38 protein-coding genes, 1 other RNA gene and 1 pseudogene (1 of these 40 running past the window's edge) are annotated in these 43,853 nt (G+C 68.3%); 25 read left to right on the top strand and 15 right to left on the bottom strand.

Going from position 1 to position 43,853, the window contains the following annotated elements; translation table 11 throughout:
• Positions 1 to 349 precede the first annotated feature (349 nt).
• Positions 350 to 1,576 (bottom strand): hypothetical protein, encoded by a 1,227-nt coding sequence (locus tag ACWGO0_RS21755; RefSeq protein ID WP_453537282.1) that lies wholly within the window; start codon positions 1,574 to 1,576, stop codon positions 350 to 352.
• 197 nt (positions 1,577 to 1,773) lie between these two features.
• On the opposite strand from ACWGO0_RS21755, the gene ACWGO0_RS21750 reads away from it, so the two are divergent.
• From ACWGO0_RS21750 to ACWGO0_RS21730, 5 genes are all read left to right on the top strand, one after another.
• Complete coding sequence (locus ACWGO0_RS21750; protein ID WP_453537279.1) at positions 1,774 to 2,817, top strand: ABC transporter substrate-binding protein; 1,044 nt, start codon at positions 1,774 to 1,776, stop codon at positions 2,815 to 2,817.
• 85 nt (positions 2,818 to 2,902) lie between these two features.
• Positions 2,903 to 3,739: a Nif3-like dinuclear metal center hexameric protein gene (locus tag ACWGO0_RS21745; RefSeq protein WP_453537276.1), complete on the top strand. Its 837-nt coding sequence runs from the start codon at positions 2,903 to 2,905 to the stop codon at positions 3,737 to 3,739.
• Positions 3,736 to 4,479 (top strand): zinc ribbon domain-containing protein, encoded by a 744-nt coding sequence (locus ACWGO0_RS21740; RefSeq protein ID WP_453537306.1) that lies wholly within the window; start codon positions 3,736 to 3,738, stop codon positions 4,477 to 4,479. Before ACWGO0_RS21745 ends, ACWGO0_RS21740 begins: the two co-directional genes overlap by 4 nt.
• Positions 4,479 to 5,738: a bifunctional RNase H/acid phosphatase gene (locus ACWGO0_RS21735; protein WP_453537273.1), complete on the top strand. Its 1,260-nt coding sequence runs from the start codon at positions 4,479 to 4,481 to the stop codon at positions 5,736 to 5,738. The genes ACWGO0_RS21740 and ACWGO0_RS21735 overlap by 1 nt, the downstream gene beginning before the upstream one ends.
• A 2-nt stretch (positions 5,739 to 5,740) precedes the next feature.
• A complete protein-coding gene (locus ACWGO0_RS21730) occupies positions 5,741 to 6,523 on the top strand; it encodes a sulfite exporter TauE/SafE family protein (protein ID WP_453537270.1) in 783 nt (260 codons plus the stop codon).
• On the opposite strand, the gene eda is transcribed toward ACWGO0_RS21730, so the two are convergent.
• Complete coding sequence (gene eda, locus ACWGO0_RS21725; RefSeq protein WP_453537267.1) at positions 6,520 to 7,158, bottom strand: bifunctional 4-hydroxy-2-oxoglutarate aldolase/2-dehydro-3-deoxy-phosphogluconate aldolase; 639 nt, start codon at positions 7,156 to 7,158, stop codon at positions 6,520 to 6,522. The genes ACWGO0_RS21730 and eda overlap by 4 nt on opposite strands.
• A gap of 61 nt (positions 7,159 to 7,219) precedes the next feature.
• On the bottom strand, positions 7,220 to 8,020 hold the full coding sequence (yaaA, locus tag ACWGO0_RS21720) for a peroxide stress protein YaaA (protein WP_453537264.1): 801 nt from the start codon (positions 8,018 to 8,020) through the stop codon (positions 7,220 to 7,222).
• 475 nt (positions 8,021 to 8,495) lie between these two features.
• Here yaaA and ACWGO0_RS21715 point away from each other — a divergent pair, with 475 nt between their 5' ends.
• The gene (locus ACWGO0_RS21715) at positions 8,496 to 9,938 is read left to right on the top strand and encodes an RNB domain-containing ribonuclease (protein ID WP_453537261.1); all 1,443 of its coding nucleotides are present in this window, start codon (positions 8,496 to 8,498) and stop codon (positions 9,936 to 9,938) included.
• Positions 9,939 to 9,961: 23 nt separating this feature from the next.
• Here the strand turns inward: ACWGO0_RS21715 and ACWGO0_RS21710 are convergent, their stop codons facing one another.
• Positions 9,962 to 10,693, bottom strand: a complete 732-nt coding sequence (locus ACWGO0_RS21710) for a MerR family transcriptional regulator (RefSeq protein ID WP_453537258.1) — start codon at positions 10,691 to 10,693, stop codon at positions 9,962 to 9,964.
• A gap of 70 nt (positions 10,694 to 10,763) precedes the next feature.
• Between ACWGO0_RS21710 and ACWGO0_RS21705 the strand changes: the two are divergent.
• From ACWGO0_RS21705 to ACWGO0_RS21690, 4 genes and pseudogenes are all read left to right on the top strand, one after another.
• A pseudogene (locus ACWGO0_RS21705) lies at positions 10,764 to 11,111 on the top strand (Uma2 family endonuclease); the annotation flags it as partial.
• 53 nt (positions 11,112 to 11,164) lie between these two features.
• An RNA gene (rnpB, locus tag ACWGO0_RS21700) (RNase P RNA component class A) lies at positions 11,165 to 11,567 on the top strand.
• Positions 11,568 to 11,921: 354 nt separating this feature from the next.
• Positions 11,922 to 12,953, top strand: a complete 1,032-nt coding sequence (locus tag ACWGO0_RS21695; RefSeq protein ID WP_453537255.1) for a hypothetical protein — start codon at positions 11,922 to 11,924, stop codon at positions 12,951 to 12,953.
• A 113-nt stretch (positions 12,954 to 13,066) separates the two neighbouring features.
• On the top strand, positions 13,067 to 13,753 hold the full coding sequence (locus tag ACWGO0_RS21690) for a pentapeptide repeat-containing protein (RefSeq protein WP_453537253.1): 687 nt from the start codon (positions 13,067 to 13,069) through the stop codon (positions 13,751 to 13,753).
• A gap of 4 nt (positions 13,754 to 13,757) precedes the next feature.
• Here ACWGO0_RS21690 and ACWGO0_RS21685 read toward each other — a convergent pair whose 3' ends face one another.
• The 4 genes from ACWGO0_RS21685 to ACWGO0_RS21670 all read right to left on the bottom strand — a co-directional run bounded on the left by ACWGO0_RS21685 (position 13,758) and on the right by ACWGO0_RS21670 (position 15,553).
• On the bottom strand, positions 13,758 to 14,618 hold the full coding sequence (locus tag ACWGO0_RS21685; RefSeq protein WP_453537303.1) for an aKG-HExxH-type peptide beta-hydroxylase: 861 nt from the start codon (positions 14,616 to 14,618) through the stop codon (positions 13,758 to 13,760).
• 110 nt (positions 14,619 to 14,728) lie between these two features.
• Positions 14,729 to 14,905: a hypothetical protein gene (locus tag ACWGO0_RS21680; RefSeq protein ID WP_453537250.1), complete on the bottom strand. Its 177-nt coding sequence runs from the start codon at positions 14,903 to 14,905 to the stop codon at positions 14,729 to 14,731.
• A gap of 143 nt (positions 14,906 to 15,048) precedes the next feature.
• Positions 15,049 to 15,183: a hypothetical protein gene (locus ACWGO0_RS21675; protein ID WP_453537247.1), complete on the bottom strand. Its 135-nt coding sequence runs from the start codon at positions 15,181 to 15,183 to the stop codon at positions 15,049 to 15,051.
• 112 nt (positions 15,184 to 15,295) lie between these two features.
• A complete protein-coding gene (locus tag ACWGO0_RS21670; protein ID WP_453537244.1) occupies positions 15,296 to 15,553 on the bottom strand; it encodes a hypothetical protein in 258 nt (85 codons plus the stop codon).
• Between the two features lie 180 nt (positions 15,554 to 15,733).
• Here ACWGO0_RS21670 and ACWGO0_RS21665 point away from each other — a divergent pair, with 180 nt between their 5' ends.
• From ACWGO0_RS21665 to ACWGO0_RS21650, 4 genes are read left to right on the top strand one after another with little or no spacing between them, the layout of a single operon-like run.
• Positions 15,734 to 16,141 carry a hypothetical protein gene (locus tag ACWGO0_RS21665; RefSeq protein WP_453537241.1) on the top strand — a complete coding sequence of 136 codons (408 nt, stop codon included), beginning with the start codon at positions 15,734 to 15,736 and terminating at the stop codon, positions 16,139 to 16,141.
• A complete protein-coding gene (locus tag ACWGO0_RS21660; RefSeq protein ID WP_453537238.1) occupies positions 16,113 to 16,637 on the top strand; it encodes a DUF6879 family protein in 525 nt (174 codons plus the stop codon). Before ACWGO0_RS21665 ends, ACWGO0_RS21660 begins: the two co-directional genes overlap by 29 nt.
• Positions 16,638 to 16,644: 7 nt before the next feature.
• Positions 16,645 to 17,499 carry a helix-turn-helix domain-containing protein gene (locus tag ACWGO0_RS21655; RefSeq protein WP_453537235.1) on the top strand — a complete coding sequence of 285 codons (855 nt, stop codon included), beginning with the start codon at positions 16,645 to 16,647 and terminating at the stop codon, positions 17,497 to 17,499.
• A gap of 10 nt (positions 17,500 to 17,509) precedes the next feature.
• Positions 17,510 to 17,692 (top strand): DUF397 domain-containing protein, encoded by a 183-nt coding sequence (locus ACWGO0_RS21650; RefSeq protein WP_453537232.1) that lies wholly within the window; start codon positions 17,510 to 17,512, stop codon positions 17,690 to 17,692.
• 58 nt (positions 17,693 to 17,750) lie between these two features.
• On the opposite strand, the gene ACWGO0_RS21645 is transcribed toward ACWGO0_RS21650, so the two are convergent.
• Entirely contained in the window at positions 17,751 to 17,882 is a 132-nt protein-coding gene (locus ACWGO0_RS21645) for a hypothetical protein (RefSeq protein WP_453537229.1), read from the bottom strand.
• 113 nt (positions 17,883 to 17,995) lie between these two features.
• Between ACWGO0_RS21645 and ACWGO0_RS21640 the strand changes: the two genes are divergently transcribed.
• Entirely contained in the window at positions 17,996 to 18,610 is a 615-nt protein-coding gene (locus ACWGO0_RS21640) for a lysophospholipid acyltransferase family protein (RefSeq protein ID WP_453537300.1), read from the top strand.
• Between the two features lie 40 nt (positions 18,611 to 18,650).
• On the opposite strand, the gene ACWGO0_RS21635 is transcribed toward ACWGO0_RS21640, so the two are convergent.
• Positions 18,651 to 19,343 carry a lysophospholipid acyltransferase family protein gene (locus ACWGO0_RS21635; protein WP_453537226.1) on the bottom strand — a complete coding sequence of 231 codons (693 nt, stop codon included), beginning with the start codon at positions 19,341 to 19,343 and terminating at the stop codon, positions 18,651 to 18,653.
• A 202-nt stretch (positions 19,344 to 19,545) separates the two neighbouring features.
• On the opposite strand from ACWGO0_RS21635, the gene ACWGO0_RS21630 reads away from it, so the two are divergent.
• The 7 genes from ACWGO0_RS21630 (at position 19,546) to ACWGO0_RS21600 (ending at position 33,194) form a co-directional block, all read left to right on the top strand.
• Entirely contained in the window at positions 19,546 to 20,166 is a 621-nt protein-coding gene (locus tag ACWGO0_RS21630; protein WP_453537223.1) for a TetR/AcrR family transcriptional regulator, read from the top strand.
• 134 nt (positions 20,167 to 20,300) lie between these two features.
• Positions 20,301 to 20,795, top strand: coding sequence for a DUF2617 family protein (locus ACWGO0_RS21625; protein ID WP_453537220.1), 495 nt, complete (start codon positions 20,301 to 20,303; stop codon positions 20,793 to 20,795).
• Entirely contained in the window at positions 20,792 to 21,193 is a 402-nt protein-coding gene (locus ACWGO0_RS21620) for a DUF4247 domain-containing protein (protein WP_453537218.1), read from the top strand. The genes ACWGO0_RS21625 and ACWGO0_RS21620 overlap by 4 nt, the downstream gene beginning before the upstream one ends.
• A 55-nt stretch (positions 21,194 to 21,248) precedes the next feature.
• Complete coding sequence (locus tag ACWGO0_RS21615; RefSeq protein WP_453537215.1) at positions 21,249 to 21,686, top strand: DUF350 domain-containing protein; 438 nt, start codon at positions 21,249 to 21,251, stop codon at positions 21,684 to 21,686.
• An 8-nt stretch (positions 21,687 to 21,694) separates the two neighbouring features.
• A complete protein-coding gene (locus tag ACWGO0_RS21610) occupies positions 21,695 to 23,296 on the top strand; it encodes a polyamine aminopropyltransferase (RefSeq protein ID WP_453537212.1) in 1,602 nt (533 codons plus the stop codon).
• 1,022 nt (positions 23,297 to 24,318) lie between these two features.
• A complete protein-coding gene (locus ACWGO0_RS21605) occupies positions 24,319 to 32,742 on the top strand; it encodes a golvesin C-terminal-like domain-containing protein (RefSeq protein WP_453537297.1) in 8,424 nt (2,807 codons plus the stop codon).
• A gap of 32 nt (positions 32,743 to 32,774) precedes the next feature.
• A complete protein-coding gene (locus ACWGO0_RS21600) occupies positions 32,775 to 33,194 on the top strand; it encodes a hypothetical protein (RefSeq protein WP_453537209.1) in 420 nt (139 codons plus the stop codon).
• 65 nt (positions 33,195 to 33,259) lie between these two features.
• Here ACWGO0_RS21600 and ACWGO0_RS21595 read toward each other — a convergent pair whose 3' ends face one another.
• Positions 33,260 to 34,210 carry an NEW3 domain-containing protein gene (locus tag ACWGO0_RS21595; RefSeq protein WP_453537294.1) on the bottom strand — a complete coding sequence of 317 codons (951 nt, stop codon included), beginning with the start codon at positions 34,208 to 34,210 and terminating at the stop codon, positions 33,260 to 33,262.
• A 100-nt stretch (positions 34,211 to 34,310) separates the two neighbouring features.
• Positions 34,311 to 35,762: a Gfo/Idh/MocA family protein gene (locus ACWGO0_RS21590; protein ID WP_453537206.1), complete on the bottom strand. Its 1,452-nt coding sequence runs from the start codon at positions 35,760 to 35,762 to the stop codon at positions 34,311 to 34,313.
• Between the two features lie 336 nt (positions 35,763 to 36,098).
• Here ACWGO0_RS21590 and ACWGO0_RS21585 point away from each other — a divergent pair, with 336 nt between their 5' ends.
• Positions 36,099 to 40,082 carry a golvesin C-terminal-like domain-containing protein gene (locus ACWGO0_RS21585; protein WP_453537203.1) on the top strand — a complete coding sequence of 1,328 codons (3,984 nt, stop codon included), beginning with the start codon at positions 36,099 to 36,101 and terminating at the stop codon, positions 40,080 to 40,082.
• Between the two features lies 1 nt (position 40,083).
• Complete coding sequence (locus ACWGO0_RS21580; RefSeq protein ID WP_453537200.1) at positions 40,084 to 40,533, top strand: hypothetical protein; 450 nt, start codon at positions 40,084 to 40,086, stop codon at positions 40,531 to 40,533.
• Positions 40,534 to 40,537: 4 nt separating this feature from the next.
• Here ACWGO0_RS21580 and ACWGO0_RS21575 read toward each other — a convergent pair whose 3' ends face one another.
• From ACWGO0_RS21575 to ACWGO0_RS21565, 3 genes are all read right to left on the bottom strand, one after another.
• Complete coding sequence (locus tag ACWGO0_RS21575; RefSeq protein ID WP_453537197.1) at positions 40,538 to 41,440, bottom strand: glycosyltransferase family 2 protein; 903 nt, start codon at positions 41,438 to 41,440, stop codon at positions 40,538 to 40,540.
• Positions 41,441 to 41,502: 62 nt separating this feature from the next.
• Positions 41,503 to 42,084, bottom strand: a complete 582-nt coding sequence (locus ACWGO0_RS21570; protein ID WP_453537194.1) for a GNAT family N-acetyltransferase — start codon at positions 42,082 to 42,084, stop codon at positions 41,503 to 41,505.
• Positions 42,085 to 42,127: 43 nt separating this feature from the next.
• Positions 42,128 to 43,576 (bottom strand): MFS transporter, encoded by a 1,449-nt coding sequence (locus ACWGO0_RS21565; RefSeq protein ID WP_453537192.1) that lies wholly within the window; start codon positions 43,574 to 43,576, stop codon positions 42,128 to 42,130.
• 104 nt (positions 43,577 to 43,680) lie between these two features.
• Here ACWGO0_RS21565 and ACWGO0_RS21560 point away from each other — a divergent pair, with 104 nt between their 5' ends.
• A protein-coding gene (locus tag ACWGO0_RS21560; RefSeq protein WP_453537189.1) for a TetR/AcrR family transcriptional regulator crosses the window boundary here: on the top strand, positions 43,681 to 43,853 show its beginning. Its footprint extends 439 nt past the window's final position; the window shows 173 of its 612 coding nt (coding positions 1-173); it begins with the start codon at positions 43,681 to 43,683; the stop codon falls past the right edge of the window.

Here is a 43,853-nt window from a genome sequence, read left to right as displayed (position 1 = left end):
CGGCTGTGGCGGCCCTCCCCTCGTTCATACCGGCTTCGTTTTCTGCAGCGCGGAGTCAGACGGCCGCTCTGCCACCCCCTTCGGAGGGGCGGCGGTGGCGGCCGTGCGGTTGCGCGGCCGTGTTCTCCATCGACGCACCCCCTCGGTGCTTTCCGGAGCCGCCGGCTTCGGCCCGTTGCGCTTCCGCCCCCGGCGGACGCGTCTGGGTCGTGTCGGTTCGGGCTTCAGACATGTCGGAAGTTCACCCCGTTGTGATCGCTTACTTATGTGTCGCAAGCCCCGCCACCGCCATCCGACGTGGTCACCGTCGGTGTCCGCGCGGTGCGGCCGCGTGGCCCAGGCCCCAAATTTAACCAGGCGCGGTGCGCCCAAGAAGAGGCGCCTGCCCCAGTGGAACCGGCTTACACACCACAGGAAGCGCAGGAGCCGCGGATGGTTCCGCTCCACTTCCGGCCTGGTCAAACGGGTTCCCACGACGGCACTCGTCCTCGGCGGCCGGAGCTTCGAGCAGCGCCACCGCGCACGGGGCCCCGGCATGGGCGTACGGCAGGTGCAGTACGCCTTCCCGGCTCCAGAACCCGGAACCGGCCGGCCACCCCTCGGGCGCCCCGAAGTGGTGCAGCCGACGCCCCGCCGGACGCCACACCCCCACCCAACTGCCCGCGGGCCCGTCGATCCGCAGGGCCACCGCACAGCTCTCCGGCATCAGCATCTGCCCCGGCTGTACGGCGAAAGGCGTCACCGCGACATCGTCCGGACGCAGGCACTCCGGGAAACGCACCGGCAGAGAACTGCCGAGCACGCCCCAGCCGAGCCGGTCGTGACCCGGCGCGTCGGACCGGAGCAGCAGCAGCCCGCTGTCCGCGTCGGCCAGCAGGAGCCGGTCGTCGCTGTCCGGCGCGATCTGGAGCAGCGGTGTCACCTCGCCGCCGCGTTCCAGGTCGACGGCGACGGCCTTCACCGGTCCGCCGCCCGGCAGTTGCCGGTCCAGCGCCAGCAGCCGCCCCGCCCGGTCCAGCCACACCCCGCCGGAACAGTGCCCCGGTACGTCGGTGACGTGCTCGGGGCCGAAGGCGCCGCCCGCCACCAGCCAGACGGCGGTGGAGCGCTCACCCGCGACCAGGGCGAACACGCTCCGGCCGTCCGGTGACGGCGGGAGCAGCGTCAGACCGGTGCATTCGACGGCGCCCAGCGGCAGTTCGCCGGTGACGGGGCCGGTCGGGTAGAGCAGCGAGAAGGCATGCCGTCCGTCGACCAGTCGCCGGATGAGGACCCGGCCGTCGGCGAGCGGCACCACGTCGGAGTCCGGCTCCTCGGGCTGGTTCAGCGGGAGCGGCACCGCGTACGGCTCGGGCCCGTCCAGCGTCCACCGCTCCGCGAACCACGCCCGCTCCGCCCCGGGCGCTCCAGGGGCGGCCGTGAGCCGGGCCGCGTACGAACCGTCCGCGGTGATCGTGAACGGGGGCGCGTCACCCGCGGCGGTTTCTGGCTCTCCGGGCTCGCCGGGTTCCTCGGGCAGGGACTCCACCGTGGCGGTGGCCCCTGCGGTCTCGCCCTCGATGGCACACGCAGTCATGAACTCATCACCTCCGGCAACCGAAGCTAGTTTTCGCACTTCCTGCCGAACAACGCCACCACGCGCGCTTCACACATAAGGGTGGTGATGTCCGTATTCGCCTGAGCGTCAGGGGGTGGTTGTGCTGGGGGTGGTGGGCGTGGATAAGGTAAGGCATTCCTAAGCAATGCCTGTGTGACCCACAACTGGAGCAAGTGATGTCCCTTCGACGCCGCGGCACCGCCGCAGTCGGCCTGGCAGTGGCTGCCGCCCTTTCCCTCTCCGCCTGCGGGAGCGGCGACGCCAAGTCCACGGACTCGGCCAAGTCCGAAACCGGTGGCGACAAGAAGGCCGCAGTCGCCACGGGCGGCGAGGACTTCGGGGACGCGGCGAAGAAGACGGCGGAGTACGGCACCGACGCGAAGGCCGGGACCTTCCCCCGTACCCTCACCCACGCCATGGGCAAGACGGAGCTCAAGTCCGCGCCCAAGCGGGTCGTCGTCCTGGACGTCGGCGAGTTCGACAACGTGGTGTCGCTGGGTGTGAAGCCCGTCGGCTACGCCCCCTCCGAGGGCGACGCGGCCATCCCGTCGTACCTGAAGAAGGACGCGGGCGACCCCAAGAACGTCGGCACGATCAACAGCCTCAACCTCGAGGCGATCGCGGGCCTCAAGCCCGACCTGATCCTCGGCAGCCAGCTGCGCGCCGCCGACAAGTACGACGAGCTCTCCAAGATCGCGCCGACCGTGTTCTCCATCCGTCCGGGCTTCACCTGGAAGGAGAACTACCTCCTCAACGCCGCGGCGCTGGACAAGACCGCCAAGGCCGAGACCGAGCTGGCCGCCTACGAGGCGAAGGCGAAGAAGCTCGGCGAGGACATCGGCCCGAACAAGCCGACGATCTCCATGGTCCGTTACCTGCCGGACAAGATCCGCCTCTACGCCAAGGCGTCCTTCATCGGCACGATCCTTGAGGACACCGGTCTGCCCCGGCCCAAGAACCAGCAGATCAACGACCTCGCCGCGGAGATCAGCCCGGAGAAGATCGACGAGGCCGACGCCGACTGGATCTTCACCGGCGTCTACGGCGACGTGAAGGCCACCAAGCGCGACACCGCCCAGGCCAACCCGCTGTGGAAGAACCTGAAGGCGGTCAAGGAAGGCCGGGCCAAGGACGTCTCCGACGAGACCTGGTACCTCGGCCTCGGTGTCACCTCCGCCGGTCTCGTCCTCGACGACCTGCGCGCCGACCTCGTGAAGTAACGATTCATAACCGGCCGCCGGTCCGCCCTCACGGGTCCCGGCAGCCATGGCCTGCGGGGCACGGACGGAAGGTAGCCTTTCCTTCGTGCCCCGTCTGTCTGAAGTCATCGCCGCGCTCGACGCCCTCTGGCCCCCCGAGCGGGCCGAAGGATGGGACGCGGTCGGCACCGTCTGCGGCGACCCGGAAGCGCACGTCGACCGGGTCCTGTTCGCGGTGGACCCCGTCCAGGCCGTCGCCGACGAGGCCATCACGCTCGGCGCCCAGCTGATCGTCACCCACCACCCGCTCTATCTGCGCGGTACGACGACGGTGGCCGCCACGACCTTCAAGGGCCGGGTCGTACACGGCCTCATCAGCAAAGGCGTCGCGCTGCACGTCGCGCACACCAACGCCGACAGTGCCGACCCCGGCGTCTCCGACGCCCTCGCCGGCGCCCTCGACCTGCGCGTCACCGGACCCCTCGTACCGGACCCGACCGACCCCAAGGGGCACCGCGGTCTCGGCCGGATCTGCGAGCTGGACCATCCCGAGACCCTCCGCGAGTTCGCCGCACGCGCCGCCGCCAGGCTGCCCGCCACCGCGCAGGGCATCCGGCTGGCAGGCGACCCCGACGCGCTCGTCCGTACCGTCGCCGTGAGCGGCGGGTCCGGCGACAGCCTCTTCGACGCCGTGCGCGCCGCGGGCGTCGACGCCTTCCTCACCGCGGACCTGCGCCACCACCCGGCCTCCGAGGCCGTCCAGCACTCGCCGCTCGGCCTGGTCGATGCCGCACACTGGGCCACCGAGTGGCCCTGGTGCGAGCAGGCCGCCGCACAGCTCGACGCGATTTCCGACCGCCACGGATGGGACCTGCGGGTCCATGTCTCGAAGCAGGTCACCGACCCCTGGACCACCCACCACTCTTCTGGAGCCCCCAACTGAACGCCGCGCCCGCCGACCAGATCCGACTCCTCGAAGTCCAGGCCCTCGACGTACGCCTGTCGCAGGCCTCCCACAAGGCCAGGTCGCTGCCCGAGCACGCCGAGATCGACGCCCTCAACAACGACCTCGCCCAGCTGCGTGACCTGCTGGTCGCCTCCCAGACCGAGGAGAGCGACACCACCCGCGAGCAGACCAAGGCGGAGCAGGACGTCGACCAGGTGCGCCAGCGCGCCGTCCGCGACCAGCAGCGGCTCGACTCCGGCGCGGTCTCCTCGCCGAAGGACCTGGAGAGCCTCCAGCGCGAGATCGTCTCGCTCGCCAAGCGCCAGGGCGACCTGGAGGACGTCGTCCTCGAAATCATGGAGCGCCGCGAAGGTGCCCAGGAGCGGGTCATCGAGCTGACCGAGCGCGTCTCCGCCGTCCAGGCCAAGCTCGACGACGCCGTCGAGCGCCGCGACGCGGCGATCCGTGAGCTGGACGCCGAGGCGGCGACCCTCACCAAGGACCGCGAGGTCGTCGCGGGCGCCGTTCCCGCGGACCTCCTCAAGCTGTACGACAAGCTCCGCGCCCAGCAGGGCGGCGTCGGCGCGGCCCGCCTCTACCAGCGGCGCTGCGAGGGCTGCCGTCTGGAGCTCAACATCACCGAGGTCAACGACGTGAAGGCGGCGTCCCCCGACACCGTCCTGCGCTGCGAGAACTGCCACCGCATCCTGATCCGTACCTCGGAGTCGGGCCTGTAATGCCCGCCTCCCACCAGCTGGTCGTCGAGGCCGACGGCGGCTCCCGGGGAAACCCGGGGCCCGCCGGTTACGGCGCCGTCGTCATCGATCCGGAGACGGGCGAGCCGCTCGCCGAGACGGCCGAGTACATCGGCGTCGCGACGAACAACGTGGCCGAGTACAAGGGCCTCATCGCGGGCCTCAAGGCCGCGAAGGCGCTGTTCCCGTCGGACGACGCCCTGCGGGTGCACGTCCGGATGGACTCCAAGCTGGTGGTCGAGCAGATGTCGGGCCGCTGGAAGATCAAGCACCCCGACATGAAGCCCCTGGCCGCGGAGGCCGCCCGGATCCTTCCCGCCGCCACCGTCACGTACGAGTGGATTCCGCGCGCCGAGAACAAGCACGCGGACCGGCTCGCCAACGAGGCGATGGACGCGGGCAAGCGGGGCAGGCAGTGGGAGCCCTCGTCCTCGACGGCGGCCCTCGACGCGCCCGCCCGGACGGCCCCGCCTGCCCTGCCGCCCGTCACCGGCCCGCCCGGCGACGCGGCGGCCGGAGCGGCGCGCGCCCGTGCGGCCATGACCTCCCGTACGAAAGCCGCGCCCGCCGCCACTTCCACCACGCCGCAGCCCGGGTGGGGGGCGGCGCCCGATATGGGGGCGCCCGCCACGTTCGTACTGCTGCGGCACGGGGAGACGGCCCTCACGCCCGAGAAGCGGTTCTCCGGCAGCGGGGGCAGCGACCCGGAACTCTCGGCCGTCGGCCGGGGCCAGGCCGAGAACGCCGCGCGGGCGTTCGCCGACCGGGGCACCATCCAGGACATCGTCAGCTCACCGCTGCGCCGCTGCCTCGAGACGGCAGCCGCGGTGGCCGGCCGCCTCGGTCTCGATGTCCGCGTCGAAGACGGCCTGCGCGAGGCGGACTTCGGCGCCTGGGAGGGCCTGACGTTCGCCGAGGTACGCGAGCGGTACGCCTCCGACCTGGACACCTGGCTCGCCTCGCCCGACGCGGCGCCCACGGGCGGCGGCGAGAGCTTCACCGAGGTCGCCGACCGCGTATCGGCCGCCCGCGACCGGCTCATCGCCCGCTACCAGGGCCGCACGGTGCTCCTGGTCACCCACGTCACCCCGATCAAGACCCTGGTCAGACTGGCACTTGGCGCCCCGCCCGAGTCCCTGTTCCGCATGGAACTCTCGGCTGCGTCTGTCTCGGCCGTGGCCTACTACGGGGACGGCAACGCCTCTGTGCGGCTCCTGAACGACACCTCGCACCTGCGGTAACGGTGACCTGGCCGACGGAAGCGCTCGGCTTCGCCGCGGGCCTGGCCATCTCGCTGGCGACCGCCCCGGTGGGCGTATCGGGCGCGGTGTTCCTGCTGCCGGTCCAGGTCAGCGTGTTCGGTGTGCCGAGCCCCGCGGTGACCCCGACCAACCTGCTGTACAACGTGGTGGCGGGCCCCGGGGCGCTGCTGCGCCACCACCGCGCCGGCCGGCTGCGCGGCCCCCTGACCCGTCTGCTCGTCCTCGGTACGGTGCCCGGTGTGGTCGCCGGCGCGGTGATCCGGGTCTTCGCCGTCCCGGGCCCTCACGTCTTCCGCCTCTTCATCGCCGTACTCCTGCTGCCCCTGGGCGCCTGGCTGTGCGCCCGCACCCTGCGCCCCGCACGCCGTGCCACCGGGGCCGGACCCTCGCCCCGCGCCACGACCGGGCTCGCGCTGGCCGTCGGTGTCGCCGGGGGCATCTACGGGATCGGCGGCGGCTCCCTGCTCGGTCCGGTCCTGGTCGGACGCGGAGTACCGGTCGCGAAGGTCGCCCCCGCGGCCCTCGCCGCCACGTTCGTGACCTCCGTCGTGGGCGCGGCCACCTACGCGCTGCTGTCCCTGACGACGACCGCGGCCGTCGCCCCCGACTGGTCGCTCGGCCTGGCCTGCGGACTCGGCGGACTCTGCGGCGGCTACCTCGGCGCCCGACTCCAGCCCCGCCTGCCCGAAACCGCGCTCCGGCTGCTGCTGGGCACCCTGGCCCTCACGGTCGGCACGCTGTACGCGGTCCAGACGGTGCGCTAGCCGCGCAGCGCCGACGCCTCGCGCGCCAGCCGCTCCACCCGGCCCCAGTCCTTCGCCGCCACCGCGTCGCCCGGCACCATCCAACTGCCGCCCACACAGCCGACGTTCGGCAGGGCCAGATAGGTCGGCGCCGAGGCGAGCGAGATACCGCCCGTCGGACAGAACCGGGCCTGCGGAAGAGGTGCGGACAGCGCCTTGAGATAGGCGGTGCCGCCCGCGGCCTCGGCCGGGAAGAACTTCATCTCCGTGACCCCGCGCTCCAGCAGCGCGACCACCTCGGAGGTCGTGGAGACACCCGGCAGGAACGGCAGGCCCGACGACTTCATCGCGTCGAGCAGCGTGTCCGTCCAGCCGGGGCTCACCAGGAAGCGGGCCCCCGCCGCCACGGTGTCGGTCACGTTCGCCACGGAGATCACGGTGCCCGCGCCCACCACCGCGTCCGGCACCTCCGCCGCGATCGCGCGGATCGCGTCGAGCGCCGCCGCGGTCCTCAGCGTCACCTCGATCGCCGGCAGCCCGCCCGCGACCAGGGCCCTCGCCAGCGGCACCGCGTCGGCCGCGTCCTCCAGGACGACGACGGGGACGACGGGAGCGAGATCGAGGACGGACATGGCAACGGGCGCAGGTGAGGTCATGCCCTCATCCTGCCCCGCCGCAACACCCCACGCAACGAGCGTTGCGCATGCTGCAACGCGATCAGTGGATCTCCGTCACCACCACGTCCAGCGCCCACGCACGCCCGGCCCGCTCCGGGGCCTGCGCCTCCACCACGAACCCGAGCTGCCGCAGCAGGTCCACCAGCTCCGCGGGGCCCTTCGGCCGGGCGCCGGCCAGGAGCAGTTCGCGCACCATCCGGCCCTTGGTCGCCTTGTTGAAGTGACTCACCACGGACCGCTTCTCGACCCCGTTCACCATCTGGGACTGCAGAACGCGCACGCTCGCCGTCCGCTCGGCGACCGCACCCTTCGGCTTCCACGCGGCGGTGTAGGCCGAGGACCGCAGATCCAGGACGAGCCCGTCCCCGGCCGCCTCCGGCATGACCTCCGCCATCGGCTCCCGCCAGTACGCGCCGAGCGCACCGAGGCCCGGGAGCTTCACACCCATCGAGCAGCGGTACGAAGGAATCCGGTCGCCCACCCGCACGGCGCCCCAGAGCCCGGAGAAGACCAGCAGCGACTTGTTGGCCAGCCGGCGGGCGGTGGTGTCCAGCGAGGCCAGGTCCAGTGCGTCGTACAGCACGCCGGTGTAGATCTCCCCGGCCGGGCGCGTTCCCGCCGTGCGGAGCTCGGTGTTCTTCGCGATCTCGCCGCGCAGCCCGTCACTCAGCCCGAGCACGACGCGGGCCTTCTCCTCGTCGGCCATGCACAGCTCGGTGAGCTCGTCGAGGATCGTCTCCCGCGCGGCGGCCAGACCCGGCAGGGAAAGGGACTCCGCCTTCAGCGGCGCACCACGCCCCGAGGCGGCCTTGCCTTCGGAGGGCGGCAACAGGACGAGCACGGTTTCTCCTTGCGTACGCGAACGACGGGCCTTGCAAGGGTACGTAACCGGGTCGCCGCTTCACCCGTGGGTGGTTGGGTGGGGCCCCTCCGGAGTGTCTCCTCGGGACGGGCGCGGCACCCGGGTACGGAGCGAACGAACCCGGGTCCTACGCCCGCCTCTGCGGGGACCCTCCTGCACGGCCCCACCCACGTATCGCGGTCACCTGCGGCCCGGTTCGCCGACGCACGGCACTCGGCGCTTTTCGGCACCCCGGGTGGCACGGCCCGCAGCTCCGCTCCGGCCGGTCCGGGGCCGTGCAGGAGGGTCCCCGCAGGGTGACGAACAGATACCCGGGTTCCCATCCGGACCCGCCGAACGTTCGTTGCCCGAGGAGACACTCCGGAGGGGCCCCGGACCAACCACGGACGGGCAACCAGGGGACCGCCCGAGCGACCGGGATGCCGGTTACCCGCCCCCGCCCTACGCTCGGGACATGCCCCGCCGCCATCTCCACGTGACCGGCCCAGCGGACACCCCGCTCCGCGCGGCCCTGCGCCACCTGCGCGCCGAGCTGGAGCTGCCCGACACCTTCCCGCCCGACGTGCTCGCGGAGGCGGAACAGGCCGCGGGCTCCCCGGACCTGTCCGCACACGAGGACGCGACGGAGCTGCCGTTCTTCACCATCGACCCGCCCACCTCCACCGACCTGGACCAGGCGATGCACCTGGAACGGCGACCGCGAGGATTCCGCGTGCGGTACGCGATCGCCGACGTCGCCGCCTTCGTACGGCCCGGCGGCGCCCTGGACGCCGAGGCCCACCGCAGGGTGACGACGCTGTACTTCCCCGACGGCAAGGTGCCGCTGCACCCCACCCTGATCTCGGAGGGCGCCGCCAGCCTGCTCCCCGGCGAGACCAGACCGGCCGTGCTCTGGCAGATCGACCTCGACAAGGAGGGCCGCGCCGTCGGTACGGACGTGCGCAGGGCCCTCGTACGCAGCCGGGCCAAGCTCGACTACGAAGGCGTCCAGCGCCGGATCAACGCGGGTACGGCCGAGGAGCCCCTGGCCCTGCTCAGGGACATCGGGCGGCTCCGGGAGGAGCAGGAGCTCGCCCGCGGCGGCATCTCACTGAACGTGCCCGAACAGGAGATCGTCGCCCAGGACTCCACGTACGGCCTCGAATACCGCACCCCCCTGCGCACCGACGGCTGGAACGCCCAGATCTCCCTGCTCACCGGCATGGCCGCCGCCCGGCTCATGAAGGAGGCGGGCACCGGCATCCTGCGTACGCTGCCCGTCGCGCCGGACGGCGCCGTCGCCGTGCTGAGGCGCTCCGCGCAGGCCCTGGGCATCGACTGGCCGCACCACGTCCCGTACGCGCGCCTCATCCGCTCGCTCGACCCGGGGAAGAGCAACCACGCCGCGTTCCTCCAGGAGTGCACCACCCTGCTGCGCGGCGCCGGGTACACGGTCTTCGAGCACGGCGAGCTGCCCACCCCGGCCGTCCACGCCGCCGTCGCCGACCTCTACACGCACTGCACCGCCCCGCTGCGCCGGCTCGTCGACCGGTACGCGGCCGAGCTCTGCCTCGCGGCGGTCGCAGGGCGCGAGCCGCCCCAGTGGGTACGGGAGGCGCTTCCCGCGCTCCCCAAGGAGATGGCCGACGGCACGCGCCGCGCCAACACCGTGGAGCGCGAGTCCATCGACCTGGTGGAGGCGGCGCTGCTCAAGGACCAGGTGGGTCAGGTCTTCGACGGGTACGTGATCGACGTGAGGGACGACGAACCGGCCGTCGGCACCGTCCATATCGAGCATCCGGCGATCGTCGCCCGGATCGAGGGGACCGCGGTCGGCCTCCCGCTGGGGGAGCGGCTGCGGGTGCGGCTCATGCAGGCGGAACCGGGTTCGGCGAAGGTGCTGTTCGCACCCGCGTGAGGGCGGCGACGCCATCCGCACACTTATCGATTGCCCCTTTTCGTCATGGCGGTCATCACCCGGCGTACGACCTCGGCCTGCGCGGGCGGGTAGTCGGCGAGCAGAGCCTCCCCGAAGCCCGTCACCGCGGGGCCCCCGTCCGGGATCGACGCCAGTACGGCGTCGGGCACGGCGGCGACCAGATCGGCGGCCAGCGGAGCGATCCGCGGGTCGTCCGGGGGAGCGGACGCCAGTTCGTCCAGCCGCTCGTAGAGCGTCAGCACGGCCGGGTCATCGGCCAGCGACCGCATCGCCGCGAAGATCTCCGCGCCGACGTCCGTGGCATCGAGCAGCGCCAGGTGCTCGCGGTCCTTGGCGGCGGACGGAGAGTGGGTGGCGGGCGCGGTCCCGAGCAGTTCGGCCAGCTCGGGCGAGAGGGGCTCCCCGGCGCCCACGGGCCGCTCCAGCAACCCGGCCAGCCGCCGGCGCCGGTCGCGGATCTCCTGCTCCTGGCGGGCCAGATCGGCATCCAGCTCGCCCAGCACCTCGGCGAGTTCGCGCCCCGCGTCGTCGGCGAGGACGTCACGCACCTCGTCCAGCCCGAGCCCGAGCTCGGTGAGCCGCCGGATGCGGGCCAGGAGCACGGCATCGCGCACGCTGTAGCTCCGGTAGCCGTTCGCCCGGCGCTCGGGCTCGGGCAGCAGGCCGATGTGGTGGTAGTGCCGAATGGCCCGGGAGGTGACTCCGACGAGCGCGGCGATCTCTCCGATGCGCATGAGACCAGTAGAAACCTTGCCGCCGCGTCAAGGTCAAGCGTGACCGGGCACCGCACCGTCTTCCGGCGGGTCCGAGGGGTTCTGTCCCCGGAATCACGTCATCCCCGACGGCACCTTCGCCCCCACCGATCTGCGTCTGTACCGGGGCGCGGAGCCCTGGATGCCGTGCGAGGGGGTGGCGCTCGTCGTCGAGGTCACCTCGTCCAAGCCCCGGGCCGACCGCACGGACAAGCGCCACTGCTACGCGCGCGGTCCGATTCCCCTCTACCTCCTGGTCGACCGTGAGGAGTCCTCGCTGACCCTGTTCAGCGACGCCGAGGGCGACGACTACCGCCAGCGCTGCACGGTTCCGTTCGGCAAGGCGCTCGCTCTCCCCGCTCCCTTCTCCTTCGACCTGGAGTCCGGCGCGTTCCTCTGAGCGCCCCGTCCGGTGGCCCCGGGGCAGCCGGGTAGCATGGGCGGCACGGCAGACGAGCCGGGCGGACGGCCGCGTGGGGATCCTCGGATCCTCCCGAGGAACGTCCGGGCTCCACAGGGCAGGGTGGTGGCTAACGGCCACCCGAGGTGACTCGCGGGACAGTGCCACAGAAAACAGACCGCCCGGGACCTCGGTCCCGGGTAAGGGTGAAACGGTGGTGTAAGAGACCACCAGCGCCTGAGGTGACTCAGGCGGCTAGGTAAACCCCACCCGGAGCAAGGTCAAGATGGGGCCGTCGCAAGACGGCTCTGCGTGAACGTTCGAGGGCTGCCCGCCCGAGTTCACGGGTAGACCGCACGAGACCGGCAGCAATGCCGGTCCTAGATGGATGGCCGTCTCCCCGGCCGCCGCGAGGCGACCGGGCGACAGAACCCGGCGTACAGCCCGACTCGTCTGTCGTACCCCTCCACTGAGAGAATCGCACCCCCGTTTTCCGGGCGGCCGTTATTTCGTTTCGGCTCATATGTCTGTTTCTCTCGCCTACTTCTAAGTGTCTTGTGGCGATCGAGTGGTGACGATAGCCCCCCATGCGCGGGGTTGCGGGCCCCGCTGTACTCCGCCGGTAGCGGCTCCTCCTACGCCTTGGGTAGGAGGAACTTGCGGCGGCGCATCCCTCTTTTCTTCGAACAAATGTTCCTATGATAGGTAAGGGGAATCAGTTGTTCCGACTACGGGGGCCTCGTGCCTGCGCGCCGCCAGACCATTGCTCACATCACTGCATTTCCCGCGAAAGGCACCCCCGACAGACGGGTGGCGACGCTCGCGTACGGGCTCGTCGCCGCAGCGGTCTTCACCGCCCTGGCGACGGCAACTCTCCGGGATGACATCCCCGCCCCTGCGGAGACGCAGGGCGTCAAGGAATCCGATGCCTTCGCCGCCGATGCGGCGCCGGGGTACAGGGACACCTTCCTTGATGGCGGGGGTGGGATTGCTGGCGTCCCTCTGACCGAGGAGCAGCGAAAGGCGATCATCCGTGAGGCGAAGCGTCGAGAGCTCTCGACCGGTGACGCCTACGCCTTGGCTTACGGGGACAACGCTGTTGTCGATGTGCGGGAGGACGGCACGGTCGAGGTGGAGACGGAAGGGGTGACCGTGCCGAACGGTCCGGATTACGCCAAGCTGCCCGTGACCGCAACGACGAGCCGCAAGGCTGTTACGGCTCCTGCGGCGGGTGACGGCGAGAAGGCGAGTGCAGGGTCGGCCTCTACGTCCCCGAAGGGCTCGAAGAAGGACCAGACCCCCGGGAAGGGCAAGGGTAAGGGTGCGGCGAAGGGCAAGTCCGGCAAGACTCCGCCGTCTTCCGGGACGCCGTCATCTGACCGGTATTACCCGTCGACGGGTGAGAGTTTCTACGACGACGAGGCCGGACTGAAGGACGCCTTGCCGGCCCCGCTCGACAAGGTGGTCGACGGGATGAGCGTCTTCACGCTGTGGCTCGATGCGGCCTCGCCGGGGACGCCTGAATCAATCGGCACTGTCGAAGCCGACATCCTGACCATGGTGGTCGAAGCGCCTCTCTCGCCCGACATGACTCTGACCACCACGCTCACGACGCCTCTCGATGGGGAGCCCCAGGCCGACCCCGTCGTGACTAGCGTGGTCACGCATACGGCAACCGGCGAGGTCCTCGCCGAGAAGACGGGCACGTGCCCCAACGTGCACGCTGTCCCGATGGTTGCCATCGGGCAGAGTGTCGATGTCGTCCTCGAAGCACGCGAAGAGCTGCCGACGAGAATCGCCGTACAGAGCGAGATTTCCGACTCTTTCGAGGTAGCCAACTAGTCGAATCGGTAAAGAATTTACCGGTAGGCTCGGAGTGTCCCTGTTGCCGAGGCGGTGTGTCTCGAACGGGTAGCAGGGGAGGCCCAATCGCTTCGAGAAGTGGATTGTCTGACATGGCTCAGGTCGCTCGGCAAGGCAGCAGAATTGTGCGAATTAAGAACCCCACGCCTCCGAGAGTCTCGCTCTCAATGCGGCCGTCGGAGATGCCGGGGGACGATCTCGAAGACGACGCCATCATCAAGGGTGTCAGGTACGACGGGGCGGCCTTCATCGGCCTGGAGGTCGAGGCTCTGGAGGCTGAGGGCTGCGTCTTCGAGAACTCGCGCTTCACGGGAACACGCCTGGTCAGGAGCCAGTTCAGCGACTCGCAGTTCAAGACGTGCGACTTCGCCGAGGCCAGCACGCAAGACGTGTCACTCATTCGCTGCACGGTCAGTGGAAGTCGAATGACGGGCTCGACGTGGAAGTCTGGAACCTTTCGTGACGTGCGGTTCGAGAACTGCATCATTGCCCCGGCCATGCTCCGGCATATGAAACTGTTCGGTGTCGTGTTCGCTGACTGCAAGATGGTTGGCGCTGATTTTCAGTCGGCGCACTTGCATAACGTGAAGTTTGAGAATTGCGACCTCACGGGGGCGCAATTCGCCAACATTCAGGTAGGAATGGTTCGCTTCGAGAACAGCACGCTGATTGATGTCGGCGGAGCCGCGAGCCTGAAGGGCGCAACGGTGCAAGGCCCAGGGGCGATGGAACTGTCCCTGAGCCTGGCACGCGAAGCGGGAATCCTGTTCGAGCCGTAGCTCGTCAGGCCGCGAGGCTCGGCCGGTAGCCCGCGTACTCCGGACTGGAGATCGCGCGGGCTACGAGGTCGAAGTCGATGTCCTCACCGAAGTTGCACAGCTCGTCGAGGAGCATCTGTCCATACTCGCTGAAGTGCGGACGCTGCCTCTTCAGGTCTTCGCAGGCGTCCCGCAGAGAGCTGCTGTACAGGTCGACGAGGGTCGTGACGCCCTGGTGGTTCTGCATGAACATGAGCGGGACGGTCACGACGGCCGCGTGGAACGCCTTGTCGAGCGGACGCCGCTGTCCGATCTTCACGGCCGACAGGGCGCGGTATTCGTGCGCTTCCAGGGTGCTCGACGGGAGGTTGAACGTTCCGTACACCTTGTCTGCGACGAAGAGGTTCAGGTGCATGCCCTCGTGGACCAGGCACATGGCGTAGTCAAGGGCCTTCCACTCAGGTCCGGGGCTCATGACTACGACGCCGGGGAGGTGGGAGGCCGAGCCGCCTCCGTCCGCTCCTGAGTTGAGGATCACCAAGTCGGTGATCAGCAAGTCGACCATGCGGCGGAGGTCGGGGCTGATGTCCTGGATGAGATCCAAGGCCGCGGTGACCTCGAAGTCCCAGGCTTCGCGGGTGGGGCCATCGGTTGCGCCGGCACCCTTGAAGATGTGGGCGAAGATTCCGTTCGTGGTGCAGAACTCTGCCCACGCCCCATCTTCGTGTGTGACAGAGATGCCTTCACCATTTACGGGCATCGGTCGGATACGGGGGTCAGAGATAGCGACCCGATACGCCTCGTCGAGACCTTCAGCGTTGGGGTATACGTCGGTCACGGCATGGATCAGGCGGGCCGCGTTCTCGTAGGCGTGGCCGTTGTTCATGAAGTGCACGAGGATCTCCTTTACGAGGCGACCAGGGGCTGTACGCCCGGAGCGGAAGGCCGCTCCGGGCGTACTGAGCGAGACAGCGCGTCAGCGCGTCAGGGTGTAGGTCAGGAGGTACAGCCGCCCATCATGCAGCTGTTGCCGTCCTCCTGTGCCCGCTGGACCGACGCCTTCACGCTGGCGGCCAGCGACTTCGGGTCCTCGGCGACGGCGGCCACCAGGTTGTGGAGTGCGGTGCGCGGCATGACCTCGGTCTCGGCCGGGTTGACCTGGCTCGGCTTCATGGTTCTCCTCCTGTTTGGAGTTGAGTTGTGCCTGCACTTGCAACCCGCCCCCAGACGGTCTTGCCGGATCTCGCCGAGGGCGGGGGTCTTGCCCGTCCCTGCCAGCGGTACGGGGGGCTGCTGGCAGGGACGGAATCTGTGGGTTAGCGGCTGTAGACGATCTCGCCGAACGTGACCGTGTACTCGACCGGCCGATAGACCAAGGTGGGGCCCTCGATCAGGAGCGGTTCGCGGTCGGTGAAGTGGAGCACCTTCGCGCCCGAGCGACTCGTGGTCATGTCGGCCACTGTGAAGTACACGCCGTCGTACGGGACGAGGTCACCGACTCGGATCGTGGCAGGAGTCTCTGTGCTGCCAGCGTGCCCTTCCGGTCCGGAGGGGATCGGCTGGTCAGCCATGCTGACGCGCCTCGGACTGCTCGATCTCGCTCCGCGTGGCCTGCGTACGCACCCAGCGCGCGAACTCGTACGCGTCGCCCGAGCGGAGGGTGATGAGCACGGTTCCATGACCGTCTTCCACCTCCCCGACCAGTGCCGGCCCGTGGAGCTTCATCATGTCCAGGGCCTCGTTCACCTCCGGGACGGCGTTGGCCGCGATGCTCCGCGCCGTCTCCTTGGGCGTTCTCTTCTCGGTGGCAGCCGTCGTCATGGTGACCCCTCGTCACTTGTCCCTGCGTCGTCTGGGCTTGCAACGAAGCTAGAGCTGGGGCAGGCCAACTCCCAAGCGGATTGCGCGAGTTTGCAGCAAGTCGATTGACGAAGCCGAACAACAGGCCGACCATCGGTGTATCGCGCAAACCCGCGCAAGGCAGCGGACGGGAGAACGGCCGTGAAGCTAAGGTTCCTTGGTAAGAACTCCACCCCCGGAGACAGCCCCACCCTGTATGCCAGCGACCAGGACAGCTATGTCGTCCAGGGCTGGAAGGTTCTGGCGAACGACTTGCTGATGCAGCTCGACGTCCCTGCCGGCCATACGGTCGTCGAGGTTCCAACCGAGCTGTTCGAGCACCTGACCAAAGACGGATTGCCGTCCGGCGAGATCAAGAGGTTCGAGGCACCGATCATGCTCGTCACCGAACAGGGCACGTGCATCGTGCAGGGTCCGGAGATGCGTGACACTGACGCCCTGAGCCAGATGCGCTTGCCTGACTATGAGGACTGCATCGAGGTACCCACGTCCTCGATCATGGCCCTACTGGAGGAGAACAGTGGACCTGATCACGAGCGCCCAGCGTGATGAGCTTTTCGACAGCTTCGAGCGCAGTGCCTTCCATCTTGAGCTGAGGGACGACTACGGGTCGCCTGTCGAGGACACGCCTTACGTCCGATGGCAAAGGGGCGAGCCTGACGATTACGCGTGGCTCGACCCTTGGATGACGCTCATGAAGCGTGTGACGGCTGAGGGAAAGACGGTGCGGCGGGTCCGCGTGGTCACCGAGCCGCACTCTCAGTACGTGGGGTGGGAGAACTCGCTCACGCACCTGAACCTGGCGGCAGGCGAAGACATCAGGTGGTTCCCCCGACATCAGCTCCCGGAAAATCTCACCTTCCCCGTCTTCGGGAATGACTGGTGGCTTTTCGATGACCGCCTCCTGGCCGTGGGCCATTTCGACATCGAAGGGCGCGTGCTCGGGTCCCAGCTGATCGAAGATCCCGAGACCGTGGCCGAGTGCATCCGGGTTCGGGATCTGCTTTGGACCTCCGCAATCCGCCACGCCGAGTACAAGCCCTGACTCATCAGTGAGCAACCAGGCACAAGAAGCACGGGCGGCATTGGGTGCCCGGCTGCGAGGATTCCGCAAGGACGCGGGCTTCTCCAGCGGCCGGGCATTCGCTGCCGCCACAGGGTGGCAAGAGTCAAAGGTCTCCCGGATCGAAAACGGTCGGCAGGCTGCTAGCGAAGACGATATCCGTACGTGGTGTGAGAGGACGAATACCCAAGATCAGGCTGCCGACCTGGTTGCTACTGTCCGCCACATCGACGAACTGTGGTTGGAGTGGCGCCGACAGCTCCAGTCCGGCGCCGAGAAGCGCCAGGCCAAGGCTTTGCCCGTTTACTCCAAGACCAAGGTCTTCCGGATCTGGCACCCAACGCTCATCTGGGGCACGCTCCAGACTGCGGAGTACGCAGCGGAGACGTTCAAGCAAGTCGTCGACTTCTTCGAAATCCCAGATGATGCCGAAGTGGCCACGGCAAAGAGGCTCGAACGACAGAAGTACCTGACCCAGGGCGACCGCATCTTCAATGTGCTGCTCGCCGAGCAGGCCCTTTACTCTAACTTCGGCGGCCCGGAGGTCATGAGGGGGCAGCTAGATCGCCTCTTGGCGGTAATAGGGCTACCGCGGCTTAGCTTGGGCTTCATTCCGCGGTCTGCGCCCCTGCATATCTGGCCCGGTAATTCTTTTTCGATGTTTGACGACAAGCTCGTGCTCGTCGAAACCTACTCTGCCGAGTTCTCTGTGACCCAACCTCGGGAGATCGAGCTTTACGGGAAGGCTTTCGCCTCCCTGAAGAGATCAGCTGTCTACGGAAAAGCGGCGAGGGATCTGATACTGAATGCCGCTCATCATTTTGAACAAATCTCACCCAGCTAGAAGGTAGACGATGCAGCAAATAGCGAATTGGCGTACGAGTTCCTACACGCAGACCGACACCTGCGTTGAGATCGCGGACAACGATCCCGCAGAGGTGATGGTCCGGGACTCGAAGCGTCCCAACCGGGCGAAGGTGGGGTTCCGCCCGGCTGCGTGGACAGAGTTCGTGAGCTTCGTCGGGCGGCAGGGCTGAGGACAACGAGAAGGGACCTCCCTTAAGGAGGTCCCAACTTCAGGCAGTAGTACGGAAGTTAGCGGACCGGACAGGCGCCGGTCGTGCACTCCTCGTCATTCGAGTCCTCGACTCGATAGGACTCGTAGGCGTCGAACTGCTCGCGGCTGATCCGCTCATAGGGAGCCTGCGGCCTCGTGCCGTCCATCATGACTGTCGTGCCCTTCAGGTGGGGGAGTCGCCGCTCGGCACCTCGCACGTCTCGTCGAGTTCCAGGACCTCGGGCACGTTCGCCGTGAACGAGACTGCGTTGTCGGCGAACCCCTGCTGATACATCGCAAGGGGCCGTTCATCATCGCGGCCAATCATCTCTCATTCTTCGACTCGCTTTTCATTCCCATACTGACCCCGCGCAGAGTTCATTTCGTGGGCAAGCAGGGATGGCTGGAGATGCCTGGTCTGAAGGGTAGGCTGCAGGCTCTCTTCTTCCGGTCGATCGACATGATCTCGGTCGACAAGAGCAGTGGAGCCGGTGTGATGTCCGGGCTCACCGCAGCACTGGACATCCTGAACCAGGGCGACGTCGTCGGAATTCACGTGGAGGGCGGACGATCTCCCGACGGGCGGCTGTACAAGGGGAATGCCGGGGCCGCCTGGATGGCTCTGGCCGGCGGATTTCCTGTCGTACCCTGCGGATTGATCGGGACCCAGCGCGTTCATCCGGCGGGCAGCAAGAGGCTCCACATCGCCCGTTTCGATGTCAATTTCGGCAAACCGCTCAGCTTCGCCGCGCAGCAGGGGCAGCATACGGACCGTCGGGTGAGGCGCAGCGTGACCGATCAGATCATGAAGGAGATCGCCGTCCAGTCCGGCCAGGAGTACGTGGACGTCTACCTTGCCACCGTGCGGGAGCGGATGAGCCGGAACAGCGGCAGCTGATCAGCGGGCACGAAACGAACACCTGTCACTCAAGGCAAGGTTATGGAAGCGGCGCATTTTCGGGTGCTTCCAAGTAGACAGGGGCGTACTGCTGTCCCGACAGGTCTCCGATTGCCTGGATGATCCGGTCGGTGGCAGCCCGTCGCGCCTGGGCCGGGCGCATGTCGGCGTGATGCCTCGTGCAGTCGACTCGTGTCCCGAACGTCACGGTGATGCGGTGAAGTCGGGGCACGCGTCGACCGGCAGGCAAGAGGCGTTCGGTGCCCGTGAGCGCCACCGGGATTACCGGAGCGCCGGTGGTCAGGGCGAGCCAGGCGACGCCTGTTCGGCCGCGGTAGAGGCGACCGTCGAGGGAGCGGCTTCCCTCCGGATAGATGCCGAAGGCGCGCTTGCCGATCAGCAGCTGTTCAGCGGTCTCCAGCGACGCGCGTGCGCCGCGATGGGCCTTCCGGTCGACGGGGATGCAGCCGAATGCCGCGAAGAAGCTGCGGGTCAGGACGCCTTTGATTCCGTGTCCGGTGAAGTAGGCGTCCTTGGCCAGGAAGTGCACCGGGCGCGGAGCCAGCAGCGCGATGGCGACGCTGTCGATGAAGGACAGATGGTTGCTGGCGAGGATGACCGGCCCACTACGTGGAACGTTGCTGCAACCACGGACGACGGGCCGGTAGATCAGCCGAAGCAGGGGGGTGAGCAGGAGTCGCGCAAAGGTATAGAGCATCGGCTGCCTGTTCATCGGCTCGTGCTGATCAGGGCGGCGCCTGCAACGTCGGTCATCACAGGGGATGGCTGATGGTGTCCCAGGGCGGCGATGCGTGTTTCCGGCACGGCGGTACTCCTTCGGTCTGGTCCACATGCCGGATCTGGCCGGCGTCCGCAATATAGCAACCGATCGGTCGTAAGCTAAAAGGGGTTCGATTCGGGTAGCATGTCCTGCCATGAGCCCTCGTAATTCCGCCCTCGAAGCAGGCCGCACCCGTTGCCGCATCGTCGGCCGCGGTCTGGAGCTGTCATCGGTGGAGGGTCTGGAAGGCCTGACCATCGGTCGACTGGCAGCCGATCTGGGCATGAGCAAGGCCGGGGTGCTCGGACACTTCGGCACCAAGGAAAGCCTGCAGCTCGCCGTCGTCGATGCCGCAGCGGAACAGTTCATGCACGAGGTGACGCGGCATGCCCAGGGAACCCCTCCGGGGTTGGCCCATCTGCGTGCTCTGTGCGAGGCGTGGGTGTCCTACCTGGAGCGCCAAGTCCTGCCGGGCGGTTGCTTCTTCACCGCCGCAGCCGCGGAATTCGACGGACGCGCAGGCCTCGTGCGAGACGCCATCGCGGCCATGGACGCCCTGTGGCTCCGCGACCTGGGCATCCACATCCGGCGCGCGATCACCGCAGGCGAGCTGCCACCGGACACGGACGGCGACCAACTGCTGTACGAACTGGCCGGGGCCATGCTGGCCCTCAATCACCACTTGCAACTGCACCACGACCGTCAGGCCTCCACCCGGGCCCGCCGGGCAATCCAACGGCTACTCGCTCCATGCCCGGCATTCGAGGAACTTTGACGTTCCCCTGCCGGGGCTCCCCGCTCGAACTGGTGTAGCCGGCCTGTGCCATACTCAGCGCGCTTTGCACGTTCCGGAGTCGGGGGACCATTGTTCATGCTTGAGGCGCCGATCAGCTGCCGGGGCAGCGCCCCATGAGCGGCATAGCACTCACGACCCCGTATCTGGACACCGACGCCGATCAGCTCTCGTTCACGCTGGGCCTTCCCGCTCGCGAGGCACTCGCCGTACGCGACCTGACGGTCGGTGGGCTCGATGTGCAGCTCAGGCTTCTGGGCGCCTCCCATCAGGTCTTCGTGGGGCCGGTCCGGGAAACCGTGGCCTGTCTGCCCGGCTTCGAGGGGGGCCTCCCGGACGCGGCGGCGCAGGACTTCGACGACTGGAACTACCGGTTCAGCGCCCGCGTCCAGCACCTCACCGCAGTGGAGTTCAGCAAGCAGGTCGCGCAGATCCGCAGCCGGTCCGAAGAACACCCCCAGGCGCTGTACGGGATCTTTCCCGGCTCCCCGGAAGCAGTCACCGCACTGACCGTCGAGCGGCAGAGCACGGGACTGAACTGGCGCACCTGGCACACCTATCCGCAGAGCGGCCAGATCGTGGCGACGCACACCCGACTGGAGGCCCGATGAAGGCTGCCCGACGCATCGGCCTGATATTCCTCGCCACGGTCGCGCTGGCCGGCTGTTCCAGCGATTCGGACGACGGCAACGACGTACCGACCAGCTGGATCCGCTCGGAGTACGGCGGCAGCGGCGCGGGCTACGTCGACAGCAGCGACGCGACGTCCGCGGTCGCGGAGGAGATCGACGGCCACACCTCGGCCACGGACCGGATCAGCGAGGGAGACATGGTCTTCCTCCGTTACCGGGACGACATCGTCGCGATCACCCCGTACCAGAGCGGCAGCAGGATCGAGATCGACGACTACCGCACCGGCTACAGCCGCTGGAAGTCCCAAGTCCGGTCCGTGTGGCCGGACCCGGACAGCGACGACTTCCGCGGCGGGGGCCCCGGCTCCGGCAAGTGACCACCCGCAGTACGCCCACCCGAACTCCTTGGCGACATCCCCGAAAGGCAGCCCCGTGGCAGAGATCTTCGAGTCGGCAGGTGCCGCACTGCTCTACGGCCTGGTCGGCTTCGTCGTGATGGCGGTCGGCTTCATAGCACTCGACCTCACCACCCCCGGAAAGCTCGTCCATGTGGTGTGGACCGTGCGCAACCGCGGCGCCGCGGTCCTCCTCGCCGGTCAGACGATCGCCATCGGGTACGTCATCGACCAGTCCATCAGGGCGAGCGAATCCGAACTGGGCCTCGACTACGGCCTGATCAGCACCTTGTTGTACGGCCTCTCCGGCGTCGTCCTGATGACCGTCATCTCCGTCATCGTCGGTCTGCTGACCCCCGGCCGCATGGGTGCCGCCGTGCTCGACGACCAGGGGGACCGCCCCCATCCTGCCGCCTGGGTCCAGGCAGCCATGTACATCGGCACGGCCTTCATGGTCGGTGCCGCGATTTCCTGAACGGCAGCATGAGTACCAGCACCCTGGAACGTACCGCCGCCGCGGCTGCCCCACGTCCGCCGGCGGGCTACTCGCGGGGCGCGCGTTTCCTGCTGCTGCTCGCGGTGTTCATCTGCGCGGCCTGCGGTCTGGTCTACGAACTGGCGCTGACGGCGCTGGGCAGTTATCTCATCGGCAACTCCGTGATGCAGACCTCCGTGGTCATCTCCGTCATGGTCTTCGCCATGGGCATCGGTTCCCTGGCCGCCAAGCCGCTGCAACGGCGCGCGGTCGGAGCCTTCGCACTCGTGGAGACACTGCTCGCGCTCGTCGGCGGCCTGTCGGTGCTCATCCTGTACGTGTCGTTCGCCTGGCTGCAGGTCTACATGCCGTCCATGGTGGTGATCACGTTCACCGTCGGCCTCCTCATCGGGGCCGAGATCCCCCTGCTGATGACGCTGCTTCAGCGGATCAGACGCCAGGAGGCCGGCAGCGCGGTCGCCGACATGTTCGCCGTGGACTACGTCGGAGCGCTGGTCGGCGGCCTGTGTTTCCCCCTGCTGCTTCTGCCCACTTTCGGCCAGCTCAAGGGCGCGCTGGTGGTGGGCGGGGTCAACGCCGTGGCCGGTGTCGTCGTCGTCCTGTGGATCTTCCGCCGTGAGACACGACGCTTCGTGCGGATCATGCTGGTGACGGGGATGGCCGCCGTCCTTGCCGTACTCGGGACGGTGTACGTACTGGCCGACGACATCGAGGTCACCGCTCGGCAGCAGCTCTACCGTGACCCGATCATCCATGCCGAGACCACGCCGTACCAGGACATCGTCGTCACCCAGTCCACAGCTTTCACCGGGAAGCCCGACACACGGCTGTTCCTCAACGGCGACCTGCAGTTCTCCTCCGTGGACGAGTACCGCTACCACGAGGCCCTCGTCCAGCCGGCCCTGTCGGGAAAGCGTTCATCCGTGCTGATACTGGGTGGCGGTGACGCGTTGGCCCTGCGGGAGGTCCTGCGTTACGACGACGTCGAAGAGGTGACGCTCGTCGACCTCGACCCGGCGATGACGCGGCTCGCCCGCACCTTCGAACCCCTGCTCGAACTCAACGACCACGCGCTCGGCGACCCGCGTGTCACCGCCGTCAACGCCGACGCGTTCAACTGGCTGCGGGAGGCCGGGCAGCGCTACGACGCCGTCCTCATCGACTTTCCGGACCCGGACACCGCCGCGCTGGCCAAGCTCTATTCCGTCGAGTTCTACCACCTGCTGCGCCATGTGCTGAACCCCGGAAGCCGGGTCGTCGTTCAGGGCGGATCGCCGTTCTTCGCCCCCAAGTCGTACTGGTCCATCGCCACCACGATCGACGAGGCCGACTACTCGACCACCGAGTACCAGGTGGATGTCCCCAGCTTCGGCAACTGGGGCTACATCCTGGCCACCCCCGGCGCCGACGGCCCACCGCCGCCGCTGCGCCTGGCCGATGACGCCCCGCCCCTGCGCTTCCTGGACGATGCCGTCCTCGAAGCCGCCACCGTCTTCCCCCTGGACCGGCGCCCCCAGGACGTACGCGCGAGCACCCTGATGGATCCCGCGGTGCTCGAGTACACCAGCCACGAGTGGCAGAACTACTGAGGATCTTCGGCCGGATGACGGCGGAAAGGGGCGGCGCACCTGCGCCGCCCCTTTCACATGCCGGCTCCGGGTCTGTCAGGGCGCGATCTTCATGTCGAAGATGTGGATGTCGGCGTTCGCGGGCAGGACCACGAGCTCCACCGTCCTGGACGGGTCCAGGGGGACCGAGTTGGCGAAGACGCTGGAAGTGGGGGCCGGGGCGGGATTCGTGCCGGGGATGCAGCCGCGCTCGCGTAGGGCCCTTTCCGTGGATCGGCGGGCCTAACCCGGCCCCAGTACGTGCCGGTTCAGGCCCGGCCTCACGGCTACGAAGGCAGCCGCGCTTCGTACGGTCGGAGGCCCTGTAAATGGCAAATTGAAGCGCCTTGGTCGAAATTGGTCGGGGCGTTTTTCCTATTGAATAACCAAAAAAGAGGGGCGAGTTTCGATGAATTAACGGAGGGTTAGCCCCTTGGGCTGTTCGGGAAGATACCCGATGAAGGTGCTGGTGCGCCACTGGGCGGCCAAATGGGTTGAAGATTGAGCATTTTGGTCAGCAAGTCCCCTTTTCCTTAAGGGCGTTGACGAACACACTGCCCCCGTGAAGAATTTCCCGGTTCGATCAATCAAACGAACCGAGTGGCACTGCAAGGGCGTCCGCGCCTTGGGGTGACGACTTTCCCTTACCCCGGGACGGGCGTTCGCGCATTCCACGCGAAAAGGGGAAACGCGTGTCACGAATAATCAAACGGACCTCGGCTGCCGTCATCACGGGAGTGCTCATCGGCTCCCTGGTGCAGCAGCCGGCGTTCGCGCTGACCCAGGCTCCACCGGGCGAAGACGGCCCCGGTGTGGTGGACACCGTCAAGGGATGGCTCGGCAAGGACGACAAGAAGCGCCCGGAGGCGAAGGCACCGGTGCTCCCCTCGCAGGGCGTGGGGCAGGACGGGCGCCAGCACCTCGACAAGGCGCGCGACGCGTCCCCGGCCAAGCGGGTGACGGAGCTGACCGGCAGACGGACCCCGACGGCCCGCTACTGGCGGATGTCCGACGGGCGGGTCCAGGCCGAGATCACCGGACGGCCGACCGCTTACCGCTCCGGTAAGGCGTGGAAGTCGATCGACACGGCCGTGCGCCCGACCGACCGGGCCGGCTTCGCCTTCGCGAACACCACCAACACCGCGACCAGTTGGTTCGGCACCGACCCCGACTCCCTGGTTCGGTTCGAGGCCGACAAGGGGCACTGGGTCACCTTCGGAGTGCCCGGCGCCAAGACCGCGTCACCCAAGGCGTCCGGCTCCGGGGTCACGTACAAGAACGCCCTGCCCGGCGCGGACCTCGAATACCAGGTGGGACCCGGTGAGGTCAAGGAGAGCATCGTGCTGGCCGAAAGGCCGACCGGTTCCACGGACTTCACCTTCGCGATCAACGCCCATGGGCTCACGCCCAAACTGCGTAAGGGCGGTTCGATCGCGTTCTACGAAGAGTTCTCGCCCGCTCCGGTGCTGGTTGTTCCCGCGCCCTATATGACGGACGCGGGCTCCGACTCCCAGTCGCCGTACGGAGCCCCGTACAGCACGAAGATCACCCAGAAGCTCACCCGGGCCGGCAGCGGCTGGAAGTTGAGCCTGGTGCCGGATGCCGCGTGGCTGGCCGCCAAGGAGCGGCGCTACCCGGTCGTCATCGACCCGACCATCTCGATCGCGCCGACTCCGTCCCAGTCGCAGGACGTGATGATCAGCTCGGACGGTCCGGGCACCAACTACGACGGCTCCTGGCGGCTGTCGGTCGGCAACACCTCCACCGGCACCTCTCGTGCCCTGGTGAAGTTCCCGCTGGCCGGGGTGCCGGCCGGCACCAGGCTGGAGGACGCGCGCCTGCAGCTGTACTACGACCAGGCGCACACCACCGGCGCCAACGACGTCCCGCTGGAGGCGCACCGCGCCACCTCCGAATGGGACGAAACCACCGCCACCTGGAACAATGCCAACGCCAAAACCGGTGAACTGTCCGGGACTTCGGTGGTCGTCGACGAGGGCGACGCCGGGACCACAGCGGCCACGGGTGCCTGGCCCGCGTCCGCCAACACGGCGTTCACGCAGTACGCCGTCAACAAGGACTACCTCTTCAACAAGGACACCGTCGCGGGTGACACGTACACCTGGCAGCCCAAGCTGCCCGAGGACGGCACCTATCAGGTCGACGCCCATGTGATCCCTGCCGACGACCGCTCCACCGCTACGCCCTACACCGTCACTTACGACGGCGGCAGCAAGGCGTACACCGTCGACCAGAGGACCGGCGCCGGCGGTGTCTGGAAGCCGCTCGGCGCACACCCGTTCAAGGCGGGCACGGCCGGCAAGGTGGTCCTCGGCGACGGTCCGGCCAACGCCTCGACCGCGGTGATCGCGGACGCGGTACGGCTGACCAAGCCGGGCACGGTCTCCAAGAAGCAGGACACGCTCAACGCCTGGCACTCCTTCTCCGTGAAGGACACCGTCCAGTCCTGGATCGACGGCACCAACGCGAACCACGGCTTCGTCGTCAAGGCGGCGAGCGAGCTCTCCACCGCCCCCAAGGGCGGCCCGCGCTACTCGGCCTCCGAGTACGCGTACGGAGGCGAGGCTTCCATCTATCCCAAGCTGGTCCTCACCTACGGGCGGCCCGGTGTGGACGTCGCCCCGCCGACCACGATCCACTCCACCGGCGCCGAGCTCACATGGCCCGCGTACGCCGACCCGTCGGCCGCCACCGGCGACGACATCGTCGACTACCAGGTGCACCGCAGCGTCTTCCAGACGTTCACGCCCTCGGCGTCCACGCTCATCGCCCCGGTCGCGGCCGGCACCACGTCCTTCACCGACACCACGGCACTGCCGACCCCGGCGGACTCCGCCGATCTGCTCGGCCGCGCCTACTACTACATGGTCGCGGTCCGGACGAAGGACGGAAAGGTCTCCGCCGGACCGACCCAGCTGGTGGTGCTCCCCAAGGCGGGCAGCACCACCCGGATCTACCAGACCGGCCAGTCGGACACCTCGCTGTCCTCCGTCGAGGCGACCACCGGGCACGACACCATCAGTGACGCCGGTGTGGCGCGGAACTGGCTGTCGGTGGGCAACAACTCCACGACGTACGGCAAGACCCGCACCCTGGTGAAATTCCCCGCGCTGGACAGCCTGCCCGCCACCGCGCGGGTGCTCAAGTCCAACCTCCAGCTATGGGGGGTCACCACCACCACCAACACCACCGGCGCGGCCTATGAACTACGGTCGCTCAACCGTGACTTCGACGAGGCAACCGCCTCCTGGACCAAGGCCGACGCCACCACCGCCTGGACGACGGCAGGCGGCGACCACGGCAGTGCGGTCTCCGACACGGTTGGCAGTGTCACCAACGACCCGAGCCGCCGCAACTGGGACACCACCTCGCTGGTGCAGGGCTGGATCTCCAACCCCGCCACCAACCACGGCGCCATGGTGAAGCTGGCCGACGAATCGGCGTCCGGGCCGCAGGAACGCACCATGTTCCTCTCCTCCGAGGCCGCCGAACCGCAGCTGCGCCCCAAGCTGGCCGTCACATACATCGACAAGACCGCCGAGTCGACGTACTACGCGCCTCAGACCCCGGCCCGCATGATTCCCGGCGACAGCTATGACGTCGAGGTCACACTCACCAACACCACCACCTCGTTGTGGAAGTCCGCCGACCAGGTGCTCACCTACACGTGGGCGCTGCCGGACGGCACCGACGCGACGACCGGGGGCAACCAGGTCCGCACCGCCCTGCCCAAGGACGTCTCGCCGGGAGAGACGGTCACCTTCACGGCGCAGGTGAAAACCCCGGTCAACTCCGACTCGGGCAACAAGCGCACCGACTACGTGCTGACCTGGGACCTGTTCAACCAGACCGCGTCGACCTGGCTCTCGGCCTCCGAGTCGATCCCCGGGCTGCGCCAGCCGGTCGCCGTCGAGGACCCCACCTCCGATCAGCTCGGCCTGGAGAAGTACTACTCGTACGTGGGACGGGGCACCGGCGCAGGAGGCACGGCGACCAACAACCTGTCCTCCGGCAACACGGTGTGGTCCTACAACGCCTTCTCCAACCCCGGCCGTGGACTCGGGACGTTCACGCGTTTCGCGTACAACTCGCTGGACACCTCCGACACCGTGCTCGGCGCGGGCTGGTCGGGGCAGGCGTCCGGGCCGATCCGGCTCGGCGCGGCGCTCGACTTCCATCCCAACCCGCACCCGACCGAGGTGACACTGCCGGACGGCGACGGCACCAGCCATGTCTTCCGCAAGCAGGCAGACGGCAGCTGGAAGGCGCCGGCCGGTGTGCACTACCTGCTGGAGCAGAACACGGCGGTCGACTGCACCCCGGACAAGGACAACGCGCTCGACGCCTGGTCGATGACCCGGCCGGACCGCACACAGTTCTTCTTCGACTGCTCGGGCTACCTCTCGTCCATCAAGGACAAGAACGGGAACGTCGAGACGTTCACGTACGAGGAGCGCAAGTCCAGCAACAAGCCGACGAAGTTCCTGAGGTACATCACCGACCCGGCCGGTCGGCAGACCCTGACCATCGAGTACTACGCCAAGGGTGAGACCAGCAACCCGAAGATCATCGACCACGTAAAGTCGATGACGGACATCTCCGGCCGCAAGGTGGCCATCGAGTACTCCGACAAGGGGCTGCTCACCAAGCTCACCGACGGTGCGGGCACTCCGCAGCAGAAGGTGTTTCTCTTCGAGTACGACGCCACGCAGGGCAACAAGAACGTCAAGCTGGTCAGGACGACCGACCCGCGCGGCAACTCCAGCACGCTGGCGTACAACTACCCGAACGAGGGCGACGATCCGCGCTTCCACTGGCGGACCAAGACCCTGACCGACCGGCTGGGCCACAGCGTCGGCTACGTCTACAGCGACCCCGACGCCCAGACCGGCTCGAACACCCAGGCCGTGGTCACAGACGCCAACAACAACGCGACCACGTATCTGATGGACGGTTTCGGCCGCCCGGTCAAGGTCACCAACGCCAAGTCGCAGGCCACCCAGATGTCCTGGGACGCCGACAACAACGTCACGCGGATGGAGGAGGCCAACGGCTCCTACAGCACGTACAGCTACGACCCGAAGACCGGTTACCCGCTGACCAGTACGGACGCGGAGGCCACCAAGAACGGCACGCCGGGCTCCACGTACACGTACTCCTACGGTAACAACGGCCACGTCGCCGACCTCTTCCAGAAGAAGTCGCCGGAGGGGCGTACCTGGCAGTTCGGGTACGACAGCATCGGCAATCTGCTCACGGTCACCGACCCCAAGGGCGTCTCGACAGCGACCGCGGGTGACTACACCACCAGTTACACCTATGACGTGTACGGCCACCTCACCAAGGCCGTCGACCCCAACGGCAATCCGACGCTCTACGAGGACTACGACCCCTCGGGTCTGCCGAAGACCAGCAAGGACGCGCTGGGCAACACCACCTCGGTCGTCCTCGGTCTGCGCGGTGAAGTGACCTCGTCCACCGACGAGCTGAACCACACCACCACGCAGAACTACGACGTCTTCAACCGGCCGCTCGACACCAGATCCCCCAAGGACCAGTTCTCGGGCCGCTATGTTTCCACACCGGCTCCGGTCTACGACGCCAACGACAATGTGGTCCAGGCGACCGCGCCCAACGGCGCGGTGACCACGGTGACCTACGACAAGGCAGACCAGATCCTGTCGTCGAAGGATCCCCGGGACTCCGCCACCGGCCCGGAGCGCGTCTCCAGCTATGTCTACGACAAGGTCGGCAACCAGGTCAGCGGCACCGACCCCAAGGGCAATCTGCCCGGAGCCACGCCGGGTTCGTACACCAGGACCTTCGTCTACGACGAGCTGAACCGGCTGAAGTCCCAGTCGGACGCCGAAGGCAATACGACGACCATCGACTACAACAACGTCGGCGACATCGTCAAGATCGTCGACCCGGTCAAGAACAGGACCGCCGACCCGGACGACTACACCGTCAAGTTCACCTACGACCTGACCCACCGGGCCACCGCCTCCACGGACCCCGCCGGCAATGTCACCTCCGGCACGTTCGACAAGGACGGCCTGCGCGTCTCCTCGGTGAACGAGCTCGGCACCACCACGCTCTACACGTACGACGAGCGTGGCAAGAACACCCAGGTCAGGACCCCGCACAGCAAGGACGGCTCCGGTGTCATCACCTACCGGACCACCAAGTTCGAGTACGACCAGGCCGGCAACCCGACCAAGTCGATCTCGCCGCGCGGTGTCGACACCGCCACGGCGGACGACTTCACCTCGGAGACGGTGTACGACGAGCTGAACCGGGTCAAGGCGCAGCTGTCCCCGTACGACCCCAATGACGCGGTCTACAACAAGGTGGACCGCACCGAGTACAGCTACGACGCGGCGAGCCGGCTGTCCAAGGTCAGCGCCCCGCCGTCGAAGGGTGAGACCGCCCGCAACGACACGAGGTACTCCTACTTCGACAACGGCTGGATCAAGTCCTCCACCGACCCGTGGGACATCGTCACGTCCTACGAGTACAACACCCTGGGTCTGCAGAGCGAGCGTAAACTCACCAGTGCCGGCGGCTCCTCGTCGCGCACCATGGGCTGGGACTACTTTCCCGACGGCAAGCTCAAGGCCCGTTCGGACAGCGGCGTCCCGGTCGGCCTTCAGGTCGTCCTCGCCGACAACTCCGACAGCCAGAACGCTACGGCCACCGGTACCTGGACAACCGTTTCTGCGGGCACCGAGCACCAGGGGTACGACTACCGCAGCCACGCGGCCGCAGCGGGTACGGACACCTTCAACTGGAAGCTGAACATCCCGCAGGACGGCACCTACCAGGTGTACGTCAAGTACCCGGCGGTCACCGGGGCGGCCACCACCGCCGCGTACACCGTCAAGCACGGCAGCGGCACCGCCAGCCGTACGGTCGACCAGACGAAGAACTCCGCGACCTGGGTCTCCCTGGGGAGCCATGCCTTCACCGCCGGCGGCACGGACCAGCAGATCACGCTGGCGCAGCACGCCACCGGCACGGTGAGCGCGGACGCGGTCAAGCTGGTGCGCGACAACTCGGGCGACACCCAGAAGAACCCGTCGGCCTTCAGCTACGAGTACGACGCGGACGGCGGCCTCACACGGCTCGCCGACTCCTCGCCGGACGCGAAGTACGACGAGTATCTGTACGCGTACGACGGTCTGAACCGGCTGACCGAGCTCCAGGAGCGGGCCTCCGGCGCGGTCAAGCACACCACCGCGTTCGGCTACGACGCCAACTCCAACATCACCAGCCAGACGCACGACGGCGCGGTCGGCGCCTTCACGTACGACGTGCGGGATCTGCTGTCCAAGGCTGTCAACAAGGAGAGCGCGGACGACACCACCCCGCACACCAACTCCTACACGTACGACAAGACGGGCCTGATCACCTCGGAGACGAAGGGAAACAACAATGTGCTGACCGCCAGTTACTACCTGGACGGTCTGCTGAACAAGTCGACGGAGAAGACGTCCGGCGGCACGCTGGTGGCCCAGCACGAGCTTACGTACGACGCAAACGGCAATCAGATCAAGGACATCTCCAGCACCCAGAACGCCGACAACCACAGCGCCTATCTGGACCGCACCAGCACCAGCACCTTCACCCCGCGCAACCAGGTCGCGTCGGTCACCAATTCCGACGGCAAGAACTCCCAGTCGTACGCGTACGACCCGAACGGGAACATCACGACACAGTCCGTCGGCGGGACGACGACCACCAACACCTACTCGCGGGACCGGCTGGTCTCCAGTGCCACGGATGCGGGCACCGTCAACTACAACTACGATCCCTTCGGGCGAATGGACCGGGCGACCGGCGCCGGTGAGGTGCTGCAGCGCTACGCCTACGACGGTTACGACCGGATCTCCTCCGAGTGGAACAACAACGGCACCGGACTGGTCCGGAGCGACTTCACCTACGACCCGTTCGGCCGGGTGGTCACCCAGACCGCGGGAGTGGGCACGGGCGAAGCGAAGACCACCGCCTTCGACCACCTCGGCATGACGAGCGCGATCATGAACGAGAAGGTCGACGGCAAGACCACGAAGGAGTACGAGTACTCACCGCTCGGGACCCGGCTGGCGCAGACCGTCCATGAGACGGACGGCACCAAGGACACCACGTTCTACAGCTACAACCAGCGGTCCGACGTCCAGGCCATCACGGACGAGACGGGCAACACCAAGGGTACGTACGGTTACACCGCGTACGGCAGCGAGGACACCAGCCAGACGACCGGTGTCGACAAGCCGGGCACCGGCGGCGGCGCCAGTGCCGAGCCTTACAACGCCTACCGGTACAACGGGGCCAGGGTCTCCTCCTCCGGGAACCTGAACATGGGCTTCCGTAACTACTCGCCAGGCATGAACCGCTTCCTGTCCCGGGACATGTACAACGGCGCCCTCGCGGACATGCGGCTGTCCAGCGATCCGCTCACCGGCAACCGGTACGCGTTCGCGGGCGGCAACCCGCTCAGCAATGTCGAACTCGACGGCCACGACTGGTGGTCCGGCAACGGCACGCCGACCTTCTCGGTCGACAGCAAGGGGGTGGTGACCAACATCGTCGCCGACACCATGGAGAAGGTGCGCGACGCGTACATGAACCAGTTCCCGCACAAGAAGCGGAACGTGTACGTGGGTGCGTACGACCCGGTGACCGGCCGCTATGCGGCGGGGCAGTCCTGGGGGCTGTGCGGCTGTGCCGAGCGCAACGCGGCGTCGCGGCTGGGAATTCCGATGGACCAGGCCAGGTTCAGTCAGGCCGTCCGGTGGAAGGGCCCGAACAAGCCGCCGTTCCCGATGGACGTGTGCCCGGTCTGCCAGAATGACAGCCACCTCTCCCAGTACTCACCCGGCACGAAGGGCACCCCGGGTGGCCGGTGGAGCTTCGGTAACCTGGTCGGCCTGGGTAAAGCCAGTGTCAGTCGGGACCTCGTGGTGGCGCAGAAGACCAGCACCGCGCTGGTTAAGGTGAACACGGTCAAGGCAGCCGCCGCGGCCGAGGTCCCAGCGGGCTCCGGCACGGCGCCGAGGACGACCAGCACCGTCCTGAGCAAGGTGGGCACGGCCGTCAAGTGGGGCGGCCGGGGTCTGTTCGGCCTGGGCATCGCCTACTCGATCTACGACGTGGCCACGGCGCCGGACGACCAGAAAGTCGACCGCGCGATCGTCAACGGCAGTTCACTGGCCGGCGGTCTGGCCGGAGCCTGGGCGGGAGCCAAGATCGGGGCCGGAATTGGCGCCGCGGTCGGCTCGATCATCCCAGGTGCCGGCACGGCGGCAGGTGGTGTGGTCGGTGGGGTGATCGGCGGTATCGCCGGCGGTATCGGCGGTGCCTTGGCCGGAGGATCCATCGGCGAAGAGATCAGTTCCTGGTTCTGAGGAACCTCTGAAAAGTAAGGAAGGGGCGAATCGTGCCGGATTCGTATGATGGCGACGTCCTTGGCGTCTGGTTCGAGATCGAGGACGACGAGGACCAGTTCAGCAAGGACGAGCTTGAGTTCGTGACGGAGCTGCGCTCCCGCGCGACAGCCGCGGGCTGGGCTGCGGATCCGGACGATTCGGCCGTCGTTCCCGCGCTGGGAAACGTGCGGCGGGAGCTGCTGGTCGTCCTGTACGTGGTCGACGAAGCGGCGAAGCAGCACCTGTTCACAGCGGGGGTCTTCTTCGACGGCACCCGGGTCGTGGGCGACCGCGTCCATGACCAGATGCTGACGCTCGAGGGCGGAGGCACGGCCCTGCGGGCCACCGGTACGCCGCCCGAACTCGCTCGGCGTACCGCGGACTGGTTCGCGGAGGTGCTGTCGAGGAAGGCCATCGCGTACAGCGGATGAGCCGATGACGACGGGAAGGGGCGGCGCACCTGCGCCGCCCCTTTCGCATGCCGGCTCCGGGTCGGTCAGGGCGCGATCTTCATGTCGAAGATGTGGATGTTGGCGTTCGCGGGCAGGACCACGAACTCCACCGTCCTGGACGGGTCCAGGGGGACCGAGTTGGCGAAGACGCTGTACTTCACGGTGGCGTTGCCGTAGCCGCTCGGGCGGTTGCGGCCGTCGGTCGACTTGACCAGGGTGGCGCCGTGCGCGGTGACCGGGTCGAAGGACCAGTTGGGGAAGCCGAACGTGCCCGTGGACTTCGTACCGTCGGTGTAGTACACGGTGGGGCTGCCCGTGGCGGCGCTGCCGACGCCCGAGCCGAGGAATACCAGCTTGCTGCCCTTGCCGCTCAGCGTGATGGCCTGTCCGGCGCTTCCCACGTTGTCCTTCGTGCCGGCCGGGACGTCCGGCCAGGTCAGGGTGGCGCCCAGGGCGTTGACGGGTGCCCCGGGGGTCAGGCCGACCGCGGCGAGCTTCTGCGCGGAGAAGCTGTTGCCCTCACCGTCGTAGTTGCCCGCCGTCGTGGCGGACTCGTCGGTGATCGCCACGTTGTTGTACGCCGCCGCGAGGTTCGCCTGCGGCGATCCGCTGCGCTCCGAGCGGGTGCCGGTCGCCGTGCCCGCGCCGTCCCCGCCCGTGTAGGTCGCGGTCGCGGTGAACGTACGGATGACGAACCCGGCCCGCTTCTCCGGGACCTGGATCTGGAAGCTCGCCGTTGCGGAGGCGCCCGTGGCCAGGGCACCGTCCACGCTGCGCAGCGACGGCTGCACCGCCCATCCCGCAGGACCGGCGAACGCGACCTTCAGTGAACGCATGCGCTGCGGACCGGCGTTCTTCACGGTGACCTTCACCGTCGCGATGACCGGACCGTCGAGGTCGACGGGGGAGATGGTCACCTCGGTCTTCGCCTCGGACGCGGCGGGTGCGGCCGGGGCGGCGGGTGCGGCCGTGGCCGCCTGGGCGGGGATCAGCATGACCGCGGCCACGGCCAGGGCTCTGAGCGGGTTCTTCAGTCGGGTGGGTCTCAACGTCTGCTCCTTCGGCGGGAGTTGCCTGGACGGACGGGGAAGTGGGCTAGGCGACGGGAGGCATGTCCGTCTCGCGCGAGTCCAGGCCCGTGCGCAGGTTGACCCAGGAGCCCCGGGTGAAGTCGGGCACGGCGACCGGGCGGCCCTTGGCCGCGAGGGACATGACGCTCAGCGGAACGGGTGCGCACCAGACCGCCGAGTCGTACACGTCGATGTCGGGGACCAGCCCGGCCCGCATCAGCTGGATGGTGCGCCACTGCAGGACGTAGTCCATGCCGCCGTGGCCGCCGTTGTTCGCGGCGTCGTCACCGATCTTCTTCCACAGCCAGTGGTCGAACTCCTTGCGGTACGTGTCGAAGTCGCGCCAGGAGTGGCCCCCGTGGTCCGGCTCGACGTAGATGCGGCCGCCGGTCGTCGAGGTGCCCGCGTAGTCCTCGAAGATGCCGCGGCTGCCGGCGAGGGAGTTGATCCGGCTGTACGGGCGGGGCGAGCTGACATCGTGCTCGGCCCGGATCATCCGGCCCTGCGCCGTCTCGATCTGGCAGGTCACCAGGTCGCCGTTGATGTACGTCTCGTTCCAGGACGGGTGCGACTTGGGGATGAAGCGCTCGCGGTAGTCGGCGAGCCCCTTCGGCGCCGTGGCCGTGGCCTTCAGCGTGGTCATCCGGTCGCCCCGGTTGATGTCCATCGCCGCCGCGATCGGCGCCAGGCCGTGCATGGCGTAGAAGGACGCGGTGGAACGGGTGTGCCAGAGCCTGCGCCAGGAGTCGGTGTAGTACGTGTTGGAGAAGAGCAGGGAGCGCAGGTCGTGCAGATAGCCGCCGTGGCCGTTGGTGATCTCGCCGAACAGGCCCTCGTGGCCCATCTTCAGCATGGCCAGCTCATTGCGGCCGTAGTTGCAGTTCTCGGAGAGCATCAGGTTCTTGCGCGTGCGCTCGGAGGTGTCCACGAGGTCCCACAGCTCGTCCAGCTCGGTGGCGATGGGGAGTTCGACGATGACGTGCTTGCCGGAAAGCAGCGCCGCCTTGCCCTGCTCGTAGTGGAACTCCCAGGGCGTGGCTATGTATACGAGGTCGATGTCGTCGCGCTTGAGCATCTCCGTGAACGAGTCGGCGGAGCCGCCGAACTCCGCCGGGCGCGGCTTGCCCTTGGCCACCAGCGCGTCGGCGGTGCGCTTCACGCGGTCGGCGCGGATGTCGCACACCGCGGTCACGGTACAGCCGGGGACGACGGACCAGCCCGTCGTCATTCCGGAACCCCGGTTGCCGAGTCCGATCACACCGACGCGGACGGTGGCGTAGGGCTCGAACGGCACATTGATCATGGATTTCTGGCCTGCCGCGCGGCGGGGCGCGGCGGCTTCGGCCAGGGCGGAGACGGCCGAAGCGGGTGCGGCGGACGCGCTGGTGGCCGAACCGATCCCGGCGGCGAGCGCCGCTCCCGTGGCCAGCGTCCCTCCCAGGACCAAGCGGCGTGAGACTGCGGGGATTTCAGACATGGCGACAACGCTCCTTGTCATGTGACCGGCATCACTGGCGGCAATGACTCTCGCCGGAATGTAAGCCCCATGTCAATAGGTGCTCGCAATGGCCCTGTTGTGAACAAAACCAAGCATCCATTGGTGGCGGGGTGACGGATGGGGCCGACGGGCCCCGCACCTCGGAAGACGAGGGCGAGAGTGCACCGAGAGGGGTCACTCCCAGGCTTGGCCGGTGCGACACCCGGCAGGCCCTGGAGCCGGGTTCTTCCGGGGTGGGTCGACTCCGAGCCGTGAGTGACATGCCCCCATCAAGTGGTACGCCGTACTGTCCGCCGACCCGACAGGAGTCTCCCCATGTCATCGACCGAGCGACCAGGACGGCGCAGACCCGCCGCCCTGGTCACTGGCACGGCGCTCGCTCTGTGCGCATCCCTTCTCGGACTGGCTCAGCCCGCTTCCGCGCAGGACGCCCGGGACCCGGACGGCCGGAAATCGATCGGCGCGGCCCGGCCCGGTCCGGCGGCGACGCCCGCCGACGACCCCTCGGCGATCCCGGAGCGGGACCGCGCCGAGGTCATCGGCAAGGACTGGAAGACCTCGGGCGACCGGGCGTGGACCACCACCAGTGACTCGGAGGGCTTCCACCTCCTGGTCGCCGACGCCAGGTCGGGCTACGCCTGGCGCACCGCGGCCTCGCTCAGCGAGCCCGGATTCGACACCGACATGTGGATCGGCAACGCCTGTGTGACCGGCTCCGGCAAGCGGGCCGTCGTCGTGTACGGTCCGCGGACCTTCACCAACAAGGGCGAACTCTTCACCCGCGGCGGGTTCTCCGCCGTCGTCGACCTCACCACCGGCGCGGTGCGCAAGCTCCCGGTCCAGACCTCCCTCGCGTACTACAACCCGGGCTGCGGCAGCGGCGAGAGCGCCGCGCTCACCCAGGGCGGCGTCGAGGACAAGAAGCAGACCCGGCTGATCCGGCTGGACACCGCGACCGGCAAGCTGGGCAGGCCCGTCGCGCTCGCGGGACAGGTCACCTCCGCGATCCCGCTCAAGGAGGGCGGATTCGCCGCCGCCGACGCCGCACGCGTCGTACGGATCACGGACAAGGGCGCACGGTCCACGCTGGCGCCGACGGGCCGGATTCCGCTGCGGCTCACCCAGGACGCAGACGGCTCCGTCGTCTTCATGGACCGCGGCAAGGACGGCAGGGCGAAGGTCTCCCGGGTCGCCGCGGGCGAGAAGAAGGCGAAGACCCTCGCTTCTGGCGCCTGGGGCCGCCTCGGTCTCGTGCGGGGCGCGCAGGGCCACAGCTTCATCACCGGCGCCGCCGACTCCGTCTCGGCCGACCTCCCCGCGACGGTGGAGCGGCTGACGGGCACGCCCAAGGACGCGCGGGTCTCCACCCGTGGTGCGGCCGTGGTCGCGGGCACCGTATGGGCGGACGGCAAGGACGCCCGCGCGGTGGAGCCCGACCGGTCCGGCAACCGGGCGGTCGCGGTGGGCCTCACCGTACGCACGACGGGCAAGAAGGCCGCGTTCACCGTCGAACCGGGCGCCAGGCCCGCGAAGTTCGAGGCGCAGAGCCGGACCCTGTCACCCGCCATCGGCGCCCCGGCCCCCAGCAGGCTGTCGGCTGCCGCGTCCGGTTCCCCCACCGATCCGGTGGAGGACGAGCGCTACTGCTCGGTCCCGCGCAACGACCCCAGCAACCAGGCCATGCAGCCCAAGCCCCGGCAGGTGGAATGGGCGGTCGACCAGGCCATCATGGGCACCCTGAACAACCACATCAGCCGCCCCGCGGGCTGGAAGAACCTCGGCATGCCCGCGTACCAGCCGCAGACGCTCTTCCCCAAGCGCACGCTGACCGGCGGCGGGCACGTTCCCGCGCAGGTGATGCTCGGCATCACCGCGCAGGAGTCCAACATGTGGCAGACCTCCCGCGTCGCGGTGCCCGGTGTCACCGGCAATCCGCTGATCGGGAACTTCTACGGCCGTGAGATCTACAACGACAACGAGGCCGACGACTGGGACATCAACTGGGCCGACGCGGACTGCGGTTACGGCGTCACCCAGATCACCGACGGCATGCGGCTCGCCGGACGCACCAAGCCCGGTGAGACGGCCTACGCGTACAACACCCAGCGGGCCATCGCCCTGGACTACACCGTGAACGTGGCGGTCGGGGTGCAGAAGCTCAGCGACAAGTGGAACGAGGTCGCCGCCGCCGGAATGCAGGTCAACAACGGCGACTGGTCCAAGCTGGAGAACTGGTACTTCGCCATCTGGGCGTACAACTCCGGCTTCCACGCCAACGTCGGCTGCTGCGAGCCCTGGGGCGTGGGCTGGCTGAACAACCCGGCCAACCCGGACTACGTGGCCGACCGGCCGTCCTTCATGGACCTCAGCTACGCCGACGCCGCCCACCCGCAGGACTGGCCGTACACCGAGAAGGTCCTCGGCTTCGCCGGCCACCCGCCGGAGCTGCTGGAGTCCCCGGGCACACTGGTCGCCGGCTTCCGGGCGGCGTGGTGGAACGGTGACGCAACCACCGGGCCGATGAACCGCACCCGGGTCAAGGCGCCCGAGGACACCTTCTGCACCGCGGCCAACTGGTGCGACCCCAGCAAGATCAACAACAGCAACGGCAACGACGCCAGCGGTCCGTGCACCCACACGGACTCCGCGGGCAAGCTGGACTTCAAGTGCTGGTGGACCTCCGACGTCACCTGGAAGTCGGACTGCAGTTACAGCTGCGGCAACGAGCTCGTACGGTTCGACTCGACGTACGCGGAGCAGGCCGACGGCAACCCGTACAAGCCCAACTGCAGCCGCTCCGCGACGGCTTCGGGCAACGCCCTGCCCTCCAACGCGCTCGTCGTGGACAACACCACCCACGCCTCGGCGAGACCCGCCGACTGTGGTGCCCGTGTGGCCACGACCGGCAGCTTCACCTTCAATTTCTCCTCCGACAGCAGCGGCAACCACACCTCCAAGGTGGACCTCCACCAGCTGGGCGCCGGGTTCAACGGCCACTTCTACTTCGGCCACAGCCGCACATCGGCCGACTCCAAGCTGGAGTTCGACGGCACCTGGAGCCTGGGCGCCTCGCGCACGGACTGGCAGCGGGTGCTCGTCCATCTGCCCGACCACGGCGCACACACCCAGCAGGCCAAGTACGAGATCGACACCGGCAGCGGCTCGTTCACCAAGACGCGCTACATCAACCAGAAGCGGTTCGCCAACAACTGGGTCTCGCTCGGCGTCTACAAGATGAGCGGTGTGCCCCGGGTCCGGCTCACCACCCAGACCGACGACGGCGTCGGCGATGACGACGTGGCCTTCGACGCGGTCGCCTTCCAGCCCCTGCCGGGCAAGCCCAAGCACATCGTGGCCGTACTCGGAGACTCGTACACCTCGGGCGAGGGCGCCGGAAGCTACCTGCCGGAGAGCGACAACGACCACGGCACCGAGCGCTGGAACGCCTGCCGCCGCAGCAACAACGCCTGGGGCCGCAAGGTCACCCTGCCGGGCACGTCCAGTTCGCTGGGCAGCCTCTCCGACGGCTGGAGCGACAGTGCCGAACTGGGCTTCGTGGCCTGTTCGGGCGCCATGACCCACAACGTGTGGGACACGTCGTGGGGCAACAACTGGCAGTCGTACAAGGAAGGCCAGTTCCACGAGCAGGCGCAGGCACGGTCCGGGGTGCTCACCTCCGACACCACCCTCGTGATGCTCACACTCGGCGGCAACGACGGCGGCGGCTTCGCAGGCGCCATGACCGAGTGCTCGGACCTGGGTAACTGCGCGAACGACGAGAACTTCATGCCCAAGTACAAGGGCAAGGTCGACACCATGATCCCGGATCTCCGGACCACGCTCACGGACATCAAGTACAAGGCTCCGAACGCGCAGATCGTCCTGATGGGGTATCCGGAACTGCTCAGCCGGACCGTGAAGTGCACGGGCTCCTGGTACATCGACGGCACGGAGGCGGACGCGCTCGCCGAGCTCGTCAACTACGCCAACGGCAAGCAGGAGACGCTCGTCAACGACCTGAAGTCGGGCGGCGTGAAGATCGACTACGCCAACCCGGTCAGCGCCTTCATCGGGCACGCGGGCTGCGACGACCCGGAGTGGATCAACAAGATCGTCATCGGCCCCAACGGCGACGGCGACTTCCACAAGGACGACGAGGCCAGCCCCTTCTGCACCTGGTCGTGGCTGGGCGGGGACTGCCTCAGCCGCGAGTCCTTCCACCCCAAGTCGGAAGGGACCACCGGCTACGCGGGCGTGATGCAGACGCGGCTCGGCCAGATCGGGTATCAAGGGTCGTGACATGACCCCTGGCACCGACAGCGACAAGCGGCGCTCCCGGACAGCTCAGCTGTTCGGGAGCGCCGCCCTGCTCCTGCTCGTCGGCCTGCTCGCGGCGGCGGGCCTGGTGATCTACGTCTTCGAGTTCGCACTCCCGGGCCATCGGGAGGAGATCGAGGCCGACGAGCGCAAGAACGTCCGGCAGCAGATCGACAGGACCGCGACCGGACTCGAAGAGGCCGCCAGGGACGGCGAGTTGACGGACCTCGAAATCGGGGAGACCGCGCCCAGGCACTGGACCGTACGACGCGGACCGGACCGGATCGAAGTCGTCGCACGCTTCGACGGGGGCGCACCCGCCGGCTGCCGGGTCTTCACCCTGCCGGTCCCGCTGGGCCCCTCGACGACCGTCCGGACGAGTGAGGTTATGGGCAGCTGCCCGGAGGTAACCGCCCACCCCGGAACCTCCTGAGCGATCAGATGACCGGCGGGCGGCCCAGCATCGTCATCCGCCACACCGTGCGCCAGCTCATTGGGCTGCGCGGGCCGCACGGGGTCCGTACCCCCTCGGCGAAGCCGCCGGCCCAGGCCCGCAGACCCTTCGGGGAGCGGGTCCTGGCCACGGTGAGGAGCGTCCAGGTGCCCAGGTAGGCGGGGACCAGTGCCAGGGGCAGATTGCGGCGGGCCAGCCAGACACGGTTGCGGGCCGTCATCCGGTAGTAGACCGCGTGCCGGGCCGGTGAGGTCTTCGGGTGCTGGAGGAGCAGATCCGGCTCGTAGAGGATCTTCCACCCCGCGTCGAGTGCCCGCCAGGACAGATCCGTCTCCTCGTGGGTGAAGAAGAACTCCGCGGGCCACGTGCCGGTCTGCGCCAGCATCTTCATGGAGAGGGCGTGGCCGCCGCCGAGGAAAGCGGTGACCGGGCCGCGCCGCATCGGGTCGGTTGCGCGCAGGCGGGGCACATGGCGGCGCTGGGTCTCGCCATGCTCGTCCGCGATGCGGAATCCGACGATGCCGAGCCGGGGATCGGCGGCGTACAGCTCCTGGACCTTGCGGAACACCCCGCTGTCGACCAGGAGCCCGTCGTCGTCCAGCTCGATGACCACGTCCACGTCACCGAGCTCCGCCAGCCGGCTCAGGGCCACGTTGCGCCCGCCGGGGCAGCCCAGGTTCTCGTCGAGCTCGATCGTGGTCACACCGCCCGCCAGACCGGACAGGCCGGGGAAGCCGCTGAAGTCCGGCAGTGGTGAGCCGTTGCCCACGACGACGAGCCGGGTGGGCCGGACGTCCTGCATGGCCACGGACGCCAGGAGCGCCTCGACCTGCTGCGGGCGGTCTCCCATGGTCACGATCGATACGCCGATGCGGGGTTCTGGCAAGGGTCGGCACTCCTGGGTTCGGCTTGCGGTCTGCGGTGCGCGTGATCGTAACGTCTCCGGGTTCATCTGTTCGTGGCCCCCCGGTCATCGGAAGGGCGTTCGTCGTTCAGTGCGGCGTACATGAGTATGTCCCGGCGGCGGTCGCCGATGGGCTGCCAGCTCCGCAGGAGGCCCTCGCGCCGGAATCCGGCCTGCTCCGCGGTCCGCACCGACGCGGTGTTCCACGGTTCGACGAGGAGCTGGACCCGGGGGATGAGCAGGTCGTGCAGCGCCCAGGTGGTGACCGTGCGCAGGGCTGCCCCGGCCACTCCCTGCCCGCGGTCCTGGGCCGTCAGCCAGTACCCGAGGGTGGCGCGGCCCTCGGCCAGGTCCCGCAGCCACAGGCCGATCGAGCCGACCGGCCGCCGGTCGCGTGTGCGGGCGATCACGAAGGGGTATCCGGCGCCGGTGGCTGCCCGGTCCCACTGCCTGCGGACGAAGGCTTCGGCGGCCTCGTCGGAGTACGGGGCCGGAATCGTGGTGATCAGCGGGATGTAGTCGTCCGCCGCGGCCTCCCGCACCAGCGTGAGGTCGCTCAGCTCCCAGGGGCGCAGTACGAAGTCGGGGCCCGCGGTCATGCTCGGTACGGTCAGCGGCTGAACCATGTCCGTATCCTGCCGCGCTTGTGTCCTGCGCCCCGGACCCGACTCACCCGGCGTGGTTCAGCTCCTCGCGCCGCCCGAGGAAGGCCCACGCGGCCAGGGCGCCGGCCAGGACGAGGGCGGAGTTCACCAGGACGGCGAGCGAGACGCCGGACAGCACCGCGTCGGGTCCCGTGGCCCCGCCCATGCGGGCGGTGGCGACGGCGCTCATGACCGGGATGCCCATGGTGATGCCGACCTGCTGCGTCATGGTCGCCAGTCCGGTGGCGAGGCCCTGCTCCTCGTCGGGGAGGCCCGATGTGGCGGTGACCATGAAGCCGACGATCATCAGCATGTTGCCGATGCCGCCGATGAACGTGGCGGCCAGCACGAGCTGGATCCAGCCGCCCGAGGTGCCGAGCGCCACCAGGGAGAGGGTGGCGGCGGCCTGCACGATGCCGCCGAAGGCGATGGTGCGCCGGCTGCCGAAGCGGCCGACCGCACGGCCGCCGAGGGTGCCGCCGATCACTGTTCCGAGGCCCAGGACGCCGAAGGCGAGGCCGGTGGCGAGCGGCGAGTAGCCGAGGACTTCCTGGAGGTAGAGGGTGAGGAGGAAGACCAGTGAGGTCTCGGTGACGAAGGCGATCAGACCGGTTGCGTTGCCCCAGATGACGCTGCGGCGCTTCAGGATGTGTACGGGGACGAGGGGCGCCGCCGCCCGCTTCTCGACGAACCAGAACGCGACGAGGAGTGCGGCTCCGGCGAGCAGGGCGGCCAGGGTGGTGGGCGTGGTCCAGCCGGACTCGCCCGCCTGCGTCAGCCCGTACACGAGGAGCAGCAGACCGCCGGTGACGGTCGCGGCGCCCGGCACGTCGAGCTTCGGGCGCACGGCGGGCCGGGAGTCGGTGATCACGGACGGGGCGAGGGCGACGACGAGCGCGGCGACCGGCACGTTGATGAAGAAGGCCCAGCGCCAGGAGAGCAGATCGGTCAGCAGTCCGCCGAGGATCGCTCCGGCGGTGAAGCCGGCGGACATCAGTGCGCCGTTGAGCCCGAGGGCGCGTTCACGCAGCCGGCCCTCCTTGAAGGCGGTGGTGAGCAGCGCGAGTCCGGCCGGGGTGACGGCCGCGGTGGCGAGACCCTGCAACACCCGTGCGGTGAGCAGGACTTCGGGTGTGGTGGCGAGGCCGCCGAGTGCGGAGGAGAGACCGAGGACGACCATGCCGCCGATGAAGAGGCGCTTGCGGCCGATGAGATCGGCGACGCGGCCGAAGAGGAGAGTGAACCCGGCTGCGGCGAGCGCGAAGGACGTGGCGATCCACTGGAGGTGGGAGAGGGAGAAGCCGAGCCCTTCGCCGACGACCGGCAGTGCGACGTTCAGGATCGAGAAGTCCACGGCGATCATGAACTGGGCGCCGAGTAGGAGGGTCAGGACGAGCTTCTGCCGTCCCGTCATGCGGGGGTCGGCCGCTTGCGGGGCCGGGGGTGCGAGCGGTGCCGTGCTGGAGGTGGACATGGGTGCCCTTTCCTGGGACGGGACGTCTTAATGGTTCTTCGGTTCCGTTAAGATGGGAGTTACCGTAGCAGGAATGGGCGCGCTAATGGAACTGGAGACCCGTTATGGATGCTGAGGGTGTGGAGCCGGGCATGGTCAGGCCCGGCGGGCGTACGGCCCGGGTGCGGGACGCGGTCCTGCGGGCGGCGGGCGACACCCTGGCCGAACACGGCTTCGGCGGGCTCGACCTCGCCGAGGTCGCGCGGCGCGCGGAGGTCGGCAAGACGACCGTCTACCG

The sequence above is a fragment of the Streptomyces sp. NPDC055749 genome (assembly GCF_053617235.1).
Note: the sequence above shows the minus strand (reverse complement) of the source record. Positions and strands in the feature narration are given on the sequence as shown.

Coding starts and splice junctions, on each gene's coding strand:
- ACWGO0_RS21710 (WP_453537258.1), bottom strand. CDS start 10,693: ATGCGCATCGGAGAGATCGCCGCGCTCGTCGGAGTCACCTCCCGGGCC.
- ACWGO0_RS21620 (WP_453537218.1), top strand. CDS start 20,792: ATGAAGGCTGCCCGACGCATCGGCCTGATATTCCTCGCCACGGTCGCG.
- ACWGO0_RS21685 (WP_453537303.1), bottom strand. CDS start 14,618: ATGAACAACGGCCACGCCTACGAGAACGCGGCCCGCCTGATCCATGCC.
- ACWGO0_RS21680 (WP_453537250.1), bottom strand. CDS start 14,905: ATGAAGCCGAGCCAGGTCAACCCGGCCGAGACCGAGGTCATGCCGCGC.
- ACWGO0_RS21570 (WP_453537194.1), bottom strand. CDS start 42,084: ATGGTTCAGCCGCTGACCGTACCGAGCATGACCGCGGGCCCCGACTTC.
- ACWGO0_RS21715 (WP_453537261.1), top strand. CDS start 8,496: ATGCCCCGCCGCCATCTCCACGTGACCGGCCCAGCGGACACCCCGCTC.
- ACWGO0_RS21675 (WP_453537247.1), bottom strand. CDS start 15,183: ATGACCACGAGTCGCTCGGGCGCGAAGGTGCTCCACTTCACCGACCGC.
- ACWGO0_RS21670 (WP_453537244.1), bottom strand. CDS start 15,553: ATGACGACGGCTGCCACCGAGAAGAGAACGCCCAAGGAGACGGCGCGG.
- eda (WP_453537267.1), bottom strand. CDS start 7,158: ATGACCTCACCTGCGCCCGTTGCCATGTCCGTCCTCGATCTCGCTCCC.
- ACWGO0_RS21585 (WP_453537203.1), top strand. CDS start 36,099: ATGTCATCGACCGAGCGACCAGGACGGCGCAGACCCGCCGCCCTGGTC.
- ACWGO0_RS21650 (WP_453537232.1), top strand. CDS start 17,510: ATGCAGCAAATAGCGAATTGGCGTACGAGTTCCTACACGCAGACCGAC.
- ACWGO0_RS21595 (WP_453537294.1), bottom strand. CDS start 34,210: ATGCTGATCCCCGCCCAGGCGGCCACGGCCGCACCCGCCGCCCCGGCC.
- ACWGO0_RS21645 (WP_453537229.1), bottom strand. CDS start 17,882: ATGATGGACGGCACGAGGCCGCAGGCTCCCTATGAGCGGATCAGCCGC.
- ACWGO0_RS21565 (WP_453537192.1), bottom strand. CDS start 43,576: ATGTCCACCTCCAGCACGGCACCGCTCGCACCCCCGGCCCCGCAAGCG.
- ACWGO0_RS21690 (WP_453537253.1), top strand. CDS start 13,067: ATGGCTCAGGTCGCTCGGCAAGGCAGCAGAATTGTGCGAATTAAGAAC.
- ACWGO0_RS21605 (WP_453537297.1), top strand. CDS start 24,319: ATGTCCGACGGGCGGGTCCAGGCCGAGATCACCGGACGGCCGACCGCT.
- ACWGO0_RS21635 (WP_453537226.1), bottom strand. CDS start 19,343: ATGAACAGGCAGCCGATGCTCTATACCTTTGCGCGACTCCTGCTCACC.
- ACWGO0_RS21630 (WP_453537223.1), top strand. CDS start 19,546: ATGAGCCCTCGTAATTCCGCCCTCGAAGCAGGCCGCACCCGTTGCCGC.
- ACWGO0_RS21610 (WP_453537212.1), top strand. CDS start 21,695: ATGAGTACCAGCACCCTGGAACGTACCGCCGCCGCGGCTGCCCCACGT.
- ACWGO0_RS21735 (WP_453537273.1), top strand. CDS start 4,479: ATGCCCGCCTCCCACCAGCTGGTCGTCGAGGCCGACGGCGGCTCCCGG.
- ACWGO0_RS21590 (WP_453537206.1), bottom strand. CDS start 35,762: ATGTCTGAAATCCCCGCAGTCTCACGCCGCTTGGTCCTGGGAGGGACG.
- ACWGO0_RS21750 (WP_453537279.1), top strand. CDS start 1,774: ATGTCCCTTCGACGCCGCGGCACCGCCGCAGTCGGCCTGGCAGTGGCT.
- ACWGO0_RS21580 (WP_453537200.1), top strand. CDS start 40,084: ATGACCCCTGGCACCGACAGCGACAAGCGGCGCTCCCGGACAGCTCAG.
- ACWGO0_RS21625 (WP_453537220.1), top strand. CDS start 20,301: ATGAGCGGCATAGCACTCACGACCCCGTATCTGGACACCGACGCCGAT.
- ACWGO0_RS21755 (WP_453537282.1), bottom strand. CDS start 1,576: ATGACTGCGTGTGCCATCGAGGGCGAGACCGCAGGGGCCACCGCCACG.